Here is a 57671-nt window from a genome sequence, read left to right on the forward strand (position 1 = left end):
AGCGCTGGTCGGCGAGGGCATTATTTTTGATTTGCGCCGCGCCTTGTATAACCATATGCAGCGCATGAGCTTGCGCTTTTTCACCAGCACCAAATCGGGCGAATTGGTTTCGCGGCTCAATAACGATGTGGTTGGCTCGCAACGGGCAGTTACTGGCACGTTGATTACGTTGATCACAAATATCATCACCGTCAGCATTACCCTATTTATTATGTTGACGATTGAGTGGCGCTTAACCTTATTGGCCTTGCTCGTCTTGCCATTATTTATGCTGCCAGCGCGGCGCGTCGGGCGCGTCGTACGCACATTAACCCGCTCGCAAATGCAAGCCAACAGCGATATGAACGCATTAATGGGCGAAACCTTGAATGTCAGCGGCGCGTTGCTGGTCAAGATTTTTGGGCGGCGCAACGATGAAGTAGCCAAATTTAGCCAGCATGCAGGCGAAGTGCGCGATCTTGGCATTCGCACCTCGTTGGTGATGCGCTCGTTTTTTGTGATGGTTGGTTTGGTTAGCGCAGTTGGCGTGACCTCAGTCTATTGGTTTGGCGGCTATCTGGCAATTACCTCAAATAGCTTTAGCACCGGCGATATTATTGCCTTGGCCTTGTATTTGCCTGGCTTGTATGGCGCAATTTCAACCTTAGTCAACACCAGAGTTGAATTAGCTTCGTCGCTGGTGTCGTTCGAGCGCGTGTTTGAAATTCTCGATTTGCCGCAGGAAATTCTTGATCCAGCTGAGCCAAAATTGCTGGAGTCAATTCGTGGCGAAGTGCAATTTGAGCATGTCTGGTTTCGCTATCAAGCTGATGATGATCCAATTCTTAGCAGCCGCAATGGCCAAGAAACGACCATTATTAGCCCAATTACTACCCGCGAATGGGCCTTAGAAGACATTGATTTTACCGCCAAGCCAGGTCAATTGGTGGCCTTGGTCGGGCCTTCAGGCGCAGGCAAAACCAGCCTCACCTACTTGCTGCCGCGCTTATATGATGCTAGTCGTGGTCGGGTGTTGATCGATGGTGTTGATGTGCGCGAATTGGATTTGGATAGCCTTGGCCAAGCGATTGGCATGGTTACCCAAGAAACCTTCTTGTTTCACGAGAGCTTGCGGGTTAATTTGCGCTATGCCAAGCCCGATGCAACTGATGCAGAATTAGAAGCTGCCTGCCGCGCTGCCAACATTCACGATTTGATCGTCAGCCTACCCAATGGCTACGATACTGTGGTTGGCGAACGAGGCTATCGCTTCTCTGGCGGCGAAAAACAACGGATTGCGATCGCGCGGGTTATCCTCAAAAACCCACGTATTTTGGTGCTCGACGAGGCGACCTCGGCGCTCGATTCGCGCTCAGAGGCATTAATTCAAGCAGCCTTGCAACCATTGCTCAAAGATCGCACCAGCATTGTGATTGCCCACCGACTTTCAACGATTCTGGCTGCCGATTTGATTTTGGTCGTCGATCAAGGCCGAGTGCTCGAACGTGGCACGCATAGCGAGTTGCTGGCGCAGGCAGGGCTGTACGCGCAGCTCTATCACACCCAATTCAAAGAGCGCGAGGAATTAGTAAGGGATGAAGGATGAGGCTTTGGGCTATCGGAACATTGGACAAGGGAGCAGGGGCTAGGAGCTGGGGATCAGGCTCTGGGCTATGGGTTATCGAAACATTATTCGTGAAATTCGTGAAATTCGTGGCTAAAAACTATAGCCCATCTTCGCGCTCTTCGCGGCCTTCGCGGTTTCAAGCCTTCGTGAGCTTCGTGAGCTTCGTGGATCAAAACGCGCCAACATCCTTTACACTATAGCCATTGTTTTGAGCAAGGAGGCTTGGACGGTATGATGAAGGCAGGATTTTTTCGCCAGCATGGTGGGCTTGATGTGCTCGAATATGGCGATTTGGCCGAGCCGGTAGCTGGCCCAGATGAAGTCTTGGTCCGTATCCGCGCTGCCGCGCTGAATCACCTTGATCTGTTTGTGCGCGAAGGCTTGCCCGGCTTAAACCTGAGTATGCCGCACATTGGCGGCTGCGATATTGCTGGCGAAATTGCGGCAGTAGGCGAGGGCATAACTGGCTGGAACGAAGGCCAGCGCGTGATTGTTAATCCCAATATCTGGTGCGGCCAGTGCGAATTTTGCATCGCTGGCGAAGAAACGTTGTGCGATCGCTATGGCGTACTTGGGGAGCATCAAACTGGTGGCTTCGCCCAATATATCGCGGTGCCAGCGCGCAATTTGTATGCGATTCCTGCTGATTATTCGTTTGAACAAGCAGCAGCGGTGCCTCTAGTATGGATGACGGCCTGGCGGGCCTTGATCGGTCAAGCCAAACTACGGGCTGGCCAAAGTGTCTTGATTTTGGGCGCTGGTGGCGGCGTGGCTAGTGCTGCAATTCAAATTGCCCGCTATGCTGGTGCAACCGTTTATGCAGCTTCGCGTTCGCCCGAAAAAATGGCACGGGCCAAAGAATTGGGAGCCGATTACGTGGTACGATCAGATGGCGATTGGGGTCGCGAAATTTGGCAACAAACCAAAAAGCGCGGCGTTGATGTCGTATTAGAGAATGTTGGCGCAGCGACGTGGGAAAGCTCATTGCGCAGCGTGGCCAAAGGTGGCACGGTTGTAACCTATGGCGCAACAACTGGCCCGATTGTCAGCATCGATATTCGCAAACTTTTCTGGCGACAATTTAACCTGATTGGCTCAACAATGGCCAATAATCGTGAATTTAACACGATTATGCGCTTAGTATTCTGGGAACGCCGTTTTGAGCCACTGGTTGATAAAGTGTTTCCGCTGAGCGAAATTCAAGCTGCCCAAGCCTACCTTAAATCAGCAGAGCAATTTGGCAAAGTCGTCATTGCAATTCCCTAAGAGACAGCCCGATGCAGCAGATGTGCTGCTACGGCTGGGAGCATTTAATTCATGTCAATCACAATCGACCATATTCGCGTTTTAGAAGGCCCAAATATCTACTATCCCCAAGCTGGGGTAGCTGCAACGTTGCAGGTCAGCCACGATCTCCGCGATGAACTCGGTCGCCAACTCAAAACCTGGGCCCAAGCAGTTGGCTTAATCATTGGCTATCTACGCATGAGAATCGAGCCACTTGACGAGCAAAGCTGGCAATTGAGTCTGAGTTTTACCTGCAATCATCCGCAACTTGGCGCAGCAAGTTTGCAGCATGCAGTTGACGATATTCTGGCTGCAGAACGCCAAGATGAAGATTGGAGCCACGATGATGCGCTCTTTGATCTGCGTCGCCAACGCATGCGCATCGACCCAGTGTTGCCATTGCTGCAATTACGCGCCGAAGCTCAAGGGCGGGTGATTCCAGTATTGCCGGTTGGCGATGGCATGTTGCAGCTTGGCACTGGCAGCGGTGGCTGGCGTTTTGATCCTGCCCAACTTAGCCTTGGCATCGCCGTCAACCCGCCATGGGAGCAAATTCGCAGCGTGCCCTTGATTGCAATTGGTGGGCTTGGAGCCGAATTGGCAGCGAGCCAGATTGCGCAAGGATTAACCGCTGCTGGTTGGCAAAACGTCGTGCAGATTCCCAAAGGCGATTATGCCAGCGTGCGCCAAGCACTGATTCAACCAGATGCCGATTTATTTGTGGTTGCCTTAGATCAAGCAGATGTGGTTGAGCGTGGTTTAGCCTTTAACCGCTGTACAATTGGGGTTGTGCTGGGCATTAGCGACTTGCCAGAAGAACAAGCCTTGGCAGCAGGCTTGCCCGCCCTAACCGCCGATGAGCTTGGCAACACCATTTTGTTGGCCGACGATCAGCGCACTGCTGGCTTAGCGCGGCGCACTGCGGCCCCCGTTGTGCAACTCCAGCGCACCCAAGAACCAGCCAGCATTCAACAACCATTGTTGGCGTTGGTGGTCAATCAATTGCAACAATTGCTCGATACTGGCGCACTTGATCAATAAATCATAGCCAGTTTGGGCAATTAATCGATCATTATTCTAGGAGGTGGAGCATGCCCCAGATCACTGTTGGTTCACAAGCGCCATTCGAGGTAGCACGTGGCAGCCGTTTGGTCAACGCCCTAGAAGATCATGGCATTGATATTTTGCACCGCTGTGGCGGCAACGCCCGTTGTACAACCTGTCGCGTCGAGTTTCAGGCTGGCGAGCCAAACACAATCACCAAGGCCGAATCGTTTAAATTGGCCGAGGCCAAATTAACTGGCGTGCGTTTGGCCTGCCAAATTACCTGTGAGGCTGATATGCAGCTTCACCCTTTGATGACATTAAGCGATTCGGGCTTGCCCGACCCTGGGCCACGCCCAGCAGATAGCATAACCCCAGAGCCAGAATGGCTCGAACGCCCGCTTTAAGTAAGCACCAAGCATCTCCACGCTGAGATGCTTGGTTGAATAGGAACAGCATGAATGGTGGATCGCTGCGCGAATTTGGCGCAACTGGCTTGCAGGTTTCGGCCCTAGGTTTTGGCGCTGGCCATATTGGTGGCAACGAATTAACTGAATCCGAGGTTGGCACACTCCTGAATGGCTTGCTCGATAGCGGCATTAATTTAATCGATACTGCGCGCGGCTATGGCCTTTCCGAGGAGCGCATCGGGCGACATTTGCATCAACGTCGCCATGAATTTGTGCTTTCGACCAAAATTGGCTATGGCATCGAGGGCTACGACGACTGGACGAGTCCAATTATCACCGCGGGGATTGATGCAGCGTTGCGCCAAATGCAGACCGATTATCTCGATATTGTGCATTTTCATTCCTGCCCACTCGAAACCTTACGCACAGGCGAGGTTATCGAAGCCTTGGATCGCGCAGTGCAAGCGGGCAAAGTGCGAGTCGCAGCCTACTCAGGCGATAACGCGCCCTTGGAATGGGCGGTACAAGCTGGCCATTTTGGGGCCATTGAATGCTCGGTAAACCTGGCCGATCAACGAGTGATTGGCCAGATTTTGCCCCAAGCACAGCAACATCAGCTTGGTGTGATTGCCAAACGCCCAGTTGCCAACGTTGCATGGCGTTTTGAACAACGGCCTGTTGGCGATTATGCAGAAGTTTATTGGGAGCGCCTGCAAGCCATGCAGCTTGATCTCGACCCTGAGCAACTTTTAGCCATTGCGCTCCGCTTCACTGCCTATACGCCAGGCGTACACAGTTGCATTGTTGGCTCGCGCAAGCTTGCGCATATGCAGCATAATTTAAACCTGTTGAACCAAGGCCCACTTGAGCCACAACTCTATCAATACCTCGCCAACCAATTTCAGGCCCATGATCGCGGCTGGGTTGGCCAGATTTAATCAGCCAAGCAAGCATCACGACGTTGTTGGTGCGTGCTGCACTAAAAAAGCACCAATTGGGACTTTTTGACTATAGGCAGGTGTTAGTCGGCCTGCCACAATAGCCTTGAGCGTAGATGTGTCATTTTTAGAGTTCGCAGCGTGGGGATTTGCCCTGATGTTGTTTGCAGTTGCAACTTTGGCCGCTTTCGGGTACAACAGCAACACGTCAATCAACAATCAAGGACAACATCATGGGCAAATTAATTACGATTGTAGGCAACGCGGGCATTGGCAAAACCACCCTCACTAAGCTGCTATGTAGCGATCAGCGCTTTTTTGCAGCCCTAGAGAGCCACGCCGAACGACCATTTCAACAACTATTTGCCCAAGACCTCCAACGCTATGCCCTTGCCAACCAATTCGATTACCTTTTATTGCGGGCTGAACAAGAGCGGGCAATCCGGGCGCAGCCGGGCATTGGCGTGCAAGACGGTGGCCTTGATGAAGATTTTTGGGTTTTTAGCAAGCATTTTCAGCAGCAAGGCTACTTAACCAGCGCTGAATTTGCGCTCTGCGAACGGCTCTATCACGAACTACGTGCCGGCCTAGGCCAGCCCGACCTGATTATCAGCCTTGAAGCACCGCTCGATGTCATTATTCAACGCTATCAGCAACGCAATCGCCCGCTAGAAATTGCCCAACGCGCCGATTTAGCGCAACTTGGGTCCTTGCTTGAACATTGGACTGCAACCATCAAAACACCGCTCTTGACCCTCGATTGGAGCAGCAATCACTTACCCAATGCACAACAACACCAACTATTGATTGAAACTATTCTGAGCCTATTGAGTATATAATGACGCGATAGGTTTTGTGAGTCTAGATGTGAATTTTGGGAGGTTGTATGCGTGTTCGTGTTGGTGTGATCATTGCGCTTTTGCTGATGATCACTGTGGGTAAAGTGATTCAAAGCCCTACGTATGTGGCTCAAGCACAACCCCAAACACCAGATCAAACGACGGTTCCTCAGGGCTTTGCCCGCATCCAAGAGCAAGAAATTAACGACGACCCATTCGATGCTAACGTATTGAGTGGCAGTAATACGGTTGTTCGTGGCTCGATTACCCAACATGATATTGATTATTTTAAAATCGATTTGACTGCTGGCCAACGGCTGGCTTTAGCAACCATTACGCGGGCCAGTATCGCTTCTGGCGATACAACGCTCAGTTTATTCGCCTCCACTGGCAACAATCTTGATCCGACATTAACGCTCATCGAAACCGATTTGAGCGATGGCGTGCATACCAATGGTTCATCGGTGATTAGCTCGCAAGTAATAACCACCACAGGCAGCTACTATATCCGTGTTCAAGGTGGTACTGTCACCACCGTCATCCAACCCTACGATCTGTATGTGCGGGTCTTGAGCACAAGCGTGAGCGAGCAAGAACCCAACGATCAAGTGCCACAAGCCATTACGACTCAAGCCAGCATCAGTGGTGTGCTTTCGACCAGCAACGATCTTGATCGCTATCAGTTTAATCTCAATGCTGGCGATACGATTTTCACCACGCTTGATTTTGACCCTGAGCGTGATGGCATAACCTGGAATGGGTTTCTGCAATTTAGCTGGGACGATGCCACATTCGAAGCCAATGATGCCAATGCTGTTTCACCAAATGCAGAAGCCAATGTTATGACCGTTAAGCATGCAGGTAGCTATGAAATTGTAATTGGATCGTACGTTGCTGTTGGCCCGCAAGCCAGCTATTTGGCCCAAGTGCTGATTATCCCAGCAATAACCCAAGCCAACTGCCAAACCGTTACCAGCCAACAATCCCAAGCCATTGGCCCCAATCGATCAGTCATGCAATCGAGCATAACGGTTGCACAAGCAGCCAATATTGCCGATATTGATGTGCTGCTTGATTTAAACCATAGCTTGATGTCGGAATTGGATGTAACCTTGACCGCACCTGATGGCAACGTGGTTGCGCTTTTTACCGATATTGGCAGCGCCCAGCGCCGCAATGTCGATCTCGTGATCGATCAGCAAGCAGCCTTGCCACTAGGCACCTATAACAATTTGAACGGCGTGCATTTTGCGCCAGAATACAATTTCAGCCTCGATTGGTTTGCAGGCCAACAAGCGCAAGGCCAATGGACGCTCACCATCTATGATACTGCTGACAGCAATGGTGGCACGCTCAATAGCTGGGGCCTGCGAATTTGTGGCATGCCCGCTCCTGCCGATTGCCCAACTGGTAAAGCGCGGAGCGTGATTTATAGCAGCCAATTTGAGGCCGATAACGGCGGATTCAGCGCAGGCGATGATGATTTCTCATGGGTTTGGGGCAATCGCAATGGCCCGCCAATTGGGGGCAACTATAGCGGCGCAAACAGCTGGAACACCAACTTAACTGGCAATTACCCCAATAGCTCGCGCATGGAATTGTACTCGCCCAATATCGATCTTACCAACGTCAGCGGGCCAATTTATGCAAGTTGGTATCAACGCTATCAACTTGACAATAGCCTGAATGATTTTTATGTCGTGAGCAAAATAGTACCTTTTTCAAATGTTACACCTTTGTTCGAACATCGCAGCGTCGAGATGCGGACTCAGGTTAACACCCCAACCCAAACGCTTGAGCAAAGCACTGGTTGGAGTTTGCAACGCCATGATATTAGTAGTGATGCAGGATCGTCACTGCGCTTGAAATGGGATTTTGGCAGTGATTCCGCCGCTAATTTTGCAGGCATCTCAGTTGATGATGTGGAAATTACTGGTTGTATTGATGCTGGCTTAATTACGCCAACGATCACGCCAACGGCAAGCGTCACGCCAACCCCAAGCGCAACGCCAATCGTAACCCCAAGCATCACACCAACCCCAAGCGCCAGCCCAACGATTGACCCAGCGCGCTTCTACATCCATCTGCCATTCGTCGTTGTCGTAAACTAAAAGTGCTTGACTGCTCCAGTTTGGGGGATACCAGACTGGAGCAGTTCCCCCAAATTCACCCTTGCATTTAGCTCAGCCGTAGCCTATGCTTACCCAATCCCCCAACACTCTTCCCTTAGCAACAGCCTTGGTTTAGGAGGTTTGCATGCGTCTCCGGATTGGGTTTATCGGCCTCATGATCGCTTTGATTGGGTTAACTGGTAGTTTTCGCAGTTTCAAGCAGGTGCAGGCAGCACCTAGTAACGCAAATGCCCCGCAGATTCAGCAAGCCAGCATCCCGCACGGTGCGGTAAGAATCAAAGAGCAGGAGAATAACAATACGCCAGCAACCGCTAATCCAATTCTGGCTAGTAGCGCCATTGTACGCGGGAATATCTGGAACGGTGAGGTTGATTTCTACAGCATCCAATTGCAGGCAGGCCAACGAGTAAGTGCCGCAACGATGACCTCAGCTTCTGCAGGCAGTACCGATAGCTTGTTAAGCCTTTATGCACCGAATGGCACAAGCTTGATCGAAACTGATGATGACGATGGGACTTTCGGTAGTCTTGGCTCAGTTATTAGTTCAGCTCCTGTAACAGCGACTGCTACCTATTATCTTCGCGTGAGTGGTTTCAACACCGCCCAAATTCGCTATTACGATTTATATGTGCGGATCTTGAGCGAGCCAGCAACTGCGGAAATCGAATCGAATAATACCATTGCGCTAGCCCAACTGCTCCCAACAAGTGGCTCAATTGCAGGGGTATTATCAAGCACAACTGATGTGGATATTTTCAAATTCAACTTAAATGCTGGAGATACCATCTATACCAGCCTAGACCTCAACCCTGAACGCGATAGCACAAACTGGGATGGTCGCGTTGGGATTGCCCTATTTAATAATTTTATTTTATATGCCAATGATACGAGTACCACCTCGCCACCAAATGCCGAAGCCCATTTTATGACCGTTAAGGAGAGTGGAACCTACTATATTTTTGTTTCAACCCTTGCGAGCAGCATTCCTGCAGCAGCTACCTATCTGCTTGATGTGAGCGTTTTTGCAGCAGAACAACAGGCAAATTGCCAAACCTATACCAGCAATGACGTTGCCAAAACCATCCCGACAACCACAAGTTTGATCACTTCAAGCTTGACTATTCCTGATAGCTTCTTTATTGCCGACCTTGATGTAAGCATTCAGCTAACCCATACCGCTATGATCGATTTGGATGTGCAGTTGCAAGGGCCAGATGGGAATGTTGTTGGCTTATTTAGCGATATTGGCGCAACTACCCAAACTACAATGAATCTTGCTTTAGATGATGATGCAGCGATCCCAATTGGATCATTCACAGTCGTAGCTGGAATGCACTATAGTCCTGAGTCGACCTATCGCCTCGATTGGTTTGATGGCGGGCGAAGCGCAGGCACATGGACATTATTGATTCATGATGATTTTGCAGGCAACGGTGGAGTGCTGCAAAATTGGAGCATCCGTGCTTGCGCAGCACCACCAGCCAACTGCCCCGATGGCACAACCCTAACAACCATCACCAGCAACGATTTTGAGGCCAACGATGGTGGCTTTACCCACAGCGGTATCAACGATTCATGGGAATATGGCACCCCAAGCGCCGCGCCACTGATTGGCAGCTACAGCGGGGTTAATAGCTGGAAAACCAACCTTGATGGCCCATATTTGGCCAGTAGCGTAGCTAACCTGCTCTCGCCAGCCATTAATATTCCTAACCTTGCTGGTCCAGTCTATCTGCAATGGCACCAACGCTATCAATTGGAAAATGCTTCGTTTGACCATTACACAGCCGCTATTGGCACAGGAATTATTACCAAGACCTTATATGAATTTGATGCAGCAACCATGACCAACCAGGTTGGCAGTGCAAACACCACCTATCAAGCAAGCACGGTTTGGAGCCGACAATTGCATGATATTAGCGAGTTCAAAGGCCAGTCGGTGCGAACACTCTATCACCTTGATACCAATAGCACGATCCAGTTAGCTGGAGTTGCGATCGACGATTTCCAAATTCTGGGTTGTGTCGGATTGCCAACCGCGACCCCAACCGAGGTGCCAACCGCAACCAATACGCCGATTGTTAGCGAAACTCCAACCAATACCGTCATGCCAACCGAAACAGAAACGCCAAGCATCACGCCAACCGAAACCAACACCCCAACCAATAGCCCAACGCCAAGCATCACGCCAACGGGGAGTGTGAGTGTTACGCCAACACCAAGTAATACACCAACCAATACGCCAACAATTACCGTTTCGCCAACCAACACCAGTACGCCAACAATTACCGTTTCGCCAACCAATACGCCGAGCGTCACCCCAAGCGCAACCACCGGCCCAACTCTGATTCCGGTCTATCTGCCGTGGGTTAGTAAAGAAGCATAAGTAGCCTAGCGATTTCAGCGTCAGCAACCCGTGGTACAAGCCACGGGTTGCTTTTTTGGCCTAGCCGATCGATGTGAAGATTTGATGTAGGATTGGCTAAATGCTGAATGAGCAAAAGCCCAATTAACCGCCATTTTTCTAAACCACCATTTAGCCTACGTTAGCCTGCGTTTTAGCTAAATCTTGCTACAATACAAGCAGCAATATAAACACGCAGCTACGAGGAATCGTTATGAGTAATCCAAAACGGACCGTCGGTTTCGGCGGCTTGATCATTGCCGCCTTAGTGCTTTCAGGGGTTGGTGGTGGCATGGTTGGGGGCGTGGCAGGCTATCGCTTGGCCCAAGTTGATCAAACGGCAACGGCGGTTGTCGTTACCCCAACCACTGCCAACCCCCAAACCAACGCCAATCTGACGGCCCAACCAGTCGTCGCCAATAGCAATGATGCGGTGGTGCAAACCGTCGCCAATGCCTCGCCAGCAGTGGTCAAAATCATCAGCACCGTTGCTGGTGGTCAGGCTAGCGGTTCAGGCGCAATCATCAACGAAGATGGCTACATCATCACCAATAATCACGTCGTTGAAGGTCAAAACCGCTTGCAAGTTATCTACTCCGATGGCACAAGCCACAATGCAGAGCTGATCGGCACCGACGCTTTTTCGGATATTGCGGTTATTCGCGTGCTCGATGCGGTACCAGCCACAATTTCCTTGGGCAATTCGGATGAATTAAAGCCTGGCGAGACGGTCGTCGCCATCGGCAGCCCGCTTGGTAAATTTCAAAACAGCGTCACCGTCGGGGTTGTCAGTGCCCTTGATCGCACCATCGATCGCATGGAAGGCTTGATTCAAACTGATGCGGCGATTAACCATGGCAATAGCGGCGGCCCGTTGATCAGCCTCAAAGGCGAAATTGTTGGCATCAACACGTTGGTTGTGCGCGGCGATGTTGGCAGCATCGATGAAGCGCAAGGCTTAGGCTTCGCAGTGCCATCGAATATTGTGCGCGAAGTAAGCGATGCCTTGATTGCCAATGGCCAAGTGGTTCGGCCTTATATGGGCATTAGCTACGAGCTACTTTCGCCCGAAACCGCCGAGCTTGGAATTGCCAATGGTAAAGGGGCTTTTGTAACCAACGTCGATGAAGGCACACCCGCCCGCCGCGCAGGCATTAGCCGTGGCGATATTATTCTGGCGGTCAATGGCGAGGAAATTACCCAACGCCATTCGTTGCAACGCCTGTTGTTGCAATATAAGCCAGGCGATACCGTGACGGTAACGATTGAGCGCAACAGCCAACAACAAGAGGTGCAAATTACGCTCACCGAACGTCCATCCTAAAACCGCAAAACCACCACAACTCTGCTACAAAGCCTCTCGTTTGCAAACGAGGGGCTTTTTGCTGCTTACGATTCAAGCATTGCAGGTTCTTGCAGTTCCAAATGCAAATTGGTTGCATTAAGCGTCGCTTGGATGCCAATTGGCAGCGGCAGCATCGCTTGATTATGTCCAAAATCCACCTCTGCCAGAATTGGAAAATCGTAGTCGGCCAGCACTGCAAGGATCGCCTCGCGTGGCGTTGGATCAGTCGCACTCTCGCCAAAATATTGATTAATCCAAATCAATTTGCCAATAACCATCCCACTAATCTGATCAAGCACGCCTAAAAGTTTGAGCCGCGTGAGATCAATCGTCAAATCATACAGCGTCGTTCCTAGTTCTTCCCAAAAAAAGATTGCCCCCTCAAACCACGCTGGTTCAGGCCAATAACGCGTTCCTGCAAGCGCAACCAATCGTTTGAGATTGCCGCCAATCAAGCGACCAGTCGTCAGCCCTGGCCGCCAGCACTCCCACTCGCTCAAGTGCGGCAATGGTCCTAATGCAGCGCTACTCAACAGCAGTTGGCGATAGAGATTGGTCAAACGATCATGCTGTTCTGGTGCAAGTTTGGCCCAATAATGCCCAAAGCCATCCTTGAGATCGTTGGTATGCAAGCCACTCTGGGCGCATTGAGATAACATTGCCCATTGATAGAGGGTTGTATCGCTCATGCCGAGAAATGGTTTCGGATTGGCCGCAATTAGTTGATAATCGAGATAATCCAACACGCTGAGCGCCGAGAAGCCACCAGTAAGCGCAATAATTGCCCGCACCGCAGGGTTGGCAAACATGGCGTTAATATCGGCAGCCTGCTCTTGCGGTGTGCCAGCCGACCACCAACGACGGGTCTGAATGGTTGCGCCTTCGATCACCTCGAAGCCCAACATGCGCAACGTTGCGATTCCAGCAGCATAGTCTGCTTGCCAATCGGCAAAAAGTGGTAACGACGATGCAACGACCCCAATGGTATCGCCTAGTTTGAGCGACTGTGGTTTGATCAGAAACGGCATGCGCATCCCTTCATAGAATCAACTGCTCCAATGTAGCGATAATGGGTTGAACTAGCATTGGCCTAGCGATGGATTTATGGCATAGCACTTGCCCTTTACACACGGTTTAGAATGACAGACGAAACTTAACCCGAAGGAGTATAGAAAATGCGTCGTTGGTTTGTAAGTCTGAGCCTTTTGCTATTGCTCGCTGGCTGTTCAGGCAGTAGCATTGCCACCCAAGTTTCCGATACAGTTCAACAATTAAGCGAAACCTCAGTCCAAGATTTAGTTAATCGTTTATCGGGCATTGAAGAAGCGGTGCGCAACAACGATTGGGAACGCACTCGGGCCTTGTTTAGCACCGTCGAGCAAGGTTGGAATGCCCTGCGCGTGCCAGTCGAGGCCGCCTTCCCCGATATTGCCAGCAATATTCAAGCCCAAATTGATCGCTTGAGCCAAGCCTTGAGCGTCGAACTGCCAAGCTCAGAAGAAGTTCGCGCCGGTTTATCCGACCTGCGTGATCAATTGGTGGCCTTATTACAAGCACTATAGAGCTACTTTTTGGCCTAAATTGTGGTATGCTTTTTGAGGTTTCCAGCATAGAGGAATCGGTGTGAGTGAATTTCAGCAGGCCTTGGCGTATGCGCTTGAGCCGCGCAATTTGGCGCGATTAAGCGCAGCACTCAGTCGGCATGGGCAGCTTGTGGCCAGTGCGATGGCAATTGCACTGCTGCTTGGGTTGCCGTTTGGCTGGTGGAGCAGTCGTTCGCGGATCATTAGTGCGCTTGCGATCAATACGACGAATATCCTGCGGGTCATTCCAAGTCTTGCCATCCTCTTTCTTTTCGTTGCGATTCCTGGCTATGGCCTGAGCATTCGTTCGGCAATCGTGGCGCTGACAATTTTGGCCTTACCACCCATTTTGATCAATACCAATGCTGCTTTTCGCACGCTCAACCCAGCGGTGCGCGAAGCAGCCAAAGCCATGGGCATGCCAGCCTGGCTGCAATTATGGCGGGTCGAATTGCCTTTAGCTGCGCCAGTCATCCTCTCGGGCATTCGTATCGCCTTGGTTGAGGTGATTGCCAGCGCAACCTTGGCAGCCTTTATTGGGGCTGGCGGGCTAGGCAGTTTTATCACCTTAGGATTTAGTATGAGCCGCGTCGATATTTTGCTTGTTGGCGCTATTCCGGTGGCATTGCTGGCCATCGTGGCCGAAATCGTAATGGCGGGGCTGTTGCGATGGGTACGACCACCACAGTTTTAGTTTGTTTGGACAGGAGGATTCATGCGACGTTTCATCCAGCGAACGGTGTTGCTCACGCTTTTGATGACGATCATAGCAGCGTGTGGCGATAATGCAACCAGCACCAGCGTCCCAAGCGGCAATAGCACTCCCGCGCCGAGTGGCAGTGAAAATCAAGTGATTCGAATTGCCTCAAAGAATTTTACCGAGCAATTTATTGTTGGCGAAATGTACGCCCTGATCTTGGAGCAAGCAGGCTACAAAGTTGAGCGCAAAATTGGCCTAGGCGCAACCGATGTCGCTCAAGCAGCCATGGAAAAAGGCGAGATCGATATTTATCCCGAATATACGGGCACTGGTTTATTGACCGTGCTCAAATTGCCCACCCAAACCGATCCCAAAGCTGTCTACGAAACGGTCAAAAAAGGCTATGCTGAACAATTCAAAATTGCTTGGCTCGATCCAGCGCCAATGAACAATACCCAAGCGTTGGCCATGACCAAGGAAGGCGCTCAGAAATTTGGCATTATCACAATCTCCGATATGGCAGCCAAAGCTGGCGAATTGCGCATGATCGGCCCACCAGAATTCCAAGAGCGCGAAGATGGTTTGCCAGGCATTCAAGCCAAATATGGCAACTTCGAGCTCAAAGAATATGTGCCCGTTGATCCAGGCCTCAAGTACAAGGGCTTGGTCGAAGGCAATGCTGATGTGGTTGTGGCCTTCGGCACCGATGGCGAAATTGCTAACTATGGCTTGGTCGTCTTAAAAGATGATCGCGCCATGTTCCCACCCTACCAAATCGCGCCGTTGGTTCGCCAAAGTGTCTTAGATGCCAATCCTAAAGTGGCCGAGTTGCTCAACGCCTTGGCTCCTAAACTCGATGATGCCACCATGCAAAAACTCAACTTCGAAGTCAGTGGCAATAATCGCAAGTACGAAGATGTGGCCAAAGAGTTCTTAACCGCTCAAGGCTTGCTCAAATAAGCGAATTGGCGTGCCCGCAGCTTAACTTTCACCATTCATTGCCACAAAAGAGGGGTTAAGCTGCGAGCACGCCATCACGGCCAATCGTTCTAGGATCAGGGAGTAGCAGGTGTGAGCACAATCGAGTTTCAAAATGTTCGCAAAATCTATCCCAAGGCCACAACTGCCGCGCTCGCCGATATTTCGCTGACGATCAATCGTGGCGAATTTGTGATTTTGCTTGGGCCATCAGGCTGTGGCAAAACCACATTAATGAAGATGATCAATCGCCTGATCGAGCCAAGTAGCGGCACAATTTTGCTCGATGGAGTCGATATTCAGACGGTCAATGCCACTAAATTACGCCAACAGATTGGCTATGTCATTCAGCAAGTTGGCTTGTTTCCCCATATGACAGTGGCCGAAAATATTGCGGTCGTGCCCAAATTGCTCGGTTGGCCCAAAGCCAAAATCCAAAGCCGCATTGACGAATTGCTCAGCCTAATTCAGCTTGATCCAGCCCAATTTCGCCAACGCTACCCGGCCCAAATTTCCGGCGGCCAAGCCCAACGGGTCGGTTTAGCTCGCGCTTTGGCAGCCGATCCAGGCGTGATGCTGATGGATGAGCCGTTTGGCGCAATCGATGCCATTACCCGCACAATTTTGCAAGATGAAATGCTACGCATTCAACAGCAATTGCATAAAACAATCGTGTTTGTGACCCACGATGTTGAAGAAGCCTTGCGCTTGGCCGATAAAATTGCGATTCTCCACGAAGGCACAATCGTGCAATACGATACGCCCTTGAATTTATTGCGCAACCCCGCCAACCAATATGTGGCCGAATTACTAGGAGCCGATGATTTGGTGCGTCGTTTGAGCTTGATTCAGGTGCGCCATGTGCTTCAGCCATTGCCCAAAAGCTACGATGCAAACCTAACAACCATTGAAAGTAGCCACAACTTGCGCGACGGCTTAAATCAATTGCTGGCAAGCAGCAGCGACCAACTGCTCGTCGTCGAGCACAATCAACCAATTGGCATGCTCTCGTTGGCAGCAATTCACGCCTATCTGCACCCTGAGGTAATCCATGAACGACATCGTTGATGGCTTCAACTACCTCGTGACTGAGCGCACGGCGATTTGGCAATTGCTTGGCCAACACGTAACTATTAGCTTGCTAGGCTTGTTGATCGCCAGCATGATTGCCTTGCCTTTGGGCTTGCTGGTGGTGCGGGTGCGCTGGCTGGCGGGCATCATCATGGCGCTGCTCAGCATTCTCTACACCGTGCCAAGCTTGGCGATGTTGATTATGCTAATTGCTGTCTTTGGCCTGAGCAAAACCACGGTAATTGTGACCTTGGTGATCTATGCGCAAGTGATTTTGGTGCGCAACATTGTGGTTGGCATGCAAAGCATCGATCGGGCGGTGCTCGAAGCGGCGCGGGGCTTAGGCATGAATGCGTGGCAAATTTGGTGGCGGGTTGAATTACCTTTGGCGTTGCCAATTATGCTGGCTGGATTGCGAATTGCAGCGATCATGTGCATTGCAATTAGCTCAATTGCCGCGATGATTGGGGTTGGCGGTTTGGGCCAATTGCTATTTCAAGGCATCACCTTCGATCGCGCCGATATGATTTGGGCGGGCACAATCAGCATTGCAGCGTTGGCGTTGGTGTGTTATGGATTGTTAGCGCTTTTGGAGCAACGGCTCACACCAAAAATATAATTGGAGCCGCGCCTACATTGCAACAACGATTGCAAGCTAGCGCAAGCTCCAATTATAGCCAAACCATACGATAGTTACGAGCAGCGCCGTAGCGCCATAAACTGCTTAGAACCAGCTTTTTTGCACAACATACTTCTGATAGAACTCAGCATCTGAGGCCACCAGATACAACACCGTCTGCACCAAACAAATCAGCCCCGTTATGGCATAGCCGAAAAAGCCAATCACCACACAGGTTAATGGCAGGAAAATCAAATTCGACAATAAGAAAATCATGCCCATTTGATTATTGCCCAAATAAAAGCCGTGAATCCCAAATGGCCCCAAGAAGAACGCCAACAAGGCAGCCACAACCTTATTTTTTTCGCTCTGCGCATAGCCATGTGGCACTTGGTAGGCCTGTTGGTAGTTTACCATTGGCTGCTGATAATTGGCTTGATATGGCGGTGGTGGTTGCACTGGCTGGTCATATTGTTGATAGGCAACCGGGGTTGGAACAGGATTCTGTTGATATGCGACCGTTTGCGCGCCATGCACTGGGCTACCTTGCATCGAGCCACCACAATTGGTACAAAACATCACATCAGGATGAGTTTGGGTGCTACAGGTTGGGCAAATTTTATAAAATGCTTGGGTCATAACAAATTCCTTAGCGCCAACAAGCGCGCTATTAAAGTATCATTATTTTCATTGAAAGTGCGTCTGTGGTTAAGACGTTTTGAACAGATTTTTTGTTTCAAGCATAGCATACCAATAAATGCCTAGCCCACCATCAGTCGCAAGATGCAGCTTAAATCGGTCGCATGCAGATAGTCTTGAAGCTCCAGAAAAGCCAAAATAGCATATCAAATGTTTGCTTGGAGTACAATCATGACGATCTATTTTTATGCAGTTTCGGCAGAATTCGGCTGTTTCTCAAACTTTTCGGCCCATGGATTTAAGCTTGATGGCCAGTATTGGCCCACCAGCGAGCATTATTTTCAAGCCCAAAAGTTTGCTGGCACTGACTATGCTACGACTATTCGGCTAGCCAAATCGCCAGCGATTGCTGCGCGCTTGGGTCGCAGCCGCAAACAACCGCTGCGCCGCGATTGGGAAGCGATCAAAGACGATGTAATGCGTCAAGCCTTGTTGGCAAAATTTCGCAGCCACGCCGATATTCGGGCAATCTTGTTGGCAACCGACGATCAGCCAATCGTCGAAAACGCGCCAGGCGATTATTATTGGGGCTGTGGCGCTGATGGCTCAGGCAAAAATATGCTTGGGCAATTATTAGTCGAAATTCGTCAAAGCCTACGTGATGAGGAACGTGAATGAGCCATGTGCATTTTTCAATCGAGCAATTACACCATTTTCAATGTACTGCATGTAGCGGCTGGTGGAGCATTGGCGATGCTCCGCCCCGCGATCATTGGTTTTGCCCTTGGTGCGGCACGCAATTAATTAATGCAGGCCCGTTGCCGCCGCTGGCCTCAAATGGTGATGTTGCCGAAAGCCCAAGCAGCCCAGTTTTGAATGATGGCCTGGCAATCGATTGAGCATTTGGCGGCGCAGCAAGCGCTAGTTGGCAAGCAGCGCCGAATCATGTACGATGGCACAAGCAGTTTTTTGAAGGAGCCGTCCATGCTAAACCCCGCTGATCAACTGTTACTCAAAAGCCTCTGCAACGATCTTGTAGCCGTCGAAGAACAATTAAGCGAGCTTGAAGCCCATCGCGAGGCTATTCGGGCGCGACTCTCAGAATTGGTTGATCAATTGGGCGGCAAAATTCAATTGCGTGGCTTTGGCACGCTCCAAATTTCCAATCCTTCAGTCGTCGTCTCCTACGATCGCAAAGGAATTGAGCAATTGGTGCAAGAATTAGAGGAAGCTGGTAATTTTGCCTTGGTCGATGCAATTCAGACCTCGCGCAAAGAATCGATGCGCAGCGGTGGCCTACGCATCATGCGCGAAAAGCTCTAAGCCATGCGGTTATCAAGCAGTCAATTAATCAAAAGCCTGTTGGTTGTTGCAATGTTGAGCATCGCTGTGCTGCAATTGTATCGCCAACGCGTGCCACCAGCGTTCAATCTGCCCGCAGTTGCGAGCGTTCAAACGACGCACTCAATTGTTGGTATTCACACCCGTTTGATGGGGTTGGATGAGGCGACAATTCGGCGGACATTGCAGCAAGTGCGCGAGATGGGCGCAACCACAATCATCGATCTTTTTCCGTGGGCGGTTATTCAGCCCCGTTCAGGCAATAGCTACGAGTGGACAGGCAGCGATATGTTGATTGCCCACGCTCAACGCCAAGGTCTCACCGTGATTGCGCGGCTCGATTTTGTGCCAGCTTGGGCGCGGCCAGCCAACACCAACGATCGCTATATCGATCCTGATCATTATGCAGCCTATGCAGATTTTGTGGCGGCGTTTGCGCAGCGCTATGTGCCGCAAGGCGTGCGGGTGCTGCAAATCTGGAACGAGCCAAATTTACGCTTTGAATGGGGCGACCGTGCGCCAGATCCGGTGGCCTATGCCAACCTGTTGAAAGCAGTCTATCCACGAGTCAAAGCAGTTGCTCCGGAAGCGCTGATTACCTTGGCTGGGCTAGCCCCTGGTGGCCCGACTGGGCCGATCGATCCCCAAACCTTGAGTGTTAACGATCTGACCTTTTTAGCATTATGTTTAGCTGAAAAACCGCCGTTTGATGCAGTTTCGGTGCATGCCTATGGCTCGATCAATCCTGCTGAGCAAGCGCCTGAGCCAAGCATTACCAACTTTCGCCGCACAGAACTTATTCATGATTTAGTTACGGCGGCAGGCTACGACGTGCCATTTTATATCACCGAAGGCGGCTGGAACGATCATCCGCGCTGGCCGAACGCTGTACCGCCGCCAATCAGGGTGCAAAATACGCTTGCTGCCTATGAATGGGCAGAAGAGCATTGGCCATGGATGCAAACCGTTGGTTTTTGGCAATTCTCGTTGCCCAATTTAACCTATACCTATGCTGATAATTATACGTTTGTGGCTCCTGATGGCACGCCAAAGGCAATTTATTATGCGGTGCAGCAATTTACCCAGCAGGATTAGAATTATGAATTATGAGGGATGAAGAACGCAGTAGAATTATGAAGTATGAATTATGAGGGATGAAGAACGCAGTAGAATTATGAAGTATGAATTATGAGGGATGAAGAACAGAGAACATAGAGCATAAAAATCAAAAATCAAAAATCAAAAATCAAAAGTCAGAAATCAAAAACTTCTAGCCCCATCTTCGTGCCCTTCGTGTCCTTCGTGGATCGATCGTTTAACGCAGAGGCGCAGAGGAAGCATGGCACTAGGCTATCGGCTATCGGAAGATTATTCGTGGAATTCGGGCAATTCGTGGCTAAAAATAGAGGCTATAGGCTATAGGTTGGCACGAACCTAATCCTCAACATCTGTGCCAATCTGTGGCTAAACAATAAAGCTTCGCGTTCTTCACGTTCTTCGCGTCCTTCGTGGTTCCGTTCCTTCGTGGATCAATTCGCCTACGCATCTTGACAGAGATCACACAATTCTCTATACTCAACTGGTAAGTGGTCTGACCAGTTGGTGAGTATGAGCGAATTACAACGACCTGCATCGTATTGCGAAGCGCAATTGATCAACCGAATTATTGGTGGCAGCTATACTGCTGGAACGAGTTTGCCCAGCGAGCGTGAGCTAGCCGTACAGTTGGGCGTTACGCGGCCAACCTTACGCGAGGCAATTCAACGCTTGGCACGTGATGGCTGGCTCGTGGTGCAGCAAGGCAAGCCAACCATGGTTTGCAATATTTGGCATGATGGTGGTCTCGGCGTGCTACGGAGTTTGGTGCAGCATAGCGCCGAGCTACCAGCCCAAATTGTGCCCCAACTGCTGGCGGTGCGCCTCGATTTAGCCCCAACCTATACTGCATTGGCAATTGAACATCACGCCGAGCAGATTGAGGGCTTGTTGCAAGCGGCCCTCCCATTAGCTGATAACGCTGCGGCCTATGCAGCATTCGATTGGCAATTACAGCATCAACTGACGATTGCTTCAGCAAATCCAATTTATACCTTGATTTTAAATGGCTTTCGCGATTTCTATAGCATGATGGCCTTGCACTATTTTGGGCTAGCGCAGGCGCGGCAGCAATCAGCAGATTTTTATCAGACCCTGTTGCACGCCGCCAAGACGCACGATGTTGAACTCGCACGCCAAGCGAGCCAAGCAGCCATGCACCAAAGCATCGAGCTTTGGCAACAATTAAGCACAAACACCAATCAATAACTAAACAAAGGGGTTAATATGCGCCGTTGGAATGGTTGGGGCGATGAAACGAAAGATTATCCGGTTAAAGCTGGCATTTTAGGCTTGTTGAAGCAGTTCATTGGGCTTGGCACAGCGCCAAAAGATGTTGGCTTGGCTGATGTTTTGGACAAGGTGCCAGCATCACGCTTGCCCCAGCACGATCTGATTAGCACCGATCCTGAACTGCGAATTCGCCATACACGCGGCCAGAGCTTTGCCGATTTGGTGGCCACGCGTAGCGGCGATTTGGGCCAAATTCCTGATGGCGTGGCCTTGCCGCAAACTAGCCAAGAAGTGCGCCAGTTGCTGACGTGGGCTAGCACCAATAACGTAACCTTGATTCCCTATGGCGGCGGCACCAGCGTGGCTGGCCATATCAATCCAGTTGAAGGCGAGCGGCCAATTTTGACCGTCAGCCTTGCCAAACTCAATCGCTTGCTCGAGATTAATCCAACGGCGCGTTTAGCCCGCTTTGGCGCGGGCATCAAAGGCCCAGACCTCGAAGCGCAATTGCGAGCCTTGGGCTTTACGCTCGGCCATTTCCCCCAATCGTTTGAGCTTTCGACGCTTGGCGGCTGGATTGCGACACGCTCAAGTGGCCAACAATCACTTGGTTTTGGGCGAATCGAGCAATTATGGGCTGGCGGACGCGTTGAAACGCCGCAAGGCGCGCTCGAATTAGCGCCATTTCCGGCTTCGGCTGCTGGCCCAGACCTGCGCGAAATGCTGCTTGGCTCCGAAGGTCGCTATGGCATTATTACCGAGGCCACAGTGCGGATTCGGCCAATTCCTGAGCTTGATGTAGTGCATGCAGTGTTCTTTGCGAACTGGCAGCAAGCCCAAACTGCTGCCCGTGCAATCGCCCAAGCCCATGTACCGTTGGGAATGCTGCGCCTCAGCACGCCCACCGAAACCATGACCAACTTGGCTTTAGCTGGCCACGAACGGGCAATTGGCTTGCTCGAAAGTTTTTTGAAATTGCGTGGCGTTGGGGCCGAAAAATGTATGCTACTGGTTGGATTTATCGGCAGCAAAGCCCAAGTTGCGCTCAGTCGTCACGCTGTTTTGAGCCTGGCTCGGCAGCATGGCGGGGTTCACATCGGCCAAACGTTTGGCAAAGCGTGGCAAGCTGGCCGTTTTCGTGCGCCCTATCTGCGCAATCGGCTCTGGGAGCTTGGTTATGGCGTGGATACAGTCGAAACCGCCACGACATGGGAAAACGTCGACTCCTTATTGCAGCAACTGGAACATAGCCTGCGCAATGGCTTAGCCGCTGAGCAAGAACAGGTGCACGTCTTCACTCATCTTTCGCATTTCTACTCGACTGGCTCAAGTATTTACACCACCTATGTGTTTCGGCTGGGTGACGATGCTCAAGCAACCATGGCACGTTGGCAAAAACTCAAAACCGCTGCTAGCCAAGCAATTGTGGCAGCAGGCGGCACTATTAGCCATCAACATGGCGTGGGGCTTGATCATCGGCCTTATCTTGAGGCCGAAAAAGGTCGCTTAGGCATTGGCGCGTTGCAACAACTTGGCCAACATTTCGACCCAGCGGGCTTGCTGAATCCCGCCAAATTATACGAGGACGGCCAATGAACCCACGTTTGCAATGGAATGCTGCTTGGCGCGAACGAACGTGGCACGAGCTACAGCAGGAATGGGATGTGATCATCATTGGCGGTGGCATCACCGGAGCAGGTTTATTGCGCGAAGCAACCCGCGCTGGCCTCAACGCGCTCCTGCTCGAAGCCCGCGATTTTGCCTGGGGAACCTCAAGCCGCTCATCGAAATTAGTGCATGGTGGCTTACGCTATTTGGCGCAAGGCCAAGTGCGGGTAACCCACGATTCAGTAGTTGAGCGCGAACAGCTCTTGAATGAAGCACCTGGTTTAGTTGGGCCGTTGGGCTTTTTGATTGGCTTACCCCAAGGCAAGCCGCTGAAGCGCTGGGTTTATCAGGCGGGATTATTGGCCTACGATGCCTTGGCCCGTCGCAGCGAAGCCCATTATTTGAGCCTGCCCAATTTGCGTTTGCAAGCACCCTACCTCGATGAGACCAAGCTAACAGCTGGTTTGCGCTACAGCGATGCCCAAACCGATGATGCGCGTTTGGTTTTGCGGATTTTGCGCGAATCAGCAGCAGCAGGCGCAAGCTTATTAAATTATGCAGCAGTTACGCAGCTTGTCCGTGAAGCTGAGCAAGTCGTGGGCGTGGTGGTGCGCGATCAACTCAGCGAACGCGAGCAAACTCTCAAAGCCACAGCAGTCATCAATGCCACTGGCGTTTGGGTTGATCAGCTGCGGCAACAGATTCAAGCGCCAGCTAAAATGCGCCCATTGCGCGGCAGCCACTTGGTGTTTGCCCAAGCAGCATTACCGCTGGCCCAAGCGATCAACCTTGAGCATCCCCGCGATCGGCGGCCAGTCTTTTTTGTGCCGTGGGAAGGTGTGAGCATCGTCGGCACAACCGACCTTGATCACGAACCAGACTTATGGCAAGAGCCAAGCATCAGCCCTGCTGAAGTGGAATATTTGCTCGAAGCAGTGCAAACAGCTTTTCCAAGCTTGGGTTTAGATTCAACCCATGTCATTTCGACCTGGAGCGGCGTGCGACCTGTGGTCGATACTGGAGCCAGCGACCCATCTAAGGAATCGCGAGATTATGTTTTGTGGCAGGAGCAAGGGCTGCTGACGGTAACTGGGGGCAAATTAACTACATTCCGTTTAATTGCGCTGGAAGCATTAAATCTCTTACGCCAACGCTTGCCCCAGATTAAGCTTTGGCCGCATGCACCACGGCTCAATCCTGCGCCAGCTGATTTGGCTGGCAAGCTACCGCCACAGATCAAGCAACGCTTGTTGGGGCGCTATGCAGCCGAAGCGCCAGCAATGTTGCAAGCACTGCCAGCAGATGAGTTTGCGGCCATCGATGGATTGCCAAGTTTATGGGCCGAAATGCGCTGGGCTGCTCGCTACGAAGCAGTCACCAATTTGGGCGATTTACTGTTGCGGCGCAGTCGCTTGGGCATATTGCTGCCAAATGGCGCGGCGGCACATCAAACCCAAATTCAAGCGATCTGCACTGAGGAATTGGGCTGGGATGCAGAGCGTTGGGCCAGCGAGTGGCAGCAGTATCAACAATTAATTGCTCAGCATCATGGGTTGCCAACTGCGGCTCGTTAATGTTGCTCTAATTTGACATTGCAGTGAAGCAAGCTATAATGCAATCAAACCTTCTCCTCTCTCTTCTCTCCCACAAGCGGCTCCATTATGCGAGCCGTTTGTGGTTTTAGCTGCTTTTTACTTCCACAGTCAATTAATCATTCTATCTTAGACACATACGTTAGATTGTGATATTTATTACATAGTAATCAATCGAAACCTGTGCATTCATGGCCTAGACATGAGGTGTCGATGGATATTACTATTGTGAGTTACGGTTCGCGGGGAGATGTGCAGCCATTTTTGGCGCTTGGTCGAGCATTGCATCACGTTGGGCATACAGTTAAGCTGGTTGGCCCGGCCAATTTTGCCGACCTAAGCCAAGCAGCAGGCGTGCCATTTGCCTCGGTTGGAGTTGACATCCAAGCCTATTTGCGCGAGCGAATGACAAGCTTATCCAAATCGCAGAATTCGATCCGTTTGTTGAAAAATTTGCGCAATGAACTTAATGAGCTGATCGAGCAAGTTGCCCACGAAACCTTGCACGCATGCCAAGGCACTGATTGCATTATTGGCACCGGTCCCCAAACTGCGAGCTTCGCCGAAAAAATCGGAGTCCCATTTATCGAAGCCGTGCTGCAACCTGTAACCCCTACGAGCGCATTTCCATCGCCGATTGCCCCCAGCTGGCTGAAACTTGGTGGAGTTGCCAACTATCTGACGCATCTTGGGTTTGAGCAGATTTTTTGGCAAATTTTCCAACCAACTGTTAATCGAGTGCGAACGCAGGTGCTTGGCTTGCCATCGTATGGCTTCGGCAGCCCATTTGCCAAGATTCGTGGGCAGGTTGCGCTACGGCTGCATGCCTATAGCAACTATGTGATGCCTCGCCCAAACGATTGGCCCGATCAACATCAGGTTACAGGATTTTGGTTTCTGCCGCCGCCGAGCGACTGGTCGCCACCAACAGAACTGACTGATTTTCTCGCTGCTGGGCCTGCGCCGCTGTATATTGGCTTTGGCAGCATGATGGGTGGCGATCCGCAAAAATTAACCGAACTTGTGAGCGAAGCCCTAGCGCGCACTGGCCAGCGTGGCATTGTGGCTGGAGGTTGGGGAGCTTTAGGCGAAACGACGGATGCCAACGATCAGCTATTATTCGTCAAAGATGTGCCACATTATTGGCTTTTCCCCCAAATGGCGGCAATTGTGCATCATGGCGGCGCTGGCACAACTGGCGCTACATTACGCAGTGGCAAGCCCTCAATTGTCGTGCCATTTTCCTTTGATCAACCATTTTGGGGCGGCGGGTAGCTGAACTTGGCGTGGGTTCTGCGCCCATTCCGCGCAAGCAACTGACGCTTGATCGCTTGGTTACGGCAATCAATCAGGTAACAAAGCAAGCATCAATTCGCGAGCGCGCAGCCCAGCTTGGTGAGCACATTCAAGCTGAACATGGCACGGCCCAAGCAATCGATCATATTCATCGGATGCTGCGCCGTTAAGCGTTCAAGCAATTTCTTCTGGCTCAAGCACTGGCAAATTCCACAACTCTTCAGGGACTTGCATATGAATCTGCGTGCCACCGTGTTCAGGTGTGGAAATTGTTAGGCTGCCGCCGATCACCATCAACAAGCCGCGATGTAAACGCAGGCCGCTGCCGCTGCCAGCAGAGCTTGGCTGATTCGCGCCCATGCCCACGCCATCGTCGCAAATATTGACCACCAAACCATGTTGCCAATCGATCTGAACGTTGAGATTCAAGTGGCGGCGCGGGTCGTTGCCACGAGCATGGCGGGCTGCATTGCGCAATGTTTCCTGCAAGGCATAACTAATCACTTCGCCAATAAACTGCGGTGTATCGGCCAAACGTGCTTCGGCAGCAGGCGCAACGCAATAGGCTATGTTATCAAAGGCATTACCAAAATCGACCAAAACCATATCGTGCAGGGTTTGCGCCAAGCCACCTTGGGCCAAACGATGCGGCGTTGCAGGCGGCAACGAGCGAATCAGTGCCGAAAGTTTGGTATGGGCCTCGGATAAGGCCTGAATCGTTTGTTGGGCCAGTGGATCGTTGGCCGAAACTGCGCTCAAATGAATTAGCGCGGCATGAATTTGCGGCAACACATCATCATGCAAGGTGCGGCGACCTTGGCTGCCCAACACTTTGACTTCAGCAATTCGTTGGCGCAACACATCGCCCAACATCCGCGCCGCCCGTTCGCCAGCTAAGGCATCGGTCAAACGCGCACAGCAGGCCGCCGCAACTTCCATTAATTCCTCGCTATAGACTGCGCCACTTTGGGGCGAACCAAGCACCAAGGCCCCAGCCAAACCGCGACCATCCCACAATGGAATGGCCCATTCAGCGCCGCTTTGGGCTTTTAATTGAATCCCCGAAGTGCGGCGTTCAGATGAAATTGGCAATTGCTCAAGGATGGGCGTTGGCGTTTGGCCCCAATGATAGCTGATCACTTTGGGCAAGCCAGGCACTGCATCACGCAACAATAAGCAAGCACGTTCGGCACGCAGCACATCACGGCTGATCGCCTCGACCAAGCCCTCGACTGAAGCAGAAAGGCTGGCTCCGCCATCGAGCAAGCGATCTTGAAAGTGCAAACTGCCGACGAAAGGCCGCAAGCGCTCCATAAACGCCTCGTGCTCCACCCGATAGCGCCAACTCAACAAGCCATAAGCCAACGAAGCCAAGGTTGTAGCAAACAGCACAATATAAATTGAGGCAACTTGGAAGGCTGAACTAACGCCCACCATTAATGCAAAACCGCCAGCAATCGCCACCAACCAACGCCATTGATCGATGCGATTCCACTGTGGCAAGGGCCGATCGGTAAAGGCGGCATAGGCACCCATGGCTTGGCCAGCAGCACCCAAGGCGGCGGCAACCACGATCAACACCATCACATCTAATTGAAAAAACAGTTCTATTGCGCGATCGGCGAGCCAAGCCACCTCTGGCGTGCGCACCGAGGAGCCTTGCGAAAACACCACTACTGCGCCGATTAGGGCCACAATTCCCGCCAGCAAACCAAGCAATGACGTGCGAATCAGCCAAGAGCGCACCCGCAACCACGCCTGATGCGGCAGGTTATTGCGCCGCCCGGGGCCAGTCAACAAGGCATGAATTGGCAAGCTAAAACACATGATCAAGGCCAAGAGATAACCCGCCACGATAAACGGCAAGTTGGCAACGAGCCATGCTGGCACAAATTTCAAGGCCAAAATGCGGGCTTCTTGGGGCAATGGGTAAATTGCGGTCAGCACCAAGCCCAAAATCCCAATAAAAATGCCCATCGTAAACAGCAGCAATTTATGAATGCGCAAGCTCTTGCCGCTTACGCCCGTATACCAAATCATTGTGGCATACCAGGCATAGGGCGCGAGCAGCGAAACCACGCTGATAACCCGCCACCAAAAGGGCAAGCCAACATCAACCACCGGCGGGCCACGGCCAATAATCGCAGCGTGAATCAAAAAGAACACGCCAGCCATCAGCAAGCCAGCTGCCGCCAAGCGTGGGCCACGTTCACGCCCGCCATCAAGCGTCACGGTCATACCCAGCCATAAACAGATAATTGCATTAAAAATGGAAATTGCGAGGGCAATCGATTGCAGAATAAAAATCATTGAGTGCTACCTATCCGCTAGTTGTTTTATCATACCAGCCGCAAGCTAGCACCTAGGTGCAAAACGAATTCCCTCACCCCCCAGCCCCCTCTCCCACTCAATGCGGGCGAGCGGGAGCCGACCCTTGTTGCGCACCACATGGCGGTAAAAGCACACGATTAAAGCCCCTCGCCCGCGCACGGGAGAGGGGTTGGGGTGAGGGGATCTTAAAAACTAACGACGATCTCAGCAATGAGATCGTCGTTCTTGGGTTGAAATTCAGCTTATTGGCAGGTTACGCCATTGAGTTGGAAGGCGCTACTAGCCAAGCTTGGTGGGCTACCAACACCTTGGAAACCAAAGTTGACGCTGCCACCATTGCCTGCAAGGTTGCCGTTCCAGCCAGCGTTGCTGACCGTGACTGCGCTGCCTGTTTGGCTGACTGTGCCATTCCACAGGTTGCTGATGGTTTGGCCGTTGGGCAAGTTGAACTTGACGTTCCAGCCATTCAAGGCACTTGCTTGCAGATTGGTCACCGTTACATCGGCAATGAAGCCCGAACCCCATTGGCTTGGTACTTTGAACTCGACCTTGCAAGCGCCGCCAGTGCTGGTTGGGATGGCGGTTGGCACTTGGGTTGGCGTGCGGGTTGCGGTTGGCACGCTGGTTGAAGTCGCGGTTGGAACGCTCGTTGCCGTCGACGTTGGGCCTTGGGTTGGCGTACGGGTGGCGGTTGGAATGCTGGTTGATGTGGCCGTTGGCGCTTGGGTTGGCGTGCGCGTGGCCGTGGCAATTGGCCCTGTGGTTGGTGTTGGCTGGTTGCTATTAATCACGCCAACTGTCAGATAGTCGGCGAAAATCGTTGCTGTGCCAGTGTTGCCAGTCAAGGCATTGAATTCAACGCCCAACTCGCGCACTTGGTTAATATCAGGCACGCCAGCTAATTCAATCGTCAGCAAGCTTGTACCCGAATCAAGCAACACCGTGCCGCTATCTTTCCAATTCCAAGCACTACCAGTTTTGATGTAAAGCTTAGCATTGAGACCGTTCCCAACATTTTGGGCGCTTAAGCGAATTTGGATGCGTGATTGACCTGCCAAGTTCAGTTGAATTGGCAGCTGAATTGCTGCTGGCGTAGCGGCCAAATCAACTTGGGCTTTGATGCCCCGTTGGCCATTGGCGGCCCAATCGCTGGTTACAACTGGCCCAGAAACCAAATTCGAGCCAGTCCAGCCTTGCAGCGTGCCATCTTCAAAATCGCTCACCACAATGCCGGGCAATGGCGTTGGGGATGGCGTACCTGGGGTTGCTGTGGGAGCGATCCCAAGCGTTCCATTCCAAAGCTGGCCAACATTGGTACGATTCAAGGTTGCCCAGTGGGCATAGGTGCTTTGAATCCGGCTATCGCTGTTGCGATAGAACATATCGGTGTGCCAGATCACAAAGTAGGCAAAGGGGGCGCTGCTCAAAAGCGCTGGATCCATCATATAGTCGGTTTCGCTGAGGGCTTTAATCTTGGTTTGCGAAAAACGACCAAGATCTTCGTACCAGCTAACGTAATTACCCGAGGTTTCGTTGTATACGTCGCTGCCCAAAATATCTGCTTGGCCATCGGGATACCAAGCGGTACTGACCCCTTTGACCCCAGGTGTCCAAACCCAGATCAAGTTGTGCAGGCCACGCGTGGTCACCAAATAGCTAAACATATCATCCCAAAGGCGGCGATAGTTGATAGCGCCGTTATCTTTATCCCACCAGAACCAGCCACCGCCAGCCTCGTGGTAGGGTCGCCACAGCACTGGCACGTTGGCATCCTCGAGTTGCTGCAAATCATCAGCAATATTATCGAGCCAAATCAGATAATTATTGCGCTCAGTTGTGCCGTTGACAAACATATTGTCAATATCAACCACGGTGAACATATCTTGGTGGTTCGTGCCTTGGCTGGCAACGGGAGTCCAGTGTTGGCTGATGGTTGGAATAACCTTGGCGTTAGTCCAATCGCTGATGATCGCGTCGATCATCCATTGGCCATCGTTGGGCAATGCGCCGCCAATGGGAAAATCCCAGCCGCGCAGCGCGGGGTAACGTTGGGGATTGGTGCGGGCATAGACGGCATTCGACATTTCGTCTTTGCGGCCATTATCCCAGTGAACTTCTTGCTGACCGCCGAGCCAATACTGACCTTTGTATTGTTCGAAACGATCGAGCACATTTTGGGCATACGGGGCGAGATTCGGATCGGCGGCTTGATAGGCGGTAATTGCGGCCTTGGTAGTGTGCGTTGGTAACAAACTCAGTGAACCAAGCAAGACCCCAAGGAGCGCAATGGTCAACAACGACCGCGAACGGCTCAGGTTCGACCACATAGCGACAATCTCCTTTGATTGAGGACACTCAGCGTTGGGTATTGATCGTGGGTAGAACGAGGCTAGGATGCGATAGCTACACGTGCGAATGTCCAAGAGTCCAGAGTGAATGCAGGAACATTCCCATCAGCGATAATAGTATAAATTTGTAAAGAGTCAATTAAAATCTTAAGTATTTCTTTAGAATTTGAACGTAAAAGGCGCGCGATCAAGCTTGATCGCGCGCCTGTTGGATTGAAATCGCTATTTATTGCTGGGCAAATTTAAATTTTGCCTTTAGCTCCATCGTTGGGCATGGTTTTTTTGAAAAAGCTGTCGGCAGCAGTGTGATAGATAATCACACCTTCTGGCTGCATGAAACCAGGAACCATGCGGCTCCCATTGAGCCGTAAATCGTCCAAACATGCCTCGATTGCAGCAGTATCAAACAAACCATCGTAGAGCACGGGCACAACCTCGCAGCAAGCAGGGCGATTCTCGGCGTTCCAGCGCGAGGTATTGAACAAAGCAAAACGCCGTTCGTTCAGCCCATATTGGCGCTTGCCAACGCGGTGGCCAAACCACTCGCCATGGTGACGGCCAACGCCTAGTTCAAGCAGCGCAGTATGGTTGGCAGCAACCCATGCCGCAAAGCCATAGTTATCATCATCCACAGTTATCCAGCGGCTACGGCTGCCAGCTCGAATCTCGCCCTGTTCATTGATCAAAATACAGGCGTTGGTGCCATCAATTTTCTCGGTCACAATCACTTGGCGGGCCAAGCGGGCAATTTTGGGAAAAGCTACAAACTCATCACTCATCATTCACCTCATTTGCTAGAACGTAAAACTTAACCTTGCCAAGCATACGCAGCATTCGTTGGGGCGGAATCGGTCGCAAGTTGGGGATTCTAGTGGGTACAAAGTCCCCTCATCCCCAGCCCCCTCTCCCACAAAAACGCGGGCGAGGGGGAGCGGTCATTTTGCCAAAGCATTGGTGCAAAACCACGAAATGAATGCCTCTCGCCCACTAGAAACGGGCGAGGGGCGAGCCGACCGTTTTTCACCAAGAATTGCGACAGAACCACGGGGTTAAAGCCCCTCGCCCGCCGCGTGGGAGAGGGGTTGGGGTGAGGGGATCTTAAAAACCTACCCCCGTAAGCCAACCCTCTCTCCCACTGTACGCGGGCGAGGACGAGTCACCTCCATCCTGGAGAAAATACCATAAAAAAGCCCCTCTCCCGCTAGGTGGGAGAGGGGTTGGGGTGAGGGATTTTCAAACTTATTATTTACTTTTTGGTGGCGGCGGCGATCAAGGCATGCACGCCGCTGATCAACTCGCTGGGATTGGGGTGCAAGCCTTCGCCCAACAAGGCTGTGCCATACAGTTGCTCAACTGCAACCTTGAACAACTCGCCTTGATCTGGCTCGTCGAGCAGCGCTGCCAAGTTGTGGACAATCGCGTGGCGTGGGTTGAGCTCAAGAATTCTGCTTGGTACGCTATATTCTTGGCCCATCAAACGTCGGATGCGATCCATATCGCGGCCCATATCATCGCCAGGGGCGGCCAAACGCACAGGGTTGCTGCGCAGCAACTTCGAGCCACGCACTTCGCTAATTTGCTCGCCCAATAATTCTTTGATGCGATCGCCAAGTTGGCCGAGGGTAGCTGCTGAGAGCGAGCCTTCCAGCTCAACATCGTCGCCAGCAATATCTGCATCATCGACTGAACGCAGCTTTTTGCCTTGGAAATCGCGCAAGCTTGAGATCACAAAGCTATCGATTGTTTCATGCATCAACAGCACTTCGTAGCCGCGTTCGTTGAAATAATCGAGGTGCGGCGAACGACGAGCGGTTTCCACATTGTCGGCAGTCACATAATAAATATCTTCTTGGCCTTCCTTCATGCGTTCGACATACTCGCTGAGCTTGGTCAAGCCTTCGCTGTTGGTCGAGTGGAAGCGCAAGAGTGGTTCGATTTGGCTGCGTGTGCCGGGATCAGTGACCAAACCTTCTTTGAAATATGGCCCAAATTCACGCCAGAAATCAGCAAATTTTTCTACATCGTTATCGGCCAAGGTTTCAATTTCTTTGGTGATTTTGTTGGTGATAATTTTGGCAATTTGGCGCAACGTCCCGCTGCTTTGCACCGTTTCACGCGAGACATTCAACGGCAGATCTTCTGAATCGACCACGCCTTGGACAAAGCGCAAATGCTTGGGCAACAATTCTTCGTTGCGCTCTTGGATGAGCACCTTGCGCGAGTAGAGCTTCAAGCCTGGATCAGGGATTTGGCGCATCATGCCTTGCTCGCGTTTGGCGGGCAAGAACAAAATTGCATGCAAATCGACTGGCGCATCGGTGCTGATATGCACGGTGCTCAGTGGCTCGCTGAAATCCATCGTGGTTTGGCGATAGAAATCGTTATATTCTTCTTGGCTGACTTCGCGTGGTTGTTTGCGCCACAGAGCGGTGCGTTGGTTGAGCACCTTCTTTTCGTCGCCCTCAGCAGAATAGATTGGGAAGGCCACGAAATTTGAGTGTTGGCGCACAATTTGTTCAAGTTTCCAGCGTTCAGCGTATTCTTCAGCATCTTCTTTGAGCACGATTTCGATCGTCGTGCCGCGTTCGCTACGTTCTGCTGCTTCCAAGGTGTAGGTTGCTTCGCCACGCGAAGTCCAGCGCCATGCAGTTGCATCGGGCTGATGCGATAACGAGGTAACCCGCACTTCATCGGCGGCCATAAAGACCGAATAGAAGCCCACGCCAAATTGACCAATGATTTCGCTGCTATTGGTTGGGTTGGCTTCGCCAAGCTTTTGCAAAAAGGCTTTTGCGCCTGATTGTGCAACCGTACCCAAGTTTTTAATCATATCGTCGCGCGTCATGCCGATGCCGGTATCGCTAATGCGAATGATGCGCGCATCTTTATCTGCTTCCAAGGTGATCGCCAATTCCAGCTCAGGGTCGCGCACATCTTGGTTGGTCAGCATCTCGAATTGCACCCGATTCAAGGCATCGGAGGCGTTCGAAATTAATTCGCGCACAAAAATCTCGCGGTGCGTATACAGCGAGTGAATCAAAATATGTAAAACTTGTTGTATTTCAGCTTGAAATTGAAACTGTTCGCGCTCGTTGGCAACGTCGTGTTGCTCAGCCATAGGTCGCTACTCCTTATGCAAACTGCTAAATCGGAATTTAACCGCTAGGCCGATTGTAGCATAGCCAAGCCCACCACGAGAAGGCTTCTACGTTAGCATTGTGTTGGAGATACGGCATACGACTGAGTTCAAGCACGCTAAAATTTGGTATATCTCAGCTAGGATTTTTAATTGGAGGTTGATTCATGCAAACACTATTAAGCGCTGCTGGCTTTGTTCGGGTTGAGTATCAGCAATTGTAAAATTCCCTCACCCCCCAACCCCCTCTCCCACTGAACGAGGGCGAGGGGGAGCCGACTCTTTTGTACGAAGAAATTGGGGGAGAACCACGGCATTAAAGCCCCTCGCCCGTTGGACGGGAGAGGGGTTGGGGTGAGGGGATATGATAAATAAGCGCGCTGATACTTGCAATGCTGGGTTAATCGTTGTTCTAGCAGGAGTTGCATGTGCAACAGCAAGCGCGTTTGAGTTATCTGGTTTTATCATTCAGCACTCGGCTGATGTTGAGTTGTATTTTTACCGCCTCGATGCTCTATCGAATTCAAGTACTTGGGCTTGATCCATTGCAATTGGTGTTGGTAGGCACCGTTTTGGAAGCAGCCGCCTTCGGCTTGGAAATTCCTACGGGCGTGGTCGCCGATATCTATAGTCGGCGTTTGTCGGTGGTGCTTGGCGTAGCCTTTTTGGGCTTGGGAGCGCTCAGCGAGGTTTGGCTGGGCAGTTTTGTTGGCAGTTTGTTGGCACAAGTCGTTTGGTCCTTGGGCTATAGCCTGATGAGTGGCGCAACCGAGGCCTGGATTACCGATGAACTCGGCGTTGAGGCGGTCGAAGCGCTGTTTCTCAAGGCTGCGCAGCTCAATAGCATCGCCAGTTTAGTGGGCATTGGCGTAGGGATTGGCTTAGCCCGCTTTGGCTTGGCATGGCCGATGATCAGCGGTGGCGCTGCCTTGGTTGGCTTGGCGTTTTGGATGCGTTGGCTGATGCCAGAAACTGGCTTTGCCCCCGCTGCTGCTGCTGAACGCCAAAGTTGGGGCCGCTTTGGCGCAACCCTTAGTCATGGCTGGCAAGCGGTGCGAATCCAACCACTGCTGATCAGTTTAATGCTGATCAGTGCGATTGCTGGAGCTGCGTCCGAAGGCTACGATCGGCTGTGGGAAGCGCATTTGCTGACCAATATTGGCCTGCCAACATGGCTGAATTGGCAACCAGTCACATGGTTTGGCGCAATTGCAGCGCTTGGAACGCTGGCCAGTTTATTGGCGGTTAGCGTGATTAAACGCTTGGCCAGCAACACCAGCGAACGCAGCATGTTGCTGTTGCGCTGGCAGTATGGCTTGTTGGCGGCGGGCTTGCTTGGTTTGGCATTCGCCCAACAATTTGCTGTAGCATTATTTTGGATTATGTTAATTCGAATGTTACGCCAAAGCATTCAACCGTTGTATAGTGCTTGGCTCAATCGGCTGATTGAAAGCCGCAGTCGGGCGACAATTATCTCGATGGATAGCCAAGCTGATGCCTTCGGCCAGATTTTGGGTGGCCCAATCATCGGCTTAATCGCCAGTCGCATGGGCCTACCAGCAGCATTTGTGGCCGCGAGCTGCTGTTTATGGCCCATGCTGGTGTTATTACGGCGGAGGCAATTAACCAAGTAATAAATTAAAATAAAGCTGCTTAAATTGATCAGTCATGAGCGTAGTTCGCTACGCCATGGCTGATTTTTTTAATTTTTAAATTCCAGATAAAAACCCAACAATTAAATACATCTAAAATAATTGTCGCATGCGTGTCGCAGGCCTTTCACAGGGTTGTCGCACCGAGAAAACGAAGCTGTGTCCAGACCCAAATTGATACAGCTTAGGAGGCTCTCAGTGTACAACTCATCAGCAATTAGTCGCCGCATCCTACTCGCCTTCGCAACCTTCGGCCTGATTTTGGTCAGTTTTGTTTACACTGCCCTCACAAGCAGCCAAACACTTCAAGTTGATACACCAGCAGCCAATACCGCATGGCAATGGGGCGACATCGAAACCATCACTGCCACCCAACGCTTGCAAACTGCACCACTCAACACCGCCTGGCAATGGGGCGACATTGAAACCATTACCGCCACTCAGCACTTGCAAATCGCTCCGCTCAACACCGCCTGGCAATGGGGCGACATCGAAACCATCACCGTCACCCAGCACTTACAAACTGCACCATTGAATGTTGCATGGCAATGGGGCAATATTGAATCAGGCAGGCTTTAGCCGAGAAGGAGAACGCGGCATGGATACAGCAGCTTTTCCGGAACGTTGGCATTCCATTCCGCGTGAGATTGCAGCCTTGATGCCAAACCAACCCACCTTGCCCTACGCAGCACACTTAATTTTGAATTCGATCGCGCGGCATTCGTACCAACTTTATCAACATTCGCTGCGGGTTAGCCACATGGCATGGCATATGAGCCAGACGCTGGGCCTACCAACGTATGAACATCAACAGCTTTGGTTGGCAGCACTCTTGCACGATTGTGGCAAAACCCGCCTACCGCGCAGCGTGATAGTTCGTCCAGCGCTTGGCAGCCCGCATTGGGAAGTAGCGCTTTATCACCAGCATGTCAACGAAGGCATCGCGATTTTGCAGGCCTATCCCAGCTTGCACGGGCTAATTCCTTTGCTGGCTGAGCATCACGAACGACTCGATGGCACTGGCTTTCCACGCGGCAGCAAATATCCAACTCGCAGCGCGCAAATTATTGCCTTGGCCAATGCCCTCGACCATCTGCGGGCACAACCAAACAGCCTTAGCAATAATCTGCAAGGCTTGATCGATCAGGCAATCGGCCAGGATTGGGATTCAACAGTGGCGGCGACGGCGCTTAGTGCTTGGCGGCAAACCAATCTGGCTGAGGCTGGATAATCTGCTCATGCCATTCGGCGGCCTGCTGGCGCAAGCGAGTTCGCACCAACGCCAAGGCATCAGCCGATTGATCAGCAGCAATCCAGCGCCGACCTAAACGTTGCGCTACCGCCGCCGTCGTGCCAGAGCCACAACACAAATCGGCAACCAGATCGCCTGAATTGCTTGCAGCGAGGATAATGCGCTCCAACAAGCGTTCAGGCTTTTGGGTGGGGTAGCCCAAGCGCTCGGCAGCCATCGGGTTGAGCATAGGAATATCCCAGACATCATCAACTGGCGTGCCATCGGGATGCGGCAAATAGCGCTTGCCCGCCGCCGAACGAATGCCCGCCTTGGCAAAACCACTGCTTGCTTTATAGGGTTGGCGCATTGCCTGCAAATTAAATGTCCATTGTTGGGGATGCTTGCTATACCAGAGAATCGTATCGTGCTTATGCGAAAAGCTGCGGCGCGCACGACCTCCACCAGTGTAATGCCAAATAATTTCATTGCGAAAACAATCGAAGCCCCAAATCCGATCAAGCAGCACTTTAGCATAATGCACCGCCCGCCGATCAAGGTGCAAAAACAACGAGCCATGGGCAGCCACCAGCTCGCGCGCCGCCAGCAAGCGTTGTTCGAGCCAAGCCAAATATTCGTTCAAGCCACCTTGCCAACGATCATCAAATGCGCCAGCGCTATCGGCAAACACCCGACCAGCAGCAAACGGCGGGTCGAGATACAACAAATCGATCGATTGTGGCGCGATTGTGGCGATAACGTCGAGCATTTCGCCCTGAATAAGCTGATTTGAGTGCTGCGAATTCACGCCCAGTCCTTCTAAACTATGCTAACGATTGAAGCAACAAACTGGCCAAGCGTTCGCGGCTGGTTGTTTCCAATTGATAGAGATCTTGCTCGATATTGGTTTGGGTCATTAGCAAGGCCTGATCGCCAGCCTGCAACAGGGTATATTCGCGGCTCAACACTTGTTGGCCTTGATAAACCACCGCATTAAAAATTGTGGTGGTGTGATGTTGGCTCAACATAGCAATAAATAGATTTGCTGCGTCCGCCGAAACTCCAGAATCACGCAAGGCTTGCAACGCTGCCTGCTCCTCGCTGCCTTCGATCAGGCTCCGCGCCTCGGCCAAAACCGTGCTTTGAATATGAAAACGCAGCGGCGTTTGCGCAACACCAGCATAGCCACACCAATCAAGGCTCTGATTGGCTAATTCTTGCAACGAGCCAAGTGCCTGCAAGCGTTGTGCATCGGGATTGAGCACTTCATGAAAAACGACTGAATCGGCGTGTTTGTGGCCAAAGGCTTGCAACAACGAGCCATTGCTTGGCACATGATGCAAAATTAGGCTGCGTTGGGGATAGGCGCAGGTTGCGACGAGCGCCAAGGTATCGCGGGCGATCATCAGCATGCCATCGTGATCAGATTGGGCGAGATTGCGTTGGCGCAAACTGGCTTCGCCCTGCTGCATCAGCTGCGCATGCGCGCCCGAATTGGCGGCTGGCTCAACGCCCATAATCGTTGCGGCGCTGACCACTGCACAAATCGTCACCAGTTCGGCGCGATTTAACTCAACAACTGCACTCATTCCAACCTCCAACAATCAACAAAGCTAGCTCCATTGTAACGGTAAAATTGCTTGGGCCATGCTAAAATGCTAGCTGCACTCGCTTTCTTGAATGTGCTACGAAGGAGCTGGTTTGATGCAATTGACAATTTTGGGCTGTGGTGGCTCCATGGGCGTGCCAATGATGGCGTGTGATTGTGCTGTGTGCATGTCGAATGAGCCGCGCAACCAGCGTACCCGCACCGCTGCATTAATTCAAAGCCCAACGACCACAATTTTGATCGATCCTGGCCCTGATTTGCGGATGCAAGGCTTGCGTCAAAGGCTCTCACAACTTGATGCGGTATTGGTGACCCACCCACATCAAGACCATATTGGTGGCATCGACGATCTGCGGCCATTTACCTTAAACACGCAACGCAGTTTGCCGCTGTATGCCAACCAATTTACCCTCGATCGAATTCGCTACCAATACGATTATGCCTTTGCCAGCGGCGAATCGGCCTCAACGCGGCCAAGTTTGAGCCTCAACCAGCTTGATGGCACAGCCTTCAGCATCGGCGATGTGGCGATTATGCCCTTGCCAATTGAGCATGGCAACTGGCAAATTTTGGGCTTTCGGTTTGGCGATTTGGCCTATATGACTGATGTGAGCCAGATTCCAGAACCAACCTTTGAGCTATTGCATGGCGTAAAAACCTTGGTGATTGGGGCCTTGCGCCATGAGCCACACCCATTGCATTTTACGGTTGCGCAAGCGCTGGCAGCGGTGGAGCGAATTGGGCCGCAGCAAGCCTTTTTTGTGCATACCAGCCATAGTCTCGATTATAAAACTGAGAACGCCAACTTGCCCAGCCATGTGCAACTTGCCTACGATGGCTTGGTTTTGCCAATTCAAGTGTGAGACTTTTTGATCGTGAAATGAGACTTTTGCTCAGCGTCGCGCTGTTATGCTACACCCATCGAAATCAAAGAAGGAGTGTAGTAATGAAACGCAGAACCCATCACCTTTGGCGCTCGACGCTGAGCCTACTTGGAACGGTTGGCTTACTCGCTGGCAGTTTCTCAATGACCAGCAGCTCAGCATCGGCCCAAACCAACAGCGCCCAACCATGTTTGACTGGCGATCCATTTCAGTTGAATGCGCTCAAAACCAAATTGAGCCAAGCCAACCCACCAAGTGGTGTGCAACGAGTCAATCGCAACTTGACAGTCGAATTTATTACGACTGGCGTGCTGACCAGCGAAGCACCAATCATGCCGAGTGAGCCACTTGAAACTGGCGATGATGAGCCATACGAACGCGAGCCAGTGCCTGCTGCGACCGCCACGTTTCGGGTGTTCAACACCCTAACCTTGAAAGAGTTTCGGGTGGTGATGCAAGCCAATGCAGTGAGCAGCATCCGCGATTGCTACGAGCGCAACAATTTGCTCAGTGGCAACGCGCCAAGCGATTACGCAGGCAACATCGATGCCCCAGCGCCGCAACGCAGCAAGCAAAGCGAAGTTTTCACGCCCTTTGGCTGGAGCAATAGCGATGATAACCGCCAATTAAAAACCAATACCAGCCAATATCCATTACGCACAATCAGCCAATTTTCACGCGTCAGCGGCAACCAAGACTCCAACTGTACTGGGACGTTTGTTGGCCCACGCCACTTAATTACCGCAGCTCACTGTATCAATCGCGTAGGCACCAACGTGTGGTTTACCACCAAAGTAACGCCTGGGCGCAATGGCACAGGCAGCGGTTCAGCACCCTATGGCTCAAGCGTGATTGAACTTAATCCATCGCCACCAGTTGAATCATGGTATTGGACGTTTGAAGAATGGCGCGACCCTAACCAAAGCAATCGTCGTCGTTGGGACATTGGGATGATCGTTGTGCCAGATCGTTTGGGCGATACGACCTACTGGATGGGCGTTGCGCCCCGCACGGCCAGCTATTTGAAGAACACCGCCAGCTATAATCGGGGCTACCCAAATTGTAATGGCGTTGGTGCTGAACGTGGTAATGCACCAGCAGGCTGTCAAGTAGCTCGTATGTATGGCGATCCAAACGATTGTGGTGCACGCTGGTTCAAAAATTCGGATAGCGCTAATTGGTCAATGCGCTACGATATCAAATGTGATATTAGTGCAGGCCATAGTGGCAGCCCAGTTTATCATTATGAATATAGTGCCCATCACGGCCAAGAAATGCCAGTCGTCTCAGCCGTGGTTATCACCGAAGAATGTTTCACCTGTTCAAATCTTAACTCGTATGTGAATACGGTTCGTCGGGTAACGCCTTCAGTCATTGACAACTTCGTTGCCTTACGCGAAATCTTCAACTAACAACCATTAGTATCCACAACAAAGCCCGCTGCAACAAGTGCAGCGGGCTTTTGGCATTATTGGCGATCTACTTTTTTGCGTTGTCGGTGATATTTCGCCATTGCCCGACCCCATTCTTTGGCCTTTTGTTGGCGCGGATTGGGCGGTGGGCGATCGTCATTTTTGCGTTCTCGGCGCTCAGCTATTTCTTCGGCTTCTTGGTCTTCAATCCACTCTTCGTTCAAATAATTTCGGGTTTGGCCTTTCATGGCGACAGCTTACTCCTCAATAGAAATTGATTCCGCAACGCGAGCGCTACGGGGAGTCTGTCCCAGGGCCGATATTTAAGGTTATCGTGCCCTAGCTACTATAGCTCCCCGTTTGAGAAAACAATCACGGCAGCCATATATACCCTCCTTGGTTTCAAAATGTATCTGGTCGATAGTGTAAATAGCATACCAATTTTTTTGCTCCATCGCAAGACTGAATTTTAACCAGATTGGTGGGAGATTTTTTCACCCGATCAACAAAAAACCACCCCTATGCTGTGCATAGAGGTGGTTTGAGCGAAACAAGCGTGGTCTATTGTTCGACGGTAAATTCACCATCAACAACACCATCATCAGCTGGTTTGGCGTTAGCAGTTGCGCCAGCAGCAGCAGCTTGGTCGCTGCTATACTGGGCTTCGCCAATGCTCATCAAGGTTTGTTGCAATGTAGCCATTGCTGCTTGAATACCTGCATCGTCGTCTTCGGCAATTTTCGTGCGCAATTCGGCAATTTGAGCTTCTGCTTGGCTCTTGACGCTTGGGTCAACGTTATCGCCTACGTCGCTGAGCGTTTTTTCAGCTTGATAGGCAATGTTATCAGCTTGGTTTTTCAGCTCAATCTTGGCCCGACGGGCTTGGTCGGCTGAAGCATTCGATTCAGCGTCGCGCACCATCTTTTGCACATCGTCCTTGCTCAGGTTGGTGCTGGCCGTAATCGTGATCTTTTGCTCTTTGTTGGTGGCTTTATCCTTCGCCGAAACGTTGATAATGCCGTTTGCATCGATGTCAAAGGTCACTTCGATTTGTGGCACACCCCGTGGCGCAGCCGTAATGCCTTGCAATTGGAAGCGCGCCAAGGTCATGTTGTCGCCAGCCATCTCGCGCTCGCCCTGCAAGACGTGAATATCAACTGCGGTTTGGCCATCAGCCGCCGTGCTGAACACTTCCGACTTGCGAGTTGGGATGGTGGTGTTGCGATCAATCAACTTGGTCATAATGCCACCAAGGGTTTCAACACCCAATGACAATGGCGTAACGTCGAGCAAGAGCACGTCTTTGACTTCGCCGCCAAGCACACCAGCTTGAATTGCAGCGCCGATGGCAACCACTTCATCAGGGTTCACGCCCTTGTGTGGGTCTTTGCCGGTCAGCTTGCGTACCAATTCTTGGACAACTGGCATCCGGGTTGAACCACCGACCAACACGACTTCATCGATTTGGGTTGCTTTCAAGCCAGCATCTTTGAGTGCTTGGGTGAAAGGCCCTTTGAGCCGTTCAGTCAAATCGGCAGTCAATTGCTCGAACTTCGAGCGGGTCAGGTTGGTGACCAAGTGTTTTGGACCGCTAGCATCTGCCGTGATAAATGGCAAGTTGATTTCGGTTTCCATGGTCGTCGAAAGTTCCATCTTGGCTTTTTCTGCAGCTTCTTTCAAACGTTGCAACGCTTGTTTATCGCTGGTCAAATCAATGCCTTGATCTTTTTTGTACTCGTCGATCAACCATTTTACAATCCGATGGTCATAGTCATCGCCACCAAGGTGCGTATCGCCGTTGGTTGCCTTGACCTGAATCACGCCATCGCCCACTTCGAGCACTGAAACGTCGAAGGTACCACCACCAAGGTCGAATACGAGAATCGTTTCGTCGTTCTTTTTATCCAAGCCGTAGGCCAAAGCAGCAGCAGTTGGCTCGTTGATAATCCGCAGCACTTCCAAGCCAGCGATTTGGCCAGCATCTTTGGTTGCTTGGCGTTGCGCGTCGTTGAAATAGGCTGGAACCGTAATCACAGCTTGGCGAACTGGCTCGCCTAAATATTGTTCAGCATCGTTCTTGAGCTTTTGCAAGGTCATGGCCGAAATTTCTTGTGGTGTGTAATCCTTGCCAGTGCGAGGAACACGCACCCGAGCATCGCCACGAGGGCCATTGACAATTTCGTATGGAACGGTGCCGCGTTCTTGGTTTGCTTTATCAAACTCCAAGCCCATAAAGCGCTTGATTGAGAAAATTGTATTTTCGGGGTTGACGGTTGCTTGCCGCTTGGCAGTTTGCCCAACCAATCGTTCGCCGTTTTTCGAGAAGGCCACAACTGATGGTGTGGTGCGACCACCTTCAACGTTTGCAATAACCGCTGGATCGCCACCTTCCATAACAGCGACTACCGAGTTGGTTGTCCCCAAGTCGATCCCTACAATCTTTGCCATAGCGGTTAATCCTCCAAAAAAATGGTTTATTGATATGTCTTAATCTGTTGCGTATCTATTGGAACAGGGCTGCATCGCTGCCCGACCTGTGTATGGAGTATAGCCGATCATCCACTAGAACAATATAGATGGAATGTTAGTTTTGTGTAAGAGAAAGAACATAGAGCAGAGAACATAGAACATAGGGAAAGGCAGAAGGCAAAAGGCAGAAAGCAGAATTCAGAAGTCAAAAGGCAGAAATTTAACGCAGCGGCGCAGAGCAACGATGGCTATGGGCTAGAGGCTTTGGGCTAGTAAGAACAGAATCACAACAATCTGTGTAATCTGTGGCGAAAAAAATCGTTCTTCGTGGAATTCGGGCAATTCGTGGCTAAATCGTTAAACTTCTATGTTCTATGTGTAATGGTTCATTCGATTGGCAATCGCATTCCCTCACCCCCCAGCCCCCTCTCCCACTGAACGCGGGCGAGGGGGAGCCGACCGTTTTGGATCACGCATCGCGACATAACCGCACGATTAAGCCCCTCGCCCGCGCACGGGAGAGGGGTTGGGGTGAGGGGATCAAACCGTAGTTAACCTGATGAACCAGTACATCTATGTTCTATGCTCTTTGCTCTATGTTCTTCGTGGATCAAAATGGGGATCAGTTGCCTGATCCCATTAATTGTTCAAGATACGGCGTAACACCCCAAAATTGCTTCAGCGCTTCGTATTCGGCCACAGCTTTGGGGTCGGGCTTGGTGCTACGGGTGGCTCGAATCATTAAATTCTTGCCAGTATGCTCTGCATCAACAAACTCGATAATTTCGCTGCGATAGCCATTAATCCGCAGAATTTGCGCTCGCAAACTGTCGGTCACCAAATCGGCGGTGCGCTGGCGAATGCTGCCATGGCGCAACATTGGGTTGAGCACATTGGCCTGAATCTGATGAGTCAGATGTTTATGGCAACATGGCACGCTCAAAATTGCTTGCGCTTGGCTACGCAAGGCTAAGGCCAAAGCATCGTCGGTGGCGGTGTCGCAGGCGTGCAACGAAAAAACCACATCTGGCTGCTGCGCTGGTTGCCAATCGGCCAATGGCGTTGCAATAAACTCCATGCCCGTGTAGCCCAATTCTTCAGCTTGAGCACGACATTTATCAATTAAATACTCGTTGGAATCGACCCCAATGACCACCGCCGCCAAGCCCTTGATATTGACCAAATAATGATAAGCAGCAAAGGTCAAATAGGCCGAGCCACAGCCAGCATCAAGAATCCGCAATGGTTGATCAGCCTGCGGCTCCAGCTCCAGCTCATCAAACACGCGCAAAAATTCGTTGATTTGGGTGTATTTTTTGCTCATGCTGGCGCGAATGATCCCATCGTTGGTCATAATGCCCGTTTTTTGCAAATAGGCATCTGGGCGATCGCTGGGCAAGGGCAGAGCTTTTACGTGATTATGGCGCAAATCTGGCGCGGCAGCTTGATTGCGGGCGCGACTCAGAATGACTTTGCCTTTTTTGCTGCGCTGCACTTGAATCCGCTCGCTGGTGGTTTCTAGCGTAATGTTGCTCAGCGGAATGTCGATAATCTCGCCAAGCGCGGCGCTGGCTTGCTCAAGCACATAATTTTTGGTGATATTTTGGCGCTGATCAAAATAGGCTGCTTGCCATGCCCGCCCATTTTTTAGTTGCACAGGCCGCACCACCACGCGCTGCCAACGCATATCGGCTGCCCGCGCCGCGCCACTCATGGTCAGGCGCACAAAATCGTCAGTTAATGCCAACGCAATCAATTGATCGCGGTAATTTTCTGCTGTTAGTTGCATAGGTTAACCATTGTAATAGTTTAAAATCTGATCAATTTGGCGGCCATAATGCTCGCCAAACAGGGTTAAATGCACCAATAACCAATACAGTTGATAGAGCTGCTGGCGCTCGTGATAGTCGTTTGGTAGCGGCCACGTAGTCTGATAAGCTGGCAAAAATTCGCTGCCAAAGCCACCAAACAAGCTAGCAAAGGCAATGTCGGTTTCGCGGTCGCTATAACTAACCGCTGGATCGATTAAGCCTGGCTGGCCTGTATTGGTCGTAATTACGTTGCCAGCCCACAAATCGCCATGGACAAGGCTTGGCAACGGCTGATGCGCCAACAAGCGATCAAGCTGATCGGCCAAGCGCTGGCATTGCTGCTGGCGTTGTTTGGGCATGCGGCCTGCTTGAGCTGCTAATTCAACCTGTGGCCAAAAGCGCTGGTCGCGCCAAAATTCGGCCCAGTTGGCGCTTGGTTGATTGGGCTGGGCCAAGGCTCCAATAAAATTGGCCCGTGAGTAGCCAAAACTTTGGCCAAGCTTACGATGCAATTGGGCTAAGCCAGCGCCAAGATTACCAGCCTGATAACGACCTTGAGCTTCAAACCATTCAAGCACCAACCACGTTTGGCTCACGCCCAAAACCGCTGGCACAGCCAAGGTATGGGTCGCCGCCAAACTAGCCAATCCATCGGCCTCGGCCACAAAAAAATCCTTGGCTGGCTGCTCGCGCCATTTGAGCAAGGCCGTTTGCTGGCCAATTTGAATCTGCACAGCATGGTTAATATCGCCGCCAGAGATTGGCTTGATTGGCCGAATATTGGCGGCGAAATGTTGCTCAAGGCTGTGTTGGATGCTGGCGGGGAGCATTAGCTGGCAGCTTGACGTTTTTTGCGCCAAATTTTATAGCCAATAAAAACCACTGCCAAAGCAACCAAGGTTGCTGGCACGGCAATCACTGCGGCCTCGCCAATCGCCTTGAATACCGAATCAACTTGGACTTTGCTGGTAAACACCATCTCGCCTTCTGGCGCACCTAATATCAAGCGCAAGTTCCATTGATCGCTGATCGTAAAACGCAAGCGTTCGCTGGTGTAGCGGCCAGCGTTACGATCTTGATTTTCCGGCACCATGATAAACAATTCTTCGCGGCCAATGCTTTCGGGCGCTGCATACAGCTGCACCAAATTGAGCGGCGAAGGCTGGCCCGAAGTGGCATCGGTAATCACCACCCGCAAGAGGGCATCGCCAACAGCTGGTGGATTGGGGGCAAGCGTGGCAACAACGTGATACGCGCCGCGCACTTCGTCGATTAACACTTGCTCGGTTGGATTATCCGCGAAAGCGCGGTTGGGCAGGAGCACCAGCAACGCTAGTGCCACAATCATAAAACGTAGAATGCGCATACTTCCCTATGGTACAATGCTTCAGCCTGCGCCATTGGCGGCGCATTGCGTGTAGTATATCGCGATTTTAACCAAACCTGTCGTGGGGATGTCATGTTTTTAATTGTTGGGCTGGGCAATCCAGGCGAAAAATATCTGAATAATCGGCATAACGTGGGCTTTCAATGTGTGGCTGAATTTGCCCGCCGCCATGGCTTGAGCTTCGATGGCAAGCGCGCCGATGCCCGCATCGCCGAGGGCAATATTAATGGCCAGCGCGTTGCTTTGGCTCGCCCGCAAACCTTTATGAATGATAGCGGCAAATCGGTCGTAGGCTTGGTTAATTGGTACAAAATCGATCCAGCCAGCGAATTATTGATTATTTATGATGATTTGGATTTGCCGTTTGGCACAATTAAGCTGCGCAATCAAGGCAGCTCTGGTGGCCAGCGCGGCATGAATTCGATTATACAATTGCTCGGAACTCAAAAATTTGCCCGCTTGCGCTTTGGGATTGGCCGCCCGCCAGAAGGCTGGGAAGTGATCAATTTTGTGCTAGGCAATTGGAATGCTGCCGAACGCGAAACCTTGCCAAATTTATATGATCGCGCGGTTGAAGCCTGCGAAATATGTATTCGTGATGGCATCACCAAAGCTATGAATGCGGTCAACGGCGAAGCACCCAAGCAAAAGAAGGAAACGAAGGCGAAAGAATCGCAGGATAAGGAGCCAGCCAATGAGCAACCACGTTGATTATGAGCAAGCCCGCAGCTATTGCCAAAGCCTTGATGATGTGGTCGAAGATCATCCGTTTGGGCCTGAGCCATTGGTGTTTAAAATTGGCGATGAGCGCGGCAAAATCTTTGCCTTGTTGACGCAAGGCGAATCAGCCAACATTAGCCTAAAATGTGATCCTGATCGGGCTGAAATGTTGCGCGAGCAATATCCGGCGATTACTGCTGGCTACCATTTAAACAAGCGTCATTGGAACACGATTGTGCTTGATGGCAGCGTGCCCGACGAAGAATGTTTGGCCTTGATTAGCCATTCATATGATTTAGTGCGGCCAAAACGGCGTAAAGCCAAAGCCTAGGTTTTGAGGTTAATCAATGGTGCCGTTGCAGATTGTAGCCGTGCGCAATGCCAAACAGCGGCAGCAGTTTATTCGTTTTCCGTGGAAGGTCTATCGTGGCGCGAACCCCGACCCGTTGTGGGTTCCGCCGTTGTTGCTCGAACGCGAGCGCTTTTTCAACCCCAAGCATGGCGGCTTCTTTGCCCATGGCGATGTGCAATTGTTTCTCGCCCAACGCGGCGCTGAAATCGTGGGCACAATCTCGGCCCACATTAATTTTCTGCATAATCGCACCCACAACGAACAGATTGGCTTCTTTGGTTTTTTCGAGGTCTTGGACGACCATGAAGCTGCCACCACATTGCTACAAACTGCCTGCGATTGGGTGCGCGATCGAGGCTACAAGGCAATTCGTGGCCCCATGAATTTTTCAATTAATGATGAATGCGGCTTGCTAATCGAGGGCTTTGAGCTAGCGCCCGTGATGATGATGACCTACAATCCACCACGTTATGTTGCGTATGTTGAACAAGCGGGCTTTGGCAAGGCAATTGATTTGTATGCGTGGGTCGTTGATCAACGCAGCTACGCCGAAAAAGGCCGTGGCGTGAAAATCGAGCGGGTGGCAGCCTTGGCCCAAGCCCAAACTGGCTTGAGCTTTCGCAAGCTCAATATGCGGCGCTTTGCAGAAGAGGTTGAGGCTGGTTGGCATGTCTACAATCAAGCTTGGGCCAACAATTGGGGCGCAATTCATATGACGCTGGCCGAATTTCGCCATTTGGCCTATAGTTTCAAGCCCTTTCTCGACCCCGAAGTGATGATTGTGGCCGAAGATCAGGGGCGGATGGTTGGGTTACTCATCGCAGTGCCCGATATAAATATTCCCTTGCGCTACAGCGATGGGCGTTTATTGCCCTTTGGCTGGCTCACAATGCTGCGGCACAAGCGCGAAATCAATCAAATGCGGGTGTTGATTATGGGTGTGTTGCCCGAATATCGGCGGCGCGGGATTGATGCAGTATTCTATCGCGAGGTGCGCAATGCTGGCATCAAGCGTGGCTATCATACCGCCGAAATGTCGTGGATTCTCGAAAACAACGATGTGATGAACAACACGATTGCTGGGCTTGGCGGGCGGCGCTACAAAACCTACCGAATTTACGAGAAAAAGCTTGTTTAAATTGGTCGAGAGCAACCGTAATAGTTGCTCTCGTATTGCAAGGCAAGACTAGGAGTTAGGTCAAAGTCCCCTCACCCCAACCCCTCTCCCACATTGCGGGCGAGGGGCTTTTCGTTTGGTGGTTTTGGCGTAATTTGTAGTCAATCCATGGGTGCTACCCCTCTCCACATCCAGTAGGAACTGGGCTTGGTGGGCGACGCTACAAAACCTACCGCATTTACGAGAAAAAGCTTGCTTAAATTGGTCGAGAGCAACCGTAATAGTTGCTCTCGTATTGCAAGGCAAGACTATGATTTAGCCGTTGCTCTTAACGCCTAGAAGCGTCGCGTCCTACCAGGTTGCTGGCGGATCGCTGGCTGGAAAACTGGTATCAACTGCTTTATCTTCGTTCTCCAACGATTCTTCTTTATTGGTTTTGGCTTCGACCTTCAGTTGCTCGGTGTATTGTGGGTCGTTGCTGGCTGGCTTTTCGCCAACGACATTCGACTTCACCGCCGTGCGTTCTTCTTCGTCTTCAATGACCTTGCGGAAGCGTTCGAGATCTTCGGCAACCGCTTTTTGCGGATCGTTGCCAAATAATTTAGCAATTGCTTCGCCAACTGCCCCAGCTGGTGGTTGATAATCGAGCTTAACCCGAACTTCGGTTTGCTCATCGCCCAATGAGGTAAATTCTACGCGGCCTTGGTTGGGCAAGGTCGAATTGGGCAACGAACGCCAAGCGATATATTCGTTGAGCTTTGCATCGGCAATTTCAGCATCCCACGAAATGCTCAGGCCCAACGGCGCTTTGGCTTCCCAATGGCTGGTGCCATTTTGAAACATCTTAACGCTATTGAGATAGTGCATAAATTTGGGCAGGTTTTCGAAGTTGCCCCAGAAGCGGAAAACCTCGGAGACTGGCTGTTCAACCGTGACCGTATGTTCAACGCTAATCGCTTTGGCTTGATCAACGCCTGCTTGATCAGAATTGGTGTGATTTGTCGGAATCGGAATCCGTGGGGTTGTTGGGGCAGCAGGCTTGCTCCACGTCGATTCGGCTGCTTGGCCAGCAGTATTAATATTGAGGGCGCTATAAGCTGGGCAATGGCCAGTCAAGCCGCGCCACAAGAGCGGTGCGCCGCCAGCAATTGCTGCCAAACTTACTGGCAGATGCCGCCGCATAATCCCAAACGCAACCAGTGCGCTGCCGCTTGCTACCGAAAGCAAGCGCTCAGTTTGATGCACATTTTTCTCAGTAGCCATACAGAACTCCTTCACTAGTAGGCTAATGCAAACTACTGAGCAGTATCGCAAGTTACGTACCACAAATTTGATCCACGAAGGACACGAAGAGCACGAAGCGGGGAGGTTTTAGGGGGCAGTCATCAGGGATTAGCCACTGAAACCGCGAAGGACACGAAGCAGCATTCAACCAAATAAGCGTTTAACGCAGCGACTCAGAGAAACGATGGCTTTAGGCTATGGGCTTGTGGCTCTAGGAGAAGAATCAAAACAATCTGTGCAATCTGTGGCTAAAATAATTATTCGTGGCGAAAAAAAGCATCATTTTAACGAAGAGGCACAAAGCATCGATGGCGAGGTAGACATGTGGTCGTCAATTCAATGAAGAATTACATCCCAGGCAATAGCATTGCGCTCATTATGATAGGATTGTTGTTTGAGGTTTAGCTACGCTCGGATCTTGGGGCATCGAGGATTTTTACTGATTAAAAGGAAGGATGGAATGCTATGCCACGTGATATTCGCCAATTTACGGTTAATGGCCATGCTTTCGATGAAGCGATTCGGCACGAGGAAAATGAGATTACGCGCCGATTGTTGATTGCGGTTCGCTTTTACCTGTTTCACCGTCTGTATCATGATCGCTATACGCCGCCCGACCATCCCGTTGATGTTGCGTTTTTCATGAATGTTATGCACGATTTCTTTGAAGGCCATGACGATATTCGTAACATTTTAGCAGGAAAAGAGATTAATTCCTTTGAGGCTGATTAACGTATTTCAGAAATTTGGATTTGCTGGTTGCGCATCATTTTGATATTGCCTATGCTGAAACCACGCTCGCTACTTTTTAAATTGAGGGAAATTGATGCCTAATTACAGCTTAAATATCCAGTTAACCCCGATCGCAACCACCTGTTACCAGCTTTTTGGCTGGACTCCGACGCGCCAGATTGATCCTTCTGCGCACTTGGCGGCAATTCAACACGCCACCTATCCCAGCTTTCCGCTGGCTGAAGCCTTTTTGACCAGCTTTGGAGGCCTAACAACGCGTATCGCTGCTCATCCAGCAGGTGAAACCCCGCTCTATTATCACGATACAATTCCCTATATTTTCGATCGTAACCGACTGTTTGAGGATTTTATTCCCGCCAATGCCCAGCATTGTGATGATGATGCAGCGCCTGGTTGGCTTGAACATCCGTTTATTAAGCGGCAGCAACGGCAGATTTGCCCCATTGGCTCCTATGATAACGATGCAACAATCTTATTGACCGCCGATGGGTTGGTGCTGCTTGGAAAATATTATGGTGTTCCCGGGGAAAATAGTCGGAAGCCAATGTTGCGGCTCGTCGGTCAAACGCTTAGTGATGGGCTTAATCGGCTTATTGAACAAGCAACCTATTATTATCCCTAGGAGGGAAATCTATGTTTCCATCTGTTCTTCAAATGGTTATGGCCGATGCCAACTGGAAACCTGCGATTGATCGCGATCCAACGCCATGGCTCGATGCCTTGGCGACGCACCACTATCCGCTGTTTCCAGCCGCAGAGGCCCTCTTGGCAACCTATGGAGGATGTGCCTTCACGACCACGTGTTGGCATGATACGGCATTTGAACTGACGGATACACTCGCTGGAATATTTGAATGGCCTGCATCAGAGATTGAAATTAGCATTGATCCCTATCGTGCAAAAGCCTTAACAGAAGCAAAAATTTGGCAAACCCATCCCTATATCCTGCACACTAACCTACAGCTGGCTCCAATTGGCCACGTCAGCTACCCAACCCAGAGTGCAGCATCGCTTTTTGTATTGTCGAATGGTTGTATTCTGCAGGGCCAATGGACATATAATCGGCTTGATTGGAAGCTGCCTAGTGTTCCAGTATTAAGTATGCTGGGAGCCAGTCTTGAGCAGGCCATAGAAAAAATTCTTTATGCTGGGTTATTAATTATGGAGCGTACGCCAGATGTGATCCACGAAGGGCACGAAACGCACGAAGCCTAGAAATGTGAATCAATCCAATAATCGCGCCGAGAAATAATGTATCCACCGTTATTTTAGGGAATCCGAATCGTGCGTACATAGAGTATGAAGGCAATTACAACAAAAAGCAGTGAAAGTCGATAGGAAATTGGCAACATGGTCGGTGTTCCACGCCGTTTGAAGAGCAACCAGCCATCACGACTTATTCCGATCAGTAAACATACAAGCGCTATAGAAAGTGGAAATACCGTCCAAAACTCTGGTGTAAACCGAACATAGCGCTGAAATGTTGATCCTAATGTTCTGTGTTCAACATACTCAGGCAATTGGAAGAGAATGACCATGATCACCGGAAAACAACCACCAATCACGGCAACCACCATTCTAATTATCATGCGCCAGCGATAGGGTGGCCGATTAGTGGGAACCTGATATTTCGGTTGCATCCGTTTATTCCTCACGATTAACCAGTAGCTGAAGGGTAGGTGTAGCGCATTGCTATCATCAAGCAACTACTTGACTGAAACAGGTTTAGCTAGGTACAAGAATTGGATGGGTTGAACAAGCAATATTCGTTAAATACAATTCGTGCAATGGTTATGAACGGAAGAGTTTAATGAACTCATACATAACTAACCAACTGAATGACCCACCAATCAATAGGAGCGCGCTCAGGTACAGTTTCCATGGAGGTTTGCGCCACAACCGTCTCGATCGCATGTCCATGAGTATGGCCACAAGGAGGATGAAGAGTCCGATCATAACTGGTACTACGACATACAATTCATGGAGATAGCTAGCTGTACTCAGAATGGTTGCTCCCAGTGCACGCTGTTTCAGAGCATAGGTGATGTGATAATGCAAGAATGCTGCGCTCCCCGCCCAACCCATGAGCGAAATCACTATTCTTAGCAGCATCCATCCATACGATTCTTTCTGAGTAGGAACATGATATTCTGGTTCCATATGCTTATTCCTCACGGTTAACCAGCATCTGCAGGGCTGTTACGTCAGGGCAGTGGGTTTGCATAACCAGATTCCACTCAAATCGTTGTCCATCCTTCGAAAAAATGCCATGCGATTGACCAGGCTGAGTATCTACATAGTCAATGCTAAATCCGGCGGCTAGCAGCTCCGACTCAAAAAAGGCTGCAATGGCATCCGGATCGCCCATCACCCCCGATGAAGGTAATTGGGCCAGTATCTTTTTCATAACGGCCTTTGATGCGCGCCATCGGTGGTAAGGGTATCGTCGCCAGTTCTGGTTGGGGTGGTAAGGCAGAAACCATGGTAAAACATTCGGGCAAGGCTGTTGTTGCTGGGGCAGAGGCAGGCTGGGTTGGCGCAACAGATGACGAGCCACAGCTGATTAATGAAACCACAATTAACCCATAGCCGAAAAAACCAACTCTCATGGCGGATCTCCTTATCTCTATAATGTTGTAGGCAGCGGTGCGGCTCGCTACCACGCCGCTGCTATACAGGTATCAATTATAAAACAGCTGCTCGCATACGGTTTGCGCAGATTAGGATTTATTCAATTTGGCTCAATTGATTATCTTGCCATTTGATATGCCCGCGCAGCAGCAACGAGGCCGAGCGTAGTTTGTAGATCATATCGTTGATGAAGTTGCGCATAATGCGATAGCCAATCGCGGTATTTGTATCGCAGAGCGCCGAAAGCTCAGGCCCTTTGATCACCAATAAGGTGGTTGGGTTCATGCTGGCAACCGCTGTGGCCGAACGACTGCCACCGCCAAGCATGGCAATTTCGCCAAACGCTTGGCCTTCGTAGGCGGTGTTGATCGTCGATAAGCGACTTTGGCCGTCGGAGCCACGGGTCTGAACTTGAATTTCCACCGCGCCATCGTGCACAACATATAAATCGTCGCCATCACTATCTTCGCGGAAAATAATTTGGCCTTTTTTGGCTTTGGCAACTTTGCAAAGCTGGGCAATTTGGCTTAGTTCCAGATCGCTTAGCCCAGCAAAAATATCGACGCGACGTAACACTGCAATGACACTACTGTTCATCGTTCCTCCGGCTTGGTTGGGGCGAGAATAAAAATGCATCGAGATCGAGGGTGGTTTGGGTGGTGTTGGTTTCGTGTTTTTCAGGAATATAGCGCGGGATGGCGATGCAGAAGCGTGCGCCGCCGCTCGGTGCGCTATCAACCCAAATCCGCCCATTGTGCAGTGTAATAATTTCGCGACATAAATACAAGCCTAAACCCAAGCCTTCAGTGCTTGATCCGGTGCGGCGAATCCCCGGCACTCTGTAGTAGCGTTCGAATAGGCGTTCGCGTTGGGCTTGCGGAATGCCAGGCCCTTGATCGTCAACTTGGACATAGCCAAAATGCTCATCGCTAAACACGCGTACCCAAATTTGGGTTTGTTGTGGGCTATAGCGAATGGCGTTGGTCAAAAAGTTGGTGGCAACTTGGCGCAATTTAAGCGAATCGCCATACACGACGCTATCGTTAACTTGCTCAAAGTGCAAGGTATGATTGTTGGCTGTTTGGCGGGCATGGGTCACAACTGAATCAAGCAAAATGCCCAAATCAACAGCATCAAGCTGAATCGTATAGCGCTCGGCATCAATCCGCGACACATCAAGCAAATTATCGACCAGTTGCACCATAATATTAACTTGCTGGCTAAGCGTGATAAAGCCCCGTAAATCGCGGCCTTCAGTGGCTTGTTTCAGCTCGCGGCGCAAGAGCAAATCGCTGTAGCCTTTGATCGCGGCCAATGGCGAGCGCAACTCGTGGGCTGCAACCGCCAAAAACTCATCTTTGGCTTCTTCCAAACGGCGCTGCTCGGTAATATCGCGAAACACAATCACCGCGCCATCAAACGAGGTATCGCCGCTATCAATTAATACTGAACGCCGCAAGGGCGCACCGCTAAAGCTCAGCACCACATCTTGATCTTGGCTGCCAGGCACAATTAAACGATAATCGCGAAAGACTTCGCCAGCCAAGGCGCGAGCAAACGGCAACATATCAGCCTCGACCGAACTGCCATCGAGGTAGCGCGCGCCTGCCTCGCTGCTAGTCGCCAAGGTTGGCAAAATCGAAATTTCCAACAAGCCTGCGGCAGTTTCGTTGGCCAGAATTAGCTCGCCAACTCCGTTACAAATTGCCACGCCATCGGCAATCGATTCGATCACCGTGCCAAGCCGTTGGCGCTCGCGCTGGCTTTCTTCGTATAAGCGGGTATTGGCAATTGCGATGCCAATTTGCGAACCCATCGAAACCAGCGAGGGCCAATCGATATTTGTGGCAAGGGTTTGGTAATTGCCATACAGCACCAAAACGCCGACGATCGTGCCGCCCGCCAAGAGAGGCATCGCGGCCCGCCCCATAATATCCTCGCCAAGATCGCTGGTGCTAATAACTGGGCGCAAGGTGGGCTGGCCATAATAAACCACATCTTCAAGCACGCTATTGGCTTGGCTCGAACCAAGCAGCAGCGCCTCACGCGGTGGGAGTTGATGTTGGGCTGCTAAAGTGATGCTGCGGCCACCAGGCGAGGCCAAACAAATTGCCCCACCATTGGCGCTAACGACCTCAATCACCACCAACAAAGCCACATTCAGCAAGTCGGGCAAATCGGATGAGGTGCTGATTGCAGTCACAACTGCATCAAGTGCAGCCAAACGGCGGCGTTGGCCGCGAGCATCGGCCTGTTGACGCACCAGCTGCAACAACGAACCAAGTTGATCAAGGGTTGGTTGCAACCAAGCAGCCGAATTGGCGTTCAGGCTGGGTTTGCTGCAAAAGAACTCAATTACGCCGCTGGGCCGCCCATTGCCACCCAAAGTAAAAGCAGTTACTTGAAACGAAATAGGCAATAAGGCGCGCCAACGGTTGAAAAGCGCCTCGCGGCGGCGACCCAAAGCCCCAAACATGGTCCGATATTCATCAATATTGTGGGCAGTAAGCGCATGGCCTTCGCTGATGACGCGGCCAGCCAATGCTTCGCCGCTCCGCACTTGCAAGGCACTTAATGCCTCGCGGTCGTCGACGCTAAAATCCTCGTGGCTCGCATTATTGAAGTGGCTTAGCAGGTAACGATGTGAAGTAGCACTATAAAACCACACTGCAATCGCATCGACAGCTAAAACGTGGCGCAATTGGGCACTAGCGGCGGTTATCAAGCGCGCCGGATCATCAACATTCATAATATCGTTCATGATCCGCGAAAGTGCTAAGAGCCGGGCTTGAATCCGTTTGCTGCCCATCGTTTGGAGCTGTCGATGGCCGCGTTGCCGTGATCGTTCTGTCATCGCCGCTGTTCCTCATCCCACGCAATGTTCCACGCGACAGCTCGCCGTAAGCCTTCGGCTAAAGCAACTTGGGGCGTGTAACCCAAGAGTTGGCGTGCTCGCCCGATGTTGGCCACGTAGTAGGTGACCTCACCGGCGAGTTTTGACGGTTGCACGTTAATCGTTGCTTCAATTTGCAACGCCTCGGCGATCAATTCGGCCATACGAACCAGGGTATTGCCTTCGCCATAGGCTAAATTAAAGGTCTGATTGGCAACTTGGCCACTGACAATCCGCTCGATTCCGCGCACAATCCCATCGACACAATCGTCGACGTAGGTGAAATCGAGGGTTTTTTCACGCCCAAAGACGGTCACAGGTTGGCCGTCGCGAATGCGGCGAATGAACAGGGGAATTACCCGTTCCATACGTTCGATGTCGTTATCGTAGCGCCCATAGACATTCGAAAAACGAAAAACCAAATAGGGCAGGTTGTAACATCGGGCATAGGAATAGATAAATGCTTCGCCGCTGATTTTTGAGGCTGAATACGGGCTTTCGGTATACACAAAGTCGGCTTGGGCTTCTTCGGTTAAGTAGCGATGAATATCACCATAGACTTCACGTGATGAGCTAAAAATGATTGGCACTTGTTGATGGCGACAGTATTCCAATACGTTATAGGTGGTCATCACATTTTCCAACGCTCGGTGCGGATAGGTCACCAATTCGTGAACTTTGGCGTTGGCCGCCAAATGCACCACGACATCGGGCTTGGGATAGGGCACGCCGCCGATGCCGCCTTCAAAATCGCGGTAGGGTGCGCCCAAATCCTGAATCACATACTCAAAGGCTTTTGTCCACGTGTTGACCCGTTGATCAACTCCAAACACTTCATGGCCATCTGCGAGAAGGCGTAGCGCCAAATTGGTGCCAATCTGCCCACTGGAACCGGTGATCAAAACCAACACGGGAGACTCCTTGCTTAGTATGGTGTGGCTGCGATTATAGCATGCGGATTTGGCCCTGTGGTAAGCTACAAGCCCACTGCATACCGCAAGTAGGCTTGCAGCAGCGTTTTAGGCTTGTTGGTCGAGATAGGCAGCGATCAAGGCCTCAACTTCGCCTGCCTCGGCGTGACGTTCGGTCTGAAGTTTGCTATAGAGCAATTGCCCATTAACTTCAACTTCAAAACAGCCACCCTGCGAGGGAATCAGGCTCAGTTGCTGAATCGCTTGGCGATGAATGTCCAACAGTTGGGCTGCCAAACTGACAGCACGCGGGGTGTAGTTTCAATACATGCAAAAGGTAATGGTGATCTGCATGAGTAGCCTCCTAAATGCAATAAGCCATTGGTTCATTATACTCAGAAGCGCGAGGGATCAGGGGCTGGGGATCGGGGATCAGAAGCTAGGATATTAGAAACAACAAACTGTGGCTAAAAAGCTTTGCACTTTTAAACAGAAATGTTTGATTCATTGCTCACGTCTTGAGCTTGAAAAAAACATCCATATCGGCCAATTAACCCAAATTGATGTAATTTATGACAAAAAAGACTTGCTTTTAACGCAGAGGCGCAGAGCAGTGAAGGATGAAGGATGAAGGATAAGGGATGAAGTACGAAAGCCAATAGCCAATAGCCAACTCTCCCTTTGTGCTCTTCGTGGATCAAAAAGCAAGCCTAATCCTTGCATTGAAGTTGGATTCACGTACACTCTCAATACAGCATTCAGTTAAATGGAGCAATGATATGCCAAATGAAATTTGGTGGATCTCAACAGCCTTCTTTATTGGCATTATGATTTGGATTTGGAGCAAACGCTCCGAGCGTCCAAGCAGCAGCATTAATCTCAATCAAACCCCAAGCAATCCAGGCCGCACGCCGACCTTTGAGCCAAATTCGCGCGCTCAATTTGGTACAAGTTTCGATTCCAAGCCAATCGATCAAGCA

The 57671-nt window shown here is 51.1% G+C and carries 54 protein-coding genes and 1 pseudogene (2 of these 55 cut by a window edge); 35 read left to right on the forward strand and 20 right to left on the reverse strand.

Annotation, left to right across the window (positions count from 1 at the left end):
- From C5S61_RS15190 to C5S61_RS15230, 9 genes are all read left to right on the forward strand, one after another.
- Positions 1-1585 carry the 3' portion of an ABC transporter ATP-binding protein gene (locus C5S61_RS15190; RefSeq protein WP_110516050.1) on the forward strand. It extends 302 nt beyond the left edge of the window, so 1585 of the gene's 1887 nt are visible here — the last part of the coding sequence; its start codon lies off the left edge, out of view; it ends in the stop codon at positions 1583-1585.
- A 252-nt stretch (positions 1586-1837) separates the two neighbouring features.
- Complete coding sequence (locus tag C5S61_RS15195; RefSeq protein ID WP_205701409.1) at positions 1838-2872, forward strand: zinc-binding dehydrogenase; 1035 nt, start codon at positions 1838-1840, stop codon at positions 2870-2872.
- 51 nt (positions 2873-2923) lie between these two features.
- A complete protein-coding gene (locus C5S61_RS15200) occupies positions 2924-3934 on the forward strand; it encodes a DUF4938 domain-containing protein (RefSeq protein WP_110516051.1) in 1011 nt (336 codons plus the stop codon).
- Between the two features lie 50 nt (positions 3935-3984).
- Positions 3985-4344, forward strand: coding sequence for a 2Fe-2S iron-sulfur cluster-binding protein (locus tag C5S61_RS15205; protein ID WP_110516054.1), 360 nt, complete (start codon positions 3985-3987; stop codon positions 4342-4344).
- Between the two features lie 50 nt (positions 4345-4394).
- Complete coding sequence (locus tag C5S61_RS15210) at positions 4395-5285, forward strand: aldo/keto reductase (protein WP_110516056.1); 891 nt, start codon at positions 4395-4397, stop codon at positions 5283-5285.
- 233 nt (positions 5286-5518) lie between these two features.
- On the forward strand, positions 5519-6124 hold the full coding sequence (locus tag C5S61_RS15215; RefSeq protein WP_110516057.1) for a deoxynucleoside kinase: 606 nt from the start codon (positions 5519-5521) through the stop codon (positions 6122-6124).
- Positions 6125-6171: 47 nt separating this feature from the next.
- The gene (locus tag C5S61_RS15220) at positions 6172-8235 is read left to right on the forward strand and encodes a proprotein convertase P-domain-containing protein (RefSeq protein WP_110516059.1); all 2064 of its coding nucleotides are present in this window, start codon (positions 6172-6174) and stop codon (positions 8233-8235) included.
- A 145-nt stretch (positions 8236-8380) separates the two neighbouring features.
- Complete coding sequence (locus C5S61_RS15225) at positions 8381-10642, forward strand: pre-peptidase C-terminal domain-containing protein (protein WP_110516061.1); 2262 nt, start codon at positions 8381-8383, stop codon at positions 10640-10642.
- 232 nt (positions 10643-10874) lie between these two features.
- Positions 10875-11984, forward strand: coding sequence for a S1C family serine protease (locus C5S61_RS15230; RefSeq protein ID WP_110516063.1), 1110 nt, complete (start codon positions 10875-10877; stop codon positions 11982-11984).
- A 65-nt stretch (positions 11985-12049) separates the two neighbouring features.
- On the opposite strand, the gene C5S61_RS15235 is transcribed toward C5S61_RS15230, so the two are convergent.
- Complete coding sequence (locus tag C5S61_RS15235; protein WP_164689514.1) at positions 12050-13033, reverse strand: S66 peptidase family protein; 984 nt, start codon at positions 13031-13033, stop codon at positions 12050-12052.
- Positions 13034-13180: 147 nt separating this feature from the next.
- Here C5S61_RS15235 and C5S61_RS15240 point away from each other — a divergent pair, with 147 nt between their 5' ends.
- From C5S61_RS15240 to C5S61_RS15260, 5 genes are all read left to right on the forward strand, one after another.
- Positions 13181-13567 (forward strand): hypothetical protein, encoded by a 387-nt coding sequence (locus tag C5S61_RS15240; protein WP_110516067.1) that lies wholly within the window; start codon positions 13181-13183, stop codon positions 13565-13567.
- A gap of 61 nt (positions 13568-13628) precedes the next feature.
- Entirely contained in the window at positions 13629-14282 is a 654-nt protein-coding gene (locus C5S61_RS15245) for an ABC transporter permease (protein ID WP_110516069.1), read from the forward strand.
- 21 nt (positions 14283-14303) lie between these two features.
- On the forward strand, positions 14304-15248 hold the full coding sequence (locus C5S61_RS15250; RefSeq protein WP_110516071.1) for a glycine betaine ABC transporter substrate-binding protein: 945 nt from the start codon (positions 14304-14306) through the stop codon (positions 15246-15248).
- A 111-nt stretch (positions 15249-15359) separates the two neighbouring features.
- A complete protein-coding gene (locus C5S61_RS15255) occupies positions 15360-16334 on the forward strand; it encodes an ABC transporter ATP-binding protein (RefSeq protein WP_110516073.1) in 975 nt (324 codons plus the stop codon).
- Entirely contained in the window at positions 16318-16956 is a 639-nt protein-coding gene (locus C5S61_RS15260; RefSeq protein WP_110516075.1) for an ABC transporter permease, read from the forward strand. Before C5S61_RS15255 ends, C5S61_RS15260 begins: the two co-directional genes overlap by 17 nt.
- Positions 16957-17061: 105 nt before the next feature.
- On the opposite strand, the gene C5S61_RS15265 is transcribed toward C5S61_RS15260, so the two are convergent.
- Positions 17062-17595, reverse strand: a complete 534-nt coding sequence (locus C5S61_RS15265; protein ID WP_110516077.1) for a TM2 domain-containing protein — start codon at positions 17593-17595, stop codon at positions 17062-17064.
- 231 nt (positions 17596-17826) lie between these two features.
- On the opposite strand from C5S61_RS15265, the gene ybiA reads away from it, so the two are divergent.
- The 9 genes from ybiA (at position 17827) to C5S61_RS15310 (ending at position 25930) form a co-directional block, all read left to right on the forward strand.
- Positions 17827-18273: a riboflavin biosynthesis intermediates N-glycosidase gene (ybiA, locus tag C5S61_RS15270; protein ID WP_110516079.1), complete on the forward strand. Its 447-nt coding sequence runs from the start codon at positions 17827-17829 to the stop codon at positions 18271-18273.
- Positions 18270-18494: a hypothetical protein gene (locus C5S61_RS15275; RefSeq protein ID WP_110516081.1), complete on the forward strand. Its 225-nt coding sequence runs from the start codon at positions 18270-18272 to the stop codon at positions 18492-18494. The genes ybiA and C5S61_RS15275 overlap by 4 nt, the downstream gene beginning before the upstream one ends.
- Entirely contained in the window at positions 18472-18918 is a 447-nt protein-coding gene (locus tag C5S61_RS15280; RefSeq protein WP_110516083.1) for a hypothetical protein, read from the forward strand. The genes C5S61_RS15275 and C5S61_RS15280 overlap by 23 nt, the downstream gene beginning before the upstream one ends.
- Positions 18919-18921: 3 nt before the next feature.
- Positions 18922-20031: a GH39 family glycosyl hydrolase gene (locus C5S61_RS15285; RefSeq protein ID WP_110516087.1), complete on the forward strand. Its 1110-nt coding sequence runs from the start codon at positions 18922-18924 to the stop codon at positions 20029-20031.
- Between the two features lie 513 nt (positions 20032-20544).
- Positions 20545-21240 carry a fatty acid metabolism transcriptional regulator FadR gene (gene fadR, locus C5S61_RS15290; RefSeq protein ID WP_110516089.1) on the forward strand — a complete coding sequence of 232 codons (696 nt, stop codon included), beginning with the start codon at positions 20545-20547 and terminating at the stop codon, positions 21238-21240.
- A gap of 18 nt (positions 21241-21258) precedes the next feature.
- Entirely contained in the window at positions 21259-22860 is a 1602-nt protein-coding gene (locus C5S61_RS15295) for an FAD-binding oxidoreductase (RefSeq protein ID WP_110516091.1), read from the forward strand.
- The gene (locus C5S61_RS15300) at positions 22857-24446 is read left to right on the forward strand and encodes a glycerol-3-phosphate dehydrogenase/oxidase (RefSeq protein ID WP_110516093.1); all 1590 of its coding nucleotides are present in this window, start codon (positions 22857-22859) and stop codon (positions 24444-24446) included. The genes C5S61_RS15295 and C5S61_RS15300 overlap by 4 nt, the downstream gene beginning before the upstream one ends.
- Positions 24447-24677: 231 nt before the next feature.
- The gene (locus tag C5S61_RS15305; protein WP_110516095.1) at positions 24678-25739 is read left to right on the forward strand and encodes a glycosyltransferase; all 1062 of its coding nucleotides are present in this window, start codon (positions 24678-24680) and stop codon (positions 25737-25739) included.
- A gap of 11 nt (positions 25740-25750) precedes the next feature.
- Positions 25751-25930 carry a hypothetical protein gene (locus C5S61_RS15310; protein WP_124033438.1) on the forward strand — a complete coding sequence of 60 codons (180 nt, stop codon included), beginning with the start codon at positions 25751-25753 and terminating at the stop codon, positions 25928-25930.
- A 4-nt stretch (positions 25931-25934) separates the two neighbouring features.
- On the opposite strand, the gene C5S61_RS15315 is transcribed toward C5S61_RS15310, so the two are convergent.
- From C5S61_RS15315 to htpG, 4 genes are all read right to left on the reverse strand, one after another.
- Positions 25935-28070: a sensor histidine kinase gene (locus C5S61_RS15315; protein ID WP_110516099.1), complete on the reverse strand. Its 2136-nt coding sequence runs from the start codon at positions 28068-28070 to the stop codon at positions 25935-25937.
- A 263-nt stretch (positions 28071-28333) separates the two neighbouring features.
- Positions 28334-30418: a glycosyl hydrolase gene (locus tag C5S61_RS15320; RefSeq protein WP_110516101.1), complete on the reverse strand. Its 2085-nt coding sequence runs from the start codon at positions 30416-30418 to the stop codon at positions 28334-28336.
- Between the two features lie 263 nt (positions 30419-30681).
- The gene (locus C5S61_RS15325; RefSeq protein ID WP_110516103.1) at positions 30682-31218 is read right to left on the reverse strand and encodes an RNA ligase family protein; all 537 of its coding nucleotides are present in this window, start codon (positions 31216-31218) and stop codon (positions 30682-30684) included.
- 467 nt (positions 31219-31685) lie between these two features.
- Positions 31686-33557, reverse strand: coding sequence for a molecular chaperone HtpG (gene htpG / locus C5S61_RS15330; protein ID WP_110516105.1), 1872 nt, complete (start codon positions 33555-33557; stop codon positions 31686-31688).
- A gap of 446 nt (positions 33558-34003) precedes the next feature.
- On the opposite strand from htpG, the gene C5S61_RS15335 reads away from it, so the two are divergent.
- The 3 genes from C5S61_RS15335 to C5S61_RS15345 all read left to right on the forward strand — a co-directional run bounded on the left by C5S61_RS15335 (position 34004) and on the right by C5S61_RS15345 (position 36458).
- Positions 34004-35209 carry an MFS transporter gene (locus C5S61_RS15335; protein WP_110516108.1) on the forward strand — a complete coding sequence of 402 codons (1206 nt, stop codon included), beginning with the start codon at positions 34004-34006 and terminating at the stop codon, positions 35207-35209.
- 216 nt (positions 35210-35425) lie between these two features.
- Entirely contained in the window at positions 35426-35806 is a 381-nt protein-coding gene (locus tag C5S61_RS26615) for a hypothetical protein (RefSeq protein ID WP_124033439.1), read from the forward strand.
- A 19-nt stretch (positions 35807-35825) separates the two neighbouring features.
- Positions 35826-36458 (forward strand): HD-GYP domain-containing protein, encoded by a 633-nt coding sequence (locus C5S61_RS15345; RefSeq protein WP_164689515.1) that lies wholly within the window; start codon positions 35826-35828, stop codon positions 36456-36458.
- On the opposite strand, the gene C5S61_RS15350 is transcribed toward C5S61_RS15345, so the two are convergent.
- On the reverse strand, positions 36418-37266 hold the full coding sequence (locus C5S61_RS15350) for a DNA-methyltransferase (protein WP_110516115.1): 849 nt from the start codon (positions 37264-37266) through the stop codon (positions 36418-36420). The genes C5S61_RS15345 and C5S61_RS15350 overlap by 41 nt on opposite strands.
- 16 nt (positions 37267-37282) lie before the next feature.
- Positions 37283-38047: a hypothetical protein gene (locus C5S61_RS15355; RefSeq protein ID WP_110516117.1), complete on the reverse strand. Its 765-nt coding sequence runs from the start codon at positions 38045-38047 to the stop codon at positions 37283-37285.
- A gap of 115 nt (positions 38048-38162) precedes the next feature.
- Here C5S61_RS15355 and C5S61_RS15360 point away from each other — a divergent pair, with 115 nt between their 5' ends.
- Positions 38163-38930, forward strand: coding sequence for an MBL fold metallo-hydrolase (locus C5S61_RS15360; RefSeq protein WP_164689517.1), 768 nt, complete (start codon positions 38163-38165; stop codon positions 38928-38930).
- Between the two features lie 83 nt (positions 38931-39013).
- Entirely contained in the window at positions 39014-40363 is a 1350-nt protein-coding gene (locus tag C5S61_RS15365; protein WP_110516121.1) for a trypsin-like serine peptidase, read from the forward strand.
- A 56-nt stretch (positions 40364-40419) separates the two neighbouring features.
- Here the strand turns inward: C5S61_RS15365 and C5S61_RS15370 are convergent, their stop codons facing one another.
- The 5 genes from C5S61_RS15370 to C5S61_RS15390 form a co-directional block, all read right to left on the reverse strand.
- Positions 40420-40611 (reverse strand): hypothetical protein, encoded by a 192-nt coding sequence (locus C5S61_RS15370; protein ID WP_110516123.1) that lies wholly within the window; start codon positions 40609-40611, stop codon positions 40420-40422.
- Between the two features lie 313 nt (positions 40612-40924).
- The gene (gene dnaK / locus C5S61_RS15375) at positions 40925-42811 is read right to left on the reverse strand and encodes a molecular chaperone DnaK (RefSeq protein WP_110516125.1); all 1887 of its coding nucleotides are present in this window, start codon (positions 42809-42811) and stop codon (positions 40925-40927) included.
- 643 nt (positions 42812-43454) lie between these two features.
- On the reverse strand, positions 43455-44621 hold the full coding sequence (locus C5S61_RS15380; RefSeq protein WP_110516127.1) for a class I SAM-dependent methyltransferase: 1167 nt from the start codon (positions 44619-44621) through the stop codon (positions 43455-43457).
- Positions 44622-44624: 3 nt separating this feature from the next.
- Positions 44625-45473, reverse strand: coding sequence for a fructosamine kinase family protein (locus C5S61_RS15385; protein ID WP_110516129.1), 849 nt, complete (start codon positions 45471-45473; stop codon positions 44625-44627).
- A complete protein-coding gene (locus C5S61_RS15390; RefSeq protein WP_110516131.1) occupies positions 45473-46009 on the reverse strand; it encodes a hypothetical protein in 537 nt (178 codons plus the stop codon). The genes C5S61_RS15385 and C5S61_RS15390 overlap by 1 nt, the downstream gene beginning before the upstream one ends.
- A 93-nt stretch (positions 46010-46102) precedes the next feature.
- On the opposite strand from C5S61_RS15390, the gene pth reads away from it, so the two are divergent.
- The 3 genes from pth to C5S61_RS15405 are packed head-to-tail and all read left to right on the forward strand — an operon-like array spanning position 46103 to position 48240.
- A complete protein-coding gene (gene pth / locus C5S61_RS15395; RefSeq protein WP_110516133.1) occupies positions 46103-46741 on the forward strand; it encodes an aminoacyl-tRNA hydrolase in 639 nt (212 codons plus the stop codon).
- On the forward strand, positions 46725-47081 hold the full coding sequence (locus C5S61_RS15400) for an MmcQ/YjbR family DNA-binding protein (protein ID WP_110516135.1): 357 nt from the start codon (positions 46725-46727) through the stop codon (positions 47079-47081). Before pth ends, C5S61_RS15400 begins: the two co-directional genes overlap by 17 nt.
- A 16-nt stretch (positions 47082-47097) precedes the next feature.
- The gene (locus tag C5S61_RS15405; protein WP_110516137.1) at positions 47098-48240 is read left to right on the forward strand and encodes a GNAT family protein; all 1143 of its coding nucleotides are present in this window, start codon (positions 47098-47100) and stop codon (positions 48238-48240) included.
- A gap of 330 nt (positions 48241-48570) precedes the next feature.
- On the opposite strand, the gene C5S61_RS15410 is transcribed toward C5S61_RS15405, so the two are convergent.
- Positions 48571-49482 carry an SRPBCC family protein gene (locus C5S61_RS15410; protein WP_110516138.1) on the reverse strand — a complete coding sequence of 304 codons (912 nt, stop codon included), beginning with the start codon at positions 49480-49482 and terminating at the stop codon, positions 48571-48573.
- 486 nt (positions 49483-49968) lie between these two features.
- On the opposite strand from C5S61_RS15410, the gene C5S61_RS15415 reads away from it, so the two are divergent.
- From C5S61_RS15415 to C5S61_RS15425, 3 genes are all read left to right on the forward strand, one after another.
- Positions 49969-50235 (forward strand): hypothetical protein, encoded by a 267-nt coding sequence (locus C5S61_RS15415; protein ID WP_110516140.1) that lies wholly within the window; start codon positions 49969-49971, stop codon positions 50233-50235.
- Between the two features lie 94 nt (positions 50236-50329).
- Positions 50330-50878, forward strand: a complete 549-nt coding sequence (locus C5S61_RS15420; RefSeq protein ID WP_110516142.1) for an SUKH-3 domain-containing protein — start codon at positions 50330-50332, stop codon at positions 50876-50878.
- 11 nt (positions 50879-50889) lie between these two features.
- Positions 50890-51471 carry an SUKH-3 domain-containing protein gene (locus C5S61_RS15425; protein WP_110516143.1) on the forward strand — a complete coding sequence of 194 codons (582 nt, stop codon included), beginning with the start codon at positions 50890-50892 and terminating at the stop codon, positions 51469-51471.
- A gap of 53 nt (positions 51472-51524) precedes the next feature.
- On the opposite strand, the gene C5S61_RS26620 is transcribed toward C5S61_RS15425, so the two are convergent.
- The 6 genes and pseudogenes from C5S61_RS26620 to C5S61_RS15455 all read right to left on the reverse strand — a co-directional run.
- Positions 51525-51896, reverse strand: coding sequence for a hypothetical protein (locus C5S61_RS26620; protein ID WP_124033440.1), 372 nt, complete (start codon positions 51894-51896; stop codon positions 51525-51527).
- Between the two features lie 524 nt (positions 51897-52420).
- Complete coding sequence (locus tag C5S61_RS15435) at positions 52421-52663, reverse strand: hypothetical protein (protein WP_110516147.1); 243 nt, start codon at positions 52661-52663, stop codon at positions 52421-52423.
- 320 nt (positions 52664-52983) lie between these two features.
- Positions 52984-53484, reverse strand: a complete 501-nt coding sequence (locus C5S61_RS15440; RefSeq protein WP_110516149.1) for a cyclic nucleotide-binding domain-containing protein — start codon at positions 53482-53484, stop codon at positions 52984-52986.
- The gene (locus C5S61_RS15445; RefSeq protein WP_110516151.1) at positions 53474-55741 is read right to left on the reverse strand and encodes a GAF domain-containing sensor histidine kinase; all 2268 of its coding nucleotides are present in this window, start codon (positions 55739-55741) and stop codon (positions 53474-53476) included. The genes C5S61_RS15440 and C5S61_RS15445 overlap by 11 nt, the downstream gene beginning before the upstream one ends.
- Positions 55738-56691: an NAD-dependent epimerase/dehydratase family protein gene (locus C5S61_RS15450; protein WP_110516153.1), complete on the reverse strand. Its 954-nt coding sequence runs from the start codon at positions 56689-56691 to the stop codon at positions 55738-55740. Before C5S61_RS15450 ends, C5S61_RS15445 begins: the two co-directional genes overlap by 4 nt.
- A gap of 108 nt (positions 56692-56799) precedes the next feature.
- Positions 56800-57000: pseudogene (locus C5S61_RS15455) on the reverse strand (Rdx family protein); the annotation flags it as partial.
- A gap of 470 nt (positions 57001-57470) precedes the next feature.
- Here C5S61_RS15455 and C5S61_RS15460 point away from each other — a divergent pair.
- Positions 57471-57671, forward strand: the 5' portion of a protein-coding gene (locus tag C5S61_RS15460; protein WP_110516157.1) for a ribosomal protein L7/L12. The gene runs 306 nt beyond the window's last position; the window shows 201 of its 507 coding nt (coding positions 1-201); it begins with the start codon at positions 57471-57473; its stop codon lies off the right edge, out of view.

Source organism: Herpetosiphon llansteffanensis (assembly GCF_003205875.1).
GTDB classification, from domain to species: domain Bacteria; phylum Chloroflexota; class Chloroflexia; order Chloroflexales; family Herpetosiphonaceae; genus Herpetosiphon; species Herpetosiphon llansteffanensis.

What these genes read in the sequence shown, in the direction of transcription:
- C5S61_RS15385 (WP_110516129.1), bottom strand. Translation starts at nt 45,473, where the DNA reads ATGCTCCCCGCCAGCATCCAACACAGCCTTGAGCAACATTTCGCCGCC.
- ybiA (WP_110516079.1), top strand. Translation starts at nt 17,827, where the DNA reads ATGACGATCTATTTTTATGCAGTTTCGGCAGAATTCGGCTGTTTCTCA.
- C5S61_RS15235 (WP_164689514.1), bottom strand. Translation starts at nt 13,033, where the DNA reads ATGCCGTTTCTGATCAAACCACAGTCGCTCAAACTAGGCGATACCATT.
- C5S61_RS15225 (WP_110516061.1), top strand. Translation starts at nt 8,381, where the DNA reads ATGCGTCTCCGGATTGGGTTTATCGGCCTCATGATCGCTTTGATTGGG.
- C5S61_RS15405 (WP_110516137.1), top strand. Translation starts at nt 47,098, where the DNA reads ATGGTGCCGTTGCAGATTGTAGCCGTGCGCAATGCCAAACAGCGGCAG.
- C5S61_RS15445 (WP_110516151.1), bottom strand. Translation starts at nt 55,741, where the DNA reads ATGACAGAACGATCACGGCAACGCGGCCATCGACAGCTCCAAACGATG.
- C5S61_RS15400 (WP_110516135.1), top strand. Translation starts at nt 46,725, where the DNA reads ATGAGCAACCACGTTGATTATGAGCAAGCCCGCAGCTATTGCCAAAGC.
- C5S61_RS15260 (WP_110516075.1), top strand. Translation starts at nt 16,318, where the DNA reads ATGAACGACATCGTTGATGGCTTCAACTACCTCGTGACTGAGCGCACG.
- C5S61_RS15215 (WP_110516057.1), top strand. Translation starts at nt 5,519, where the DNA reads ATGGGCAAATTAATTACGATTGTAGGCAACGCGGGCATTGGCAAAACC.
- C5S61_RS15305 (WP_110516095.1), top strand. Translation starts at nt 24,678, where the DNA reads ATGGATATTACTATTGTGAGTTACGGTTCGCGGGGAGATGTGCAGCCA.
- C5S61_RS15420 (WP_110516142.1), top strand. Translation starts at nt 50,330, where the DNA reads ATGCCTAATTACAGCTTAAATATCCAGTTAACCCCGATCGCAACCACC.
- fadR (WP_110516089.1), top strand. Translation starts at nt 20,545, where the DNA reads ATGAGCGAATTACAACGACCTGCATCGTATTGCGAAGCGCAATTGATC.
- C5S61_RS15315 (WP_110516099.1), bottom strand. Translation starts at nt 28,070, where the DNA reads ATGATTTTTATTCTGCAATCGATTGCCCTCGCAATTTCCATTTTTAAT.
- C5S61_RS15200 (WP_110516051.1), top strand. Translation starts at nt 2,924, where the DNA reads ATGTCAATCACAATCGACCATATTCGCGTTTTAGAAGGCCCAAATATC.
- C5S61_RS15205 (WP_110516054.1), top strand. Translation starts at nt 3,985, where the DNA reads ATGCCCCAGATCACTGTTGGTTCACAAGCGCCATTCGAGGTAGCACGT.
- C5S61_RS15355 (WP_110516117.1), bottom strand. Translation starts at nt 38,047, where the DNA reads ATGAGTGCAGTTGTTGAGTTAAATCGCGCCGAACTGGTGACGATTTGT.
- C5S61_RS15280 (WP_110516083.1), top strand. Translation starts at nt 18,472, where the DNA reads ATGATGGCCTGGCAATCGATTGAGCATTTGGCGGCGCAGCAAGCGCTA.
- C5S61_RS15365 (WP_110516121.1), top strand. Translation starts at nt 39,014, where the DNA reads ATGAAACGCAGAACCCATCACCTTTGGCGCTCGACGCTGAGCCTACTT.
- C5S61_RS15210 (WP_110516056.1), top strand. Translation starts at nt 4,395, where the DNA reads ATGAATGGTGGATCGCTGCGCGAATTTGGCGCAACTGGCTTGCAGGTT.
- C5S61_RS15360 (WP_164689517.1), top strand. Translation starts at nt 38,163, where the DNA reads ATGCAATTGACAATTTTGGGCTGTGGTGGCTCCATGGGCGTGCCAATG.
- C5S61_RS15435 (WP_110516147.1), bottom strand. Translation starts at nt 52,663, where the DNA reads ATGAAAAAGATACTGGCCCAATTACCTTCATCGGGGGTGATGGGCGAT.
- C5S61_RS15285 (WP_110516087.1), top strand. Translation starts at nt 18,922, where the DNA reads ATGCGGTTATCAAGCAGTCAATTAATCAAAAGCCTGTTGGTTGTTGCA.
- C5S61_RS15425 (WP_110516143.1), top strand. Translation starts at nt 50,890, where the DNA reads ATGTTTCCATCTGTTCTTCAAATGGTTATGGCCGATGCCAACTGGAAA.
- C5S61_RS15275 (WP_110516081.1), top strand. Translation starts at nt 18,270, where the DNA reads ATGAGCCATGTGCATTTTTCAATCGAGCAATTACACCATTTTCAATGT.
- C5S61_RS15265 (WP_110516077.1), bottom strand. Translation starts at nt 17,595, where the DNA reads ATGACCCAAGCATTTTATAAAATTTGCCCAACCTGTAGCACCCAAACT.
- C5S61_RS15320 (WP_110516101.1), bottom strand. Translation starts at nt 30,418, where the DNA reads ATGTGGTCGAACCTGAGCCGTTCGCGGTCGTTGTTGACCATTGCGCTC.
- C5S61_RS15300 (WP_110516093.1), top strand. Translation starts at nt 22,857, where the DNA reads ATGAACCCACGTTTGCAATGGAATGCTGCTTGGCGCGAACGAACGTGG.
- C5S61_RS15230 (WP_110516063.1), top strand. Translation starts at nt 10,875, where the DNA reads ATGAGTAATCCAAAACGGACCGTCGGTTTCGGCGGCTTGATCATTGCC.
- dnaK (WP_110516125.1), bottom strand. Translation starts at nt 42,811, where the DNA reads ATGGCAAAGATTGTAGGGATCGACTTGGGGACAACCAACTCGGTAGTC.
- C5S61_RS15220 (WP_110516059.1), top strand. Translation starts at nt 6,172, where the DNA reads ATGCGTGTTCGTGTTGGTGTGATCATTGCGCTTTTGCTGATGATCACT.
- C5S61_RS15410 (WP_110516138.1), bottom strand. Translation starts at nt 49,482, where the DNA reads ATGGCTACTGAGAAAAATGTGCATCAAACTGAGCGCTTGCTTTCGGTA.
- C5S61_RS15370 (WP_110516123.1), bottom strand. Translation starts at nt 40,611, where the DNA reads ATGAAAGGCCAAACCCGAAATTATTTGAACGAAGAGTGGATTGAAGAC.
- C5S61_RS15295 (WP_110516091.1), top strand. Translation starts at nt 21,259, where the DNA reads ATGCGCCGTTGGAATGGTTGGGGCGATGAAACGAAAGATTATCCGGTT.
- C5S61_RS15195 (WP_205701409.1), top strand. Translation starts at nt 1,838, where the DNA reads ATGATGAAGGCAGGATTTTTTCGCCAGCATGGTGGGCTTGATGTGCTC.
- C5S61_RS26620 (WP_124033440.1), bottom strand. Translation starts at nt 51,896, where the DNA reads ATGCAACCGAAATATCAGGTTCCCACTAATCGGCCACCCTATCGCTGG.
- C5S61_RS15325 (WP_110516103.1), bottom strand. Translation starts at nt 31,218, where the DNA reads ATGAGTGATGAGTTTGTAGCTTTTCCCAAAATTGCCCGCTTGGCCCGC.
- C5S61_RS15440 (WP_110516149.1), bottom strand. Translation starts at nt 53,484, where the DNA reads ATGAACAGTAGTGTCATTGCAGTGTTACGTCGCGTCGATATTTTTGCT.
- pth (WP_110516133.1), top strand. Translation starts at nt 46,103, where the DNA reads ATGTTTTTAATTGTTGGGCTGGGCAATCCAGGCGAAAAATATCTGAAT.
- C5S61_RS15345 (WP_164689515.1), top strand. Translation starts at nt 35,826, where the DNA reads ATGGATACAGCAGCTTTTCCGGAACGTTGGCATTCCATTCCGCGTGAG.
- htpG (WP_110516105.1), bottom strand. Translation starts at nt 33,557, where the DNA reads ATGGCTGAGCAACACGACGTTGCCAACGAGCGCGAACAGTTTCAATTT.
- C5S61_RS15390 (WP_110516131.1), bottom strand. Translation starts at nt 46,009, where the DNA reads ATGCGCATTCTACGTTTTATGATTGTGGCACTAGCGTTGCTGGTGCTC.
- C5S61_RS15250 (WP_110516071.1), top strand. Translation starts at nt 14,304, where the DNA reads ATGCGACGTTTCATCCAGCGAACGGTGTTGCTCACGCTTTTGATGACG.
- C5S61_RS15240 (WP_110516067.1), top strand. Translation starts at nt 13,181, where the DNA reads ATGCGTCGTTGGTTTGTAAGTCTGAGCCTTTTGCTATTGCTCGCTGGC.
- C5S61_RS15380 (WP_110516127.1), bottom strand. Translation starts at nt 44,621, where the DNA reads ATGCAACTAACAGCAGAAAATTACCGCGATCAATTGATTGCGTTGGCA.
- C5S61_RS15415 (WP_110516140.1), top strand. Translation starts at nt 49,969, where the DNA reads ATGCCACGTGATATTCGCCAATTTACGGTTAATGGCCATGCTTTCGAT.